Raw genomic sequence first — 57,671 nt, 5'->3', positions numbered from 1 at the left:
ATCGATTCAAAGTATGATGCAGCTGCTTTCTCAAGTGTATCGCCATTTACCGCATGGGGAGATGGTTGCTGAGTTATTTGACCAGCTTAGCGGGGATGTGCTTGCGGAAGAATATACTGGACGAACTGAACATTTACTGGACGAGCTAACAAGAGAATTTGAAGAAATGGATCTGCCAGAGACACGTGAGGAATTTGAAGTGCGCTCAGCTATTCTTCAGTTATGCAGGGAACTGGCACTTTATTTAAAGATCGCTAAGCGGCATAAAATCCCGGTCAGTTACAAGCCGGAGAAACGTTTGAAGATTCGAAATAAGGCTTAAATTAAGGCTTTAATAAACTGAAGTATTAACTATCTCTGTCAAAATCACGATAAGATATGTATGAGCTAAAAGTTGATCACAGGATATGATTAACGATTTTATGGTGAGTTCAAATAATAGCAGGAAGTTCGGTAGTCGAATTTTCCGCATTGGCAGGTGAGGCGTATGGACAAAGTTATGGAATCATTTATAGGAAAACAGCTTATAGCTAACCTTTTTAATGACAAAGGAGTATTTGTTTTACCCGCATTGACTTTATTAAGTGCTGAGCATATACGATTAATCAATCAACATAAGATCACCCTAGAGTCTCATGACGTCGTACAGCTGGATAGCGCGGAATTTTTCCAACTTGCAATCGATGATTGCACAGCTGCGATAGAGAATATTTTTGAACAGCTTCGTCATAACAAAAACAAACGAATTCCTATGCTTGAAGTTAGAAATGAAGTCATTCCGTTTATTCAGCAGGTAAGTGAAAAGAATGACTTCTACGGCGTATTGGCTGCATTGCAGTCCAAGGATGATTATACATACAGACATAATGTATCGGTTGGTATTTTATCTACATTGCTAGGGAAATGGCTAAAATTAAAGCCTGAGGATTTGAGTATGCTGACGATCGCAGCGACCCTTCATGATATCGGAAAAATGAGGATTCCGGATGAATTATTAACCCGGCCAGGCCCGTTGACCGCAGAGGAGTATCAGCTTATGAAAAAGCATACGACCTATGGTTACGAGATGATCCGGGACACTATTGGAACCAATCATTTGCAAGCGCTCGTCGCCCTGCAGCATCATGAAAGAATGGACGGCAGTGGTTATCCATTCGGCGTACTTGGGAATCGCATCACTGATTTCAGTAAAATTGTTGCAGTAGCAGACGTGTTCCATGCGATGACATCCGACCGGTTTTATCGTAAAGCTTCACCTCTTTATGAAGTGTTGCTGCAGATGGAGGAAAACGTATTTGGCAAGCTTGACCCTTATATTTGTAGAGTCTTTATTAATAAGTTAATGCAGTCAATGATAGGGAATGAAGTGGAATTGACAGATGGACGGACAGGAAAAATCATTATGATTCTTGCTACTGATCCACTGCGTCCCCTCGTGAATATTGATGACGATTTTATTGACCTGAGCAAACATAGATCTATTGGTATTATGCGCGTAATCCCGCAATAGCGGGCTTTATAAGGTTTTTTTAACGTTCAGAATGGATATGTATCAGGCTGGACCATTTTTATAATCTACTCATATCTGTACAAATTTTGAAATAAAATGAACTATAAGTCTTCTGATAAGACCCTCTGGAGGGCTTACTCAAATTTATTTATAGACTAACAATCAACAAATGCCTAGAACCTGCATACACTTGATAGTGAATGATTGTATGGAGGAGGTTTAAAGATGTCATTAAGCCATAAACGTCAAACAAGGGAGATCATTACGAAGGCAATTTGCGGCAAAGGTCGTAAGTTCTCTACAGCAACCCATACCGTGACTCCGCCACATCACCCGACTAGTATTCTGGGGGCTTGGATTATCAACCACCAGTACGAAGCGGTTGCCGCCGGGAACGGAATCGAAGTAATTGGTACTTACGATGTAAACATCTGGTACTCGTACGACAAGAACAAGCAGACCGAGGTAGCTAAAGAAACGGTCTCCTATGTGGAGCTCATTCCGCTTTCCTACCTGGACACGAGACACCGCACTTCTACCGTTGAGGTCTCTGCGGAGGCAACGCAGGAACCCAACTGTGTAGAAGCGGGCGTATCGCCAGGCGGAGGCAGTGTGACACTTCGCGTAGAGCGCGAATTCGAAGTGGAGTTGGTGGCTGAGACCAAAGTCCGTGTGTATGTCACTGAGCAAAGCGATGATCCAGAAGACAAGGATTATGATTTTGAAGGTGATAGCTTCGATTACGATGATCTAGACCCTGACAATCTGGATGATGAACTGTAAGGAAGGATACGCCGCCGTTAACTGAGTACTGATGGGTTATGGTCCATTATATGTAGGGAGGGCGGCGGCGTAGAGGGCGAATGCCCTCCTTTTTTTTATTTATTTTTAGAATTAAAAATGGAACCTGAGTGGATTAAGAACAACCTGGTTTGTATGAATGGGCAAGAAGTGCTACTGCAGGGCTTTCAATCTTGGGCTGCGATGGATGGAGGGGCAGGAGAATGAATGAGGGGTTTAAGGTGTATTCGGGATTGTCATCAGCACAAAGAGAGTCCAGATTATTTCGGAGCGGGATTGAAGCGACGCTTACTTCGTCTAGTAAGCAGGAACTGTTGCGAATGAAGGGCTCAGAAGCATCTCTGCGGAGAAACCAGATCTCTGGTGAAAGCAATCGCTTAGAAGATACATATGATACTCTACCTTCCGATAAGGCCCATAAACAGTGCTATAACATACTCGTGTATAATTTGAGCGTTCTGCAGATCACTCCACTAGGAGCAGGCCCAGGTATGCGTGCAGCCTCCGATTTGCTAGCCGGGGCTGTGCGAATGGATAGAGTCGATAGCAGCGAATCAATGGGGGCTGCACCAGGAGTATGGCGTGGAGTAATGAAATTACTTCAGCGTATTGCTGTTCGGACTTTGTACAGCTTGGGGCTGGATAGCGGTGAGGTCATGCTGAGGGCAATGGGAAACCGGAGGTATGTCGTGGAGGGAGTCACTCCATTACTACAGAGTTCCGGCAAATCATTGCCAGAGCCTTATCGTTCCGCAGCATTATCGCTGGAACGGAGCCTTGCTCTGGAGCAGCCAGGCCGCCGCGGCCTGCTCATGGGTATGGACCCGGAGTTTATTATCCTCCGGGAGTCCACGGGCCGCGTCGTGCCTGCGTCGCGGTACCTGCCCACGGACGGCGTCGCAGGCTGCGACGCCGGACCTCCGGGAACGCGAGGCGCGTTCCCGGTCGCCGAGCTGCGCCCCCAGCCGCGCGGGGAACCACGCGCGCTGCTGGCGCAGCTGATGTCCGCCGCGGCTACGGCGGACCGGCTCATCGCCGACCGCACGCTGCGCTGGCGGGCGGGAGGCATGCCGCTGACGGGCTGGGCCCTCGGCGGCCATTTGCACTTCAGCGGCGTGACGCTGACGGCGCCGCTCTTGCGCGCGCTCGACAACTATCTCGCGTTGCCGATGCTTTTGCTTGAGGACGTCCGCGCGGGAGCGCGTCGTCCTCGTTACGGCGTGCTCGGCGATTTCCGGATTCAGCCGCATGGCGGCTTTGAGTACCGGACTTTGCCGAGCTTCCTGGTATCCCCGGTCATCGCTAAAGGCGCGGTCTATCTGGCTCATCTTATCGTGAGCCATTATGAAGACCTGACGCTGCGCCCGCTCGACCTGGAAGACCTGCATATCGCCTACTATGACGGCGATAAATCCCCGCTGCGCGACGCAGTACCCCCTCTGCTGGCGCAGCTACGCTCTCTAGGCGGCTACGAGAAGGCCGCCCAATACATAGAGCCTTTATTTCAGTATATCGCCTCTAAACGAACGTGGGATGAATCTCGCGATATCCGTGAGCTGTGGTGCAGCAAAGTTAAAGCTTGAGCTTATATTTCAAAATATTAGAAAGTCTTAGTTTTTCACATATCCCTTATATCTAATATTTTTCGCATAAACGCTTACCGTCCTAGTAAGGACGCCGAAGGCGTTTATGCTTGTCTACATGTACATGATGCTCCAAGAGCCGATATCTTGAAATCCAAGTCGTTTGTAAATGAGCCCAGCATGAGGGTTGTCATAAAAGAGGCATAAAGATTTCCCTTCAGAGAGTAAGTCTGTGCATAGCTGTGCAACTACGCTTGTAGCTAATCCTTGCTCTCTGAATGCTTGATGAGTGGCAACCCCTACGATCATAGCTGACATGGAATTTTCCGCTGATGTTGAGGCCGTTGTAATCACCTGATCTTCACGTTTCATATAATACGTACGGCCAGTGCCAGTCGCCAATGTTTTACGTAGGCTAGTTCTCGATCCATCCCGACTGCTTTCAAACTCTTCTATTGTATCCGTAAGCGAACAAATCGCTTCCACATCCTGGATGGTTGCTTTATTAATGTTCTCAACGGAAGAAGAGTACTGTTTAATTTTGGTATTCATTTCCTTAAGCTCAGCAAAGTACAATTGCTTTTCTTGTTTAAAGTTAATTACTCCGTCAAAGGCTTTTACCACTTCGGTTACACCAGAAATCATATGAATATCGTTATCTTGTCGCATGATAGTAGCGAATCCTTCCACATCAAACGGCCCATCCGCGTAAGGAAGATAGCTTCTATAGAAACGTAATAGAACTGCTTTTATCCGACCATCAGATGGATCTATCTCTCCCCACAATGCCATAAAATCCTGTTCAAACCCGAAATTCTCTACATCTCCAATGATGAACAAATTAAGAGCAGGCTCTTTCTGTAGCAATGCCATTAGAAGTTCCCGATCATCCTCCGTAAGTCTTCGTATCATTTGATATTCTCCTTTTATTTTCTTATGATCTAACGCTCTGTGTTAAGATTTTACAATATTAAAATGCAGAAGAATACACCTCTTTCTAATGAACGATGGATGCTTGAAATATATACAAAAGGTACTACCCATTGAGCTTCAGTAATAGTGTCGGATTTCGTGATTTTTTGTCTGAGGATCGAGAAGAATGAACTTCTATGCGGTTGCGGGGTGACTTTGTACGCAAATTTTCTGTTATAATGGAGGACAGCAATAAATAGGCATGGAGGTTGACCATGGCACAATATACGCCGATGATTGAGCAATATTTAAAAGTGAAGGAAGGGGCAAAGGATGCCTTCCTATTTTTTAGACTGGGCGATTTCTATGAAATGTTCTTTGAAGATGCCATTTTGGCTTCCAAGGAGCTTGAAATTACGTTGACAGGTCGCGAAGGCGGGGGCGCAGAGAAGATCCCGATGTGTGGAGTACCTTATCACGCCGCCGAGGGTTATATTCAACGCCTGATTGAAAAAGGATATAAAGTCGCTATTTGTGAGCAATTAGAGGATGCTTCTGTCACAAAGGGAATGGTGAAACGGGATATCGTACGTGTCGTGACACCTGGAACAGTTATGGATGGAAAAATCATTGCCGACAAAAGCAACAATTATCTTGTTTGTGTAACCGAAAGTGATGGGATGATGGCATTAGCTGCATGTGATTTAACTACAGGTGAATTGTATGTTACTTCAGTGTTATCTGGTGCAGAGTGGCTGCGCGATGAGATTGGCATTTATGAACCGGCTGAGATCATCGGAGACCCGACGTTATTGGAGCTTTTACGTAGTGAAACGCCTCTGTTGGCGAAACCTGTTGTGTACACACCTTGGGAGAAACGTGAGGAGGAGCTGGCACGTCGACAATTCGGTGAAGCCGCATGGGTTCGTCTGGAGAAAGAACGTGGACAATGTCTAGCACTGCTAATCTCCTATCTAAACGAGACACAACGGCGTTCAATGGGACAACTTAGTCAAATTTCTCCTTATGAACCAGGTAATTATATGATTCTTGATCCGTTCACACGCCGAAATCTGGAGCTAACAGAGACGGTCCGAGAACGTTCTAAAAAAGGATCTCTTCTATGGCTACTAGACCGTACTGAAACATCCATGGGTGCGCGATTGTTACGTCGCAGAATAGATAAACCGCTATTGCAGCGCGCTCCGATCGAACGTCGTCTAGAAGCAGTTGATTATTTGTACAATCAGTTTATTGTTCGAGAGGACCTGCGTTTAGCGTTGAAGGAAATTTATGACTTAGAGCGGCTGGTAGGTCGTATTGCCTTTGGCAGTGCGAATGGTCGTGACATGAATGCCTTAAAGCTATCACTGGCACAAATCCCTGCTTTAAAGGAATTATGTATGACTTCGGGATCTGCAACCCTACGCGAGATCGGTGCTAGCATGGATGAATGTGCCGAGATACGGGAGGATATAGATCGAGCAATTGTTGAAGATGCGCCGGTGTCCGTGAGAGACGGAGGAATTATCCGTTCTGGTTATCATGCCCGGTTGGACGAGCTGCGGGAAGCTAGCAGTAATGGTAAACGTTGGATCGCCGAACTGGAAGCGAAAGAACGCCAAGCCACTGGCATCAAATCACTGAAGATCGGCTATAACAAAATCTTTGGTTATTTCATAGAAATCACCAAATCTAATCTGGCTTCGTTGCCGGAAGGGCGTTATGAACGTAAGCAGACGCTTGCAAATGCAGAGCGATTTGTTACACCTGAGCTTAAAGAGAAAGAGGCACTGATTCTTGAAGCGCAAGATAAAATGACAGATTTGGAGTACAGCCTGTTTACTGAACTGCGTGATCGAATCAGCGGTCAAATTCCGCGACTGCAGAATCTTGCGGAAAAGGTAGCAGAGATTGATGTGTATCAATGTCTGGCAGCCGTCAGTGCCGAGCATCGCTTCGTAAAACCTGTTCTATCGGATGGGTACGATCTTCGACTTGAAGGTGGTCGTCATCCTGTCGTGGAGGCTGTGTTAAAGGACTCGGCATTTATAGCAAACGGAAGTACGCTTAGTAAGGAAGATGGAAATATTCTTTTGATCACTGGTCCTAATATGGCTGGGAAAAGTACCTATATGCGGCAGGTTGCACTCATTTGTATTATGGCTCAAATTGGCTGTTTCGTTCCGGCCACCAGTGCAGAAGTTCCGCTAATTGATCGAATCTTTACACGTATTGGGGCAGCTGATGATTTGATCGGAGGTCAGAGTACATTTATGGTAGAAATGGCCGACATACAGGTCATGACAGAAAAAGCAACAGCCCGGAGTTTAATTATCATTGATGAGCTTGGTAGAGGAACATCGACGAGTGAGGGCATGGCGATTGCACAAGCGGTAATTGAGTATGTGCACGATACCATTTCTTGCAAAGCTTTAGTTTCGACGCATTTTCATGAATTGGCCCACTTAGAAGAAAGCCTTAAAGGGCTTAAGAATTATTCTATGGCCGTACAGGAGAGCGGGGATAAAGTAAACTTCCTGCGTAAGCTTGTTCCGGGAGCAGCAGACAGTAGCTATGGGATTTATTGTGCACGCCTAGCAGGGCTTCCTGAAGGGATTATTGATCGTGCCTACTGTCTACTTCAGAGTATCGAGCAGGCGGCTCATCCAGGTGGTTCCTCTATTCATTATGGGGGTGGACTAGAAATTCAGGCCGCTGCAAAAGAGGTCGCAACTACATCTACCCAACAACCCGATAATGTCATCGCAGAAACTTCGGGGATTCCTGCAGACTCCTATTCATCAATAGCAGATGAAGTAGTTCAACTGTCTATCTTTGGCGAGGAAGAACCACGTAAGAATCGGAAGGGTAGTGCAAATCAGTCGGCTGTAGTAACTGAAGTACAAGAGAATCCTGCGATAAAAGAATTCATCATTTCTGTGCGTAACGCAGATCTTATGAATATGACTCCGCTTCAGGCTATGAGTCTGCTGAACGACCTGAAGATGAAAGCAAAGGATCTTTGATTATTGATTGCCTAAATAAGAGGTGAATGAAATTGGCCAAAATTCATATATTGGACGAGCATATTGCCAACCAGATTGCTGCGGGTGAAGTTGTAGAGCGACCAGCTTCTGTTGTGAAGGAGCTAGTTGAGAATGCCATTGACGCAGGAAGCACAAGGATTGAGGTTTCGGTGGAGGAAGGCGGTTTACAGAGCATCCGAGTAAAAGATAACGGCTCGGGGATCGAGCCTGAGGATTGCGAGACCGCCTTTTATCGTCATGCCACAAGTAAAATCGCTAATGGGCGTGATCTATTCCAGATCACTAGCTTAGGGTTCCGTGGTGAGGCGCTCCCCAGTATTGCTGCGGTATCCAAAGTCTCTCTTCTAACGGCTACTGCCGATGACGGCAAAGGACGCCTGATTGATATTGAGGGTGGTAATTTAATTCGGAATGAAGATTCCCCTTCGGGCCGTGGGAGCGATCTAGCGGTGCGTGAATTATTTTTCAACACACCTGCACGGCTGAAATACATGAAGAGTATCCAGACGGAGCTTGGTCATATATCGGATGCCATGTATCGAATGGCGTTAGCCCATCCGGGAATCTCTTTTACCTTGCATCATAATGGCAATCAGCTGCTGCACACGCTTGGTAATGGTGATCTGCTGCAAGTGATCGCAGCGGTGTACGGAACCTCCGCAGCTAAGGCTATGTTGCCGATTGCGGCAGAGGACTTGGATTATCGTATTTCTGGTTATATAAGTCGTCCGGAATGGACACGCTCAAATCGAAACGCAGTGACTACCATTGTGGGAGGACGATATATTCGCAGCAATGGTCTGAACGCAGCGATCATGCGAGCTTATCATACTTTACTTCCGATTAACCGCTATCCACTGCTGGTGCTCGAACTGGACATGCATCCTTCACTTGTGGATGTCAATGTTCATCCAGCTAAGCTGGAGGTTCGGTTTAGTAAGGAGAATGAGCTTTACACGTTTGTTGAACAAGAAATTCGTAAAGTGTTGTTAGGGCAAAGTTTGATACCGCGTCCGGGTAAAGAAACCATTGGGGCAAAGGGCAGCAGTTCATTTATACAGGAGCAGTTTGCTTTTTCTAAAGGGTCAGTTCCGGCACACCCACCGTCTGAGGTGGGCAAGGATCCAGTTCCTCAGGGATCTGGTAGTTCCTTTAGTAGACAACAACCATCAAATGTTGAGCAGAGCGCCAGTGAGTTTAGAAAAGAGGGGCAGATTGATACTCCGATGACCCGTGAAACGGCTCCATCCTACGGGTCAGGATACCAGTCTTCCTCTTCACAAGGACGTCAAAATAATGTGAGCAACAACTATGCTAATGGGTATCGCCCGCAAGAAGCTTTATCCCTGCAGAAGCAGATTCCTTCTGCCCAAGCGTTATGGGCACCGCCAGTCGATGAAGAACCTGGGCTTCCTGCCTTCCCGGAACTAAATTATATCGGACAGCATCATGGGACTTATATTATCGCTCAGAATGACGGCGGACTGTATCTCATTGATCAACATGCGGCACACGAACGCATAAATTACGAGTTTTTTTATGAGAAGTTCGGTCGTCCTGAAGACGCTTCTCAGGATCTGCTTTTGCCAATTACACTTGAGTTCACGCCTTCGGAAAGTCGTCAACTTAGTGAACGTCTACATTGGTTTCAGCAGGCTGGAGTGTACCTTGAACATTTTGGAGGACAGACTTTTCTGATTCGATCTTTGCCTTATTGGTTTCCTGAAGGCGAGGAGAAGGCGATCGTTGAAGAAATGGCGGAGTGGGTCTTGAGTGAACGATTGATTGACCTAGCAAAGCTACGAGAGAAATCGTCTATTCTATGCTCGTGTAAAGCCTCCATCAAAGCCAACCAGAAACTAACAGAACAGGAAGTCGAGGCATTGTTGTCACGTCTGGCAGCATGCAGACAACCGTATACTTGTCCACATGGGCGTCCGATTGTGATTTCTTTTTCATCCTATGATTTAGAGAAATTGTTCAAACGGGTGATGTAATTGTACGATTAGAAATTTGTTTATAGCAAGACTGGAGGCAACATGATTATAACTACGGGTTATAGCCCGATAATGGATATTGTAGAGCGAGCTCAGAATCTCGCAGAAAGAACGGGCTGTAAATACGCTCCACGCGAGAAATTCTCTATACCCAAGATGGTGGAACACTACGGAGATGAGGATATACTAATTCTTTCTCAAGAAGCCGTTCGTTTACACCGATTAGGGATGGAGCCTATGGAGTTTCACCCAAGCATGGGTTTTGTTCGTGCGAAACGGATTCTAAAGGGTGAAATAGAACCAATGCTTGTCGCTGCTCGAATGCTTCCCGGAGATAGCGTACTAGATTGCACAGCGGGTCTAGGTGCTGATTCGTTGCTATTTGCTGTGCATGGTGGTGAGTCCTCAGAGATTACCGCTCTGGAGAGCTCATTGCCGCTGTATGCACTGCTCTATGAAGGGATGCGGCATTATACCTCTGGGCAAGTAAGGGTTAATGAGGCCTTGCGTAGAATTAATGTCGTTCATAGTGAACATTTGGACTACTTACGTGCTCTACCGGATCGAAGTGTAGATATTGTGTACTTTGATCCTATGTTCCGAGTGCCGCTGACCGGTTCTGCTTCGATTTCCCCCCTGCGGCAGTTTGCTAATCGTGCAGCATTATCACTAGAGAGTGTAGCTGAGGCGGTAAGAGTGGCCCGTAAAACTGTTCTTTTGAAAGAAAAGGCTCTGAGCGGCGAATTTGAAAGGCTTGGCTTTACAGAGCTGCTCCGGAGCAACTCCAAAACATCGTACGGGGTGATACACATTGACAACTAAAGAGAGACATAAGGTTCTAGTCTTATTAGGACCAACAGCTGTAGGTAAAACCAGGTTAAGTTTGGAGCTTGCGGCTGCATATAACGCAGAGATTATTTCTGGAGATTCGATGCAGGTTTATCGTGGTATGGATATTGGTACAGCTAAGATTACTCCAGCTGAGATGATGGGAATTCCTCACCACCTAATCGACATTCATGATCCACAGGACCCATATTCTGCTGCTGAATTTCAGGAACAAGGTAGCAGACTTATCGAAGAGATAAGCAGTCGTGGGAAACTTCCATTTATTGTTGGGGGAACGGGTCTCTATATTGAGTCCTTATGTTACGGTTTTCAATTCTCTGAAGCTGTGGCTGACGAAGCTTTCCGTAAAGAACAGGATCAATTTGCAGAAGAACATGGAGCGCTTGCACTGCATGCCAGACTTGAAGCCGTTGATCCGGTCAGTGCAGCGAAATTGCATCCGAATGACCGCCGTAGAATTATACGGGCACTGGAAATTCATCACCAGACAAACACCACACTTTCTGCTTCTCATGCAGCTCAAAAGAAGGAGTCGCCCTATGACTTATGCCTTATCGGTTTGACAATGGACCGGAAAATACTATATAAACGTATTGAGGACCGAATTGATAGCATGCTTGCGGATGGTCTTGTTGCTGAGGTGAACGGACTGCTGGAAAACGGCTACAGCAGAAGCCTTGTGTCCATGCAGGGACTGGGCTACAAGGAAATTGCCGCTTACCTTGCAGGGGAACTGACGCTTGAGGAAGCTGTGATACTGCTTAAACGCGATACTCGCCGATTCGCCAAAAGACAGTTGTCATGGTTTCGCCACATGAAGGAAATCGAGTGGATCGATGTCGAAGGTGAGCAAAACTTTTCTGAGAATTTCTCGAAAATACGTGCTATAATAGCAGGAAAGTTTCTCTCAGGTCTTGAATATACTTCTGAACAATATAATTGAACCATTGGGGGTACGTCATATGAACAAGTCCATTAACATCCAAGATACATTCTTGAACCAACTACGCAAAGAAAATATCCCTGCTACAGTATATTTGACCAACGGTTTTCAAATCCGGGGAATTATTAAAGCATTCGACAATTTTACAATCGTTATTGACAGTGATGGACGCCAGCAAATGGTGTATAAGCACGCGATTTCCACTTTTACACCACAGCGCAGTGTGTCACTTATGCAGGACAATAGTAACGAAGAATAACATTAACAAAATTGAAGTGAAACCTTTCTTGTTAATAAATCGTTTGAATAGAGTGTGAGAGAGCAACCTGAGAAGGTTGTTCTTTTCATTCAGAGAAGTCCATACATGATTTATTCAAGGAAGGGAGTCAGGAGGCATCATGTCTAGAGATGATACATCAAGGACGAACAACAATAGAAATAGAGGATCGTCCAGTACCAATTCAAAACCAAAACCGAAAAGTAAGAAGAAAAAGAAGTTTTTGACTAAAAAGCGTGTGCTGTGGAGCTTGTTCTTTGCTACAGCGTTGGCCATTTTCTGTGCGCTTGGCGGTTATCTGTTCATTATGCTGAATGGGCAAAAACTTCTCCTAGAGAACCAAGACAAACTGACCGTAAATGAAACTACAAAAGTATATGACCGCAATGCTAATTTAATCGGCGAATTATCGCTTGAGAAAAGCGATCCTGTAGAGTATGAGAAGATTCCACCGTTATTGATCAATGCCTTTGTGGCCACAGAAGATAAACGCTTCTTTGAGCATTCTGGTGTGGATTTATGGTCAATCGGCCGGGCAGCGGTAAAAGATATTGCTGCACGCAGCATGGTAGAAGGTGGTAGTACCATTACTCAGCAGCTGGCCAAAAACATCTTTTTGACACGGGATAAAACATTTTTTCGTAAAGCGACTGAGGTATCCATTGCTGTAGCATTGGAGAACCAGAAATCTAAAGAAGAGATCATTACGATGTACCTGAACCGAATAAACTTTGGGGGTACGATCTACGGAATTAAAGCAGCATCTGAAAGATATTTTGGTAAGAGTGATCTGAATGATCTGAAAGTTTGGGAAATTGCGACACTGGCTGCGATGCCTAAGGGACCGTCTCGTTACAACCCTCTGCGTAACCCGGATCTTTCAAAGGAACGTCGTGCAGTAGTACTTCAGCTCATGTACGAACAAGGTTATATTACGGAGCAAGAGAGAGACGAAGCACAAGCCGTGGATTATAATTATAAGCCACCTGAAAAGAAACAGCGTTATCAAGCTTTTATTGACTTCGCAGTGGAAGAAGCAGAAGAGAAGTTTGGACTATCCGAAGATGATCTGAATATTGGTGGTTACAAGATATACACCACGATGGATAAGCACGCTCAAGAAACCGTAGAAGATGCTTTTGCAGACAGTGATAACTTCGAGAAGAGTGTAGACGACGAGCTGGTACAAGGTTCTATGACCATCGTGAATCAAGAGAATGGCGGCATTGTCGCACTTCTAGGTGGACGGAATTATGAGAAAAAAGGCTACAGCCGTGTAAATGGCAGCCGACGTTCTCCTGGTTCAGCCTTTAAACCAATCGTTGCTTATGCTCCAGCACTGGAAACTGGAAAGTACGACAAGTATTCTACGTTAAGCAACGAGAAGCAGTGTTTTTCCAACTATTGCCCAACTAACCTTCACGGATATTCCAAGAGTATTAGTATGAGTGATGCTATACAGAAATCAGAGAATATTCCTTCGGTCTGGTTGCTTAATGAAATTGGAGTGAATACCGGATTTAAGTTTGCCAAGAAATTGGGGATTGGACTGGAAGACGAGGACAAGAACCTCTCACTGGCTCTCGGAGGTATGAGCAAAGGAACGAATACACTGGAAATGGCACAAGCTTACAGTGCTTTTGCAAATGGCGGTGAACTTCGAGAATCATATTCCATTAAATCGATCACTGATAGTAGTGGAGAGACCGTCTTCAAGGCTAATACAACGCCTGATCGTGTTATGAGTAAGGAAACGGCTTATCAAATGACCGAGATGATGCAAAAGGTTGTAGAGAGTGGTACGGGTAGAAAAGCAAGGATTGATCGTCCAGTTGCTGGTAAGACCGGTACGACTCAAAGTGGATATTCTGGAATCAGCTCGAACCGTGATGTTTGGTTTGTGGGATATACACCTGAATGGACAGCTGCTGTTTGGATGGGTTATGACAAGCCAAGCAAGAAACATCTGCTTAAGAATAGCAGTGGGCTTGCCGCAGCATTCTGGGGTAAAGTGATGGAGGAAGCGTTAAGGGATGTTCCTAAGAAGTCCTTCCCACAGCTAGATAATGAAATCGCTCCTGCACCTACAGAAACACCTGAACCAGCTAAGAATGTTAGTGGACTTACTGCAGCTTATGATCCATCTACGATGACAGTAAATCTGGGCTGGCAGGCAGTTCCTGTTGCGGGTGTAGAATATCGTATTTATCGTAGAGAGACATCCGAGGCTGATTTCGGTTTATTGTTAAATACGGTCACGACTAGTGCAGGAGACTTTAGTGCAATGCCTGGTCTGGTTTACGAGTATTATGTAACTTCCTACGATCCTGCAACCCAAGTAGAAAGTGAACCATCGAATGTGGTTACTGTATCTGTGCAGGATGAGATGCCAACACCTGAGCCGACCATTGATCCTAATCTCCCGACACCAACCCCTGAGAATGGTGGAGACAATGGCTGGGATAATGGCAACGGTGGTAATAATGGTGGTGGCAACGATGGAAGCGGGAATAATGGTGGAACAGGAACCTTGCCTGAATTCACTACGCCTCCACCGTCAGCAACACCGATACCTACTGCTCCGCCAGATGTACCTTCTGGAGGCGGAAGTTCGGGGAATGACAGTGGTAATGCAACACAAAGCCCTGATCAAGAGGCTAGTAATATGAATGGTGATTCTTCTGTTCAATAGTGATGCTTTGAATTTATGAAGTTAGCTTTTCTTTTCCTGAGGCTGTCTCAAAAGTAGTGAATGCTACTTATGGGACAGCTTCTTTCTTTTATAACTCCATATTTTTCTAATCGAATCTGTGATAAAAATTTGCTGTATTTTGCGGGATGTTTTGAGTGTATCCTCTAAATGTGGTAAGCTGAAGAAACCATACTGGAGAGGGTAATTTCTATGAAACGTAAATTCGGAGACCGGGCCAACTGGCGCCGGATTACGCGTCGCCATTTTGCCTGCCGCTATGTGGAGAGCCGGGAATTCAGCGGATATATTACGCTTTATACCATCTACGGGCTGAAAGAACCACTGTGGAAGAGCTATGGACGGCATACATATCGTATTGCGGATAAAGGTTATTCCTGGCTGCAATATTTCCCCAAAGACAGTCACTATATTGTGACGGCTATGTTTGACGAACGGCAAAATATCATTCAATGGTACATAGACACCTGCAAGGTGCAGGGCGTCACAGACCAAGGCGTTCCATGGTTTGATGATTTGTATCTGGATGTGGTTGTGCTTTGGAATGGCGAGGTTTTCTTGCTTGATGAGGATGAATTAGAGGAAGCGCTGGAGAGGGAAGATATTTCCGAGAGTGATTATAAACTCGCCTGGGAGACAGCCAATACTATTTTACGCGGCATCGATGCTCATGCTTTCCCTTATTTCTCACTATCTTTGAAGCATCGTGCCGAATTATTTCATCATGGAGAATTCAGGAGGAAATAAAGAAATGGAATGGTACGTCTACGGAAGAGGGTCTTCCCCGATTCGGATTGTTTCCAAAAAACGCAGATTCTGGACGAAACGAACGTTGCTTATCGCTTTATCGATTATTGTGATTGCTGGATTGTTGTGGTGTGCTTATGCGTTAAACAATATTAATAAAGCTGCCACGACAGATCCTATGCAAAAGGCTGATGTTGGGATCATTCTTGGCATGTCGATGTGGGGGGATGAGCCTAGCCCAGGACTTAAGGAACGGCTGGATTACGGACTGAAGCTTTATCAAGAAGGGATGTTCCCACATCTTATTGTATCTGGTGGTTTAGATAACCCTGATTTACAATACACAGAAGCTCAAGGAATGCGTAATTATTTGGTTGCTAAAGGAGTGCCTGATAGCGCCATTTACGTAGAGAATGAAGCTACCAGCACTTACGAGAATCTTTTGTTTAGTAAAGAGATTATGGCGCGTGAAGGTTTGTCTTCAGCAATAATCATTACGCATACTTACCATGGGTGGCGGGCTCATGAAATTGCTGACGAGCTTGCATATGTGAATCCTGAGCTGGGACTTACAGAATCCACCGTTCTATCGATGACAAGACATAAAACACGTGAGATTCTAGCCTATACGAAATGGAAGCTTCAGCAGCTATTCCTGTGATTTGTCCAAAAAATCCCGAATCTTCTAATAACACTTCATTTACTGGAATAGACTTGATTAGAGAAGTCAGCCCTGGATAATGAGGTGATACCGATGAGCGGACGCGTAGCAGCGGCCAGTGGACGGGAGGAAGAAAGACCGTCTCGACAAATCAATATTGTATTGCGGAGTCAAGAGCCTCCGGCTATAACTAACCCTTCTGGAGAGAGTCGGCCGGTACCTCCAAAAAATCACGGCCACACTAGCCTATTCCAAGAGTTAACGCAAGAATTGGAAGGTTTAGTGGGTCTGGACAATATCAAAGAGCTAGTCTTTGAAATCTACGCCTTGTTACAGATTGCTCAAATGCGAACTGAGGCAGGACTTGCAAGCGGCGGGCAAGCTTATCACATGGTTTTTAAAGGGAATCCCGGAACTGGCAAGACAACCGTGGCTAGAATCGTGGCTAAGCTGTTCCAGCGTATGGGTGTACTGACCAAAGGACATCTCATTGAGGTGGAGAGAGCCGACCTTGTAGGAGAATACATCGGTCATACTGCACAGAAGACTCGCGATCTGGTAAAAAAGGCTTTGGGCGGTATTTTGTTTATCGATGAGGCTTATAGCCTTGCTCGGGGTGGAGAAAAGGATTTTGGGAAAGAAGCGATTGATACGCTCGTCAAGGCCATGGAGGATCATCGCAGTCAATTTATACTTATCTTAGCGGGGTACTCTGGAGAGATGGAGTATTTTTTGATGAGCAATCCCGGATTGCCTTCACGGTTTCCGATACAGGTGGAATTTCCTGATTATACGATCGATCAACTGCTGCAAATTGCTGAACTGATGGCAAAAGATCGCGACTATATTTTGATGCCACAGGCGATACTCAAGTTAAAGCAGCATTTGTTAGTAGAGAAGACGGAGAGTCTTCATGCTTTCAGTAATGCGCGGTATGTTCGCAACGCCATTGAGAAAGCTGTTCGGGGTCAGGCTGTAAGACTGTTAAACCAGTATGAAAGTACCAGCCCAGGCAAGCAGGAATTAATGACGCTTCGAACTGAGGATTTCAAATTATGAATTACAGGATACTATCACCGTCATAAGGAGCATGACATACATGGCAATAACAACGCATGATACGGAAACAGATGTACAAGATCGAGCGATATTGGTAAGTCTCGTCACAGATAAAATTAAAAGAACCGGAATTGATCCAGAGCTTTCATTACAGGAATTAGTGCAATTAGCCGAAACCGCTGGTGTTGAAGTTCTGGATGTGCTGCGTCAAAACAAGGAAACGCCTGATTCTAGATGGTTTATTGGTAAAGGTAAAGTAGAAGAGCTACGGATGGCTGCTGATGCTCTCGGGGCTAATACAGCTATCTTTGATCAAGAATTGTCCGGAGCCCAAGTACGGAACCTTGAGGAGGCTCTGGATCTTAAGATTATTGACCGGACGCAGCTTATTCTGGATATTTTTGCGGGGCGTGCCAAGACGCGAGAAGGAATTATTCAGGTAGAGCTGGCACAATTGTCCTATCTGTTACCCCGGCTTTCCGGCCAAGGGAAGAACTTATCCAGACTAGGTGGAGGAATTGGTACCAGAGGTCCGGGTGAAAGTAAGCTGGAAACCGATCGCCGACATATTCGTGATCGGATTACGGAGCTGAAACGCCAGCTGGATGAGGTTGTTAAGACTCGTGAGCTACATCGGGAGCGTCGCCGCAAGGCGGGAGCAGTGCAAGTCGCACTTGTTGGGTATACGAATGCAGGGAAATCAACGCTGCTTAAGCAACTAACCGATGCGGATGTCTATATTGAAAACCAGTTGTTTGCCACACTGGACCCTACTTCACGTGTACTTGAGCTAGCAGGTGGTAAAGAGGTTGTGCTGACTGATACTGTAGGCTTCATTCAGAATCTTCCGCATGATCTTGTCGCATCTTTCCGTGCAACGCTGGAGGAAGTGAATGAGGCTAATTTGGTGCTACATGTGGTGGATGCCTCTTCACCAATGCGTGAGGAGCAGATGGAGATTGTCCAATCCATCTTGCAGGATCTTGGTGCATCTGGTACACCGCAAATCGTACTTTTTAATAAAATTGATCTATGTCAGCCTGAGCAACTGGAAATGTTGCCTACAGGTACAGGGTACTTGAAGATCAGTGCATTTAATCCTGAAGATTTAACACGGATTACCGAAATGATCGCCGATGAACTGGCTGGCGACACACTCAACTTTCGCATTCCCGGAGACCGAGGTGACATTTCTTCCTTGCTCTACAGGGTGGGAGAGGTTCTGGAAACGACATATGATGAGAACGATGTGCTCTATAACGTTCGTCTTAATAAAGAGGATTATGACAAATGGGGTTACATGCTTGCTGATTTTGTGGACCAGCAGTAATCTTGTCAGTCATTCCTAAGGTGGAAATGCTTCGTTTATAGGTATAAAATAATAGCTAATCTAGAAAGCGTCAGTTTACTGCCGCTTTCTGTCATTATGATGGCAAGTAAATGTAAGGAGCGAATAAGAACGAATGGTAGTTTTTGCAGAGGATATTTTGAGCGCGGCAGAGGCCGCAGAAGTTGAAATAGAAGGCGCTGTCAAAGCCCTTGATCGTATTGTAGATAAGAATCAGTGGAAGGTTATAGAAGCGTTCCAGCGTCATCAAGTCAGTGATTTTCACTTTGCCGGTTCAACGGGGTATGCGTATAATGACCGTGGCCGTGAAGTGTTGGATCTTGTCTATGCTGACGTTTTTGGTGCGGAATCTGCACTGGTACGCCCGCATTTCGCTTCAGGAACACACACCATATCAACAGCCCTATTTGGTGTACTGCGTCCAGGAGATGAGCTGCTATACATCACAGGACGTCCGTACGATACCTTACATAAGGTAATTGGTCACACAGGGGATGGGACAGGTTCTCTAGCGGATTTCGGAATTACTTACCGGGAGGTTGCTCTTACTGCAGATGGCAAGATCGATTGGGATGAGGTAGCTCTCGCTATTAACGAAAATACTAAAGTGATTGGAATCCAAAGGTCACGCGGATATGATTGGCGTGCTTCTTTCACAGTGGCTGAAATTGGTGAAATGACTTCGAGGGTAAAGGTGTTGAAACCGGAAGTGATTGTCTTCGTAGACAATTGTTATGGTGAGTTTACCGAAGAGCTTGAGCCTCCACAGGTTGGTGTGGATCTAGTAGCAGGATCGTTAATTAAGAATCCGGGTGGGGGTATTGCTGAGACAGGCGGTTATATTTGTGGCCGACAGGATCTTGTAGAATTGGCAGCTTATCGATTAACCGCTCCTGGCATAGGTGGTGAAGTAGGGGCTATGTTAGGAATAACACGTGGGCTTTATCAAGGGTTGTTCATGGCTCCACACACGGTCGGACAAGCTTTAAAAGGGAGTATTTTTGCTGCATCTGTATTTCAGCGTTGCGGGTTTGAGACAAAGCCAGCGTGGAACGAGCCTCGTACAGATTTGATTCAGGCGGTTTCTTTTGATGGACCAGAACACTTAATTGCCTTTGTTCAGGGCATACAACGCGCTGCGGCTGTGGACAGCCATGTGGTACCAGAGCCTTGGGATATGCCAGGTTATGAACATCCTGTTATTATGGCTGCAGGTACGTTTATACAAGGTGGAAGCTTGGAGTTATCTGCAGATGCGCCTATACGGGATCCTTATATTGGCTATATGCAAGGCGGGTTAACCTATTCACATGTTAAATATGGCGTTTTGATGGCACTTCAAAGTATGCGTGAAAGAAAATTGCTGTAAGAATATCTCACATACCATTGACACGCTGTATTAGGAAATGTACAATGAGATCAGAAAAAGATCATTGGAAGGTTGGATGAGTCATGGGTGATGAAATCCGCAGAAATATGGCACTATTTCCTATTGGAATTGTAATGAAGCTGACTGATTTGTCCGCGAGACAAATTCGTTATTATGAGCAGCACAGTCTGATCGTACCAGCACGTACGTCGGGGAATCAGCGTTTGTTCTCTTTTAATGATGTTGAGCGCCTATTAGAAATTAAAGCTCTGATCGAGAAGGGTGTTAATATTGCTGGCATTAAGCAAGTAATGAATCCTGTCTCTAAGGAATCCGAGGAAGCTACTGTTATTACCCCTGATACAGAGGTAAGACGTAGAGAGTTATCCGATTCCCAGCTTCACCGAATGCTGAAGCAAGAACTAGTTTCCGGTAAAAGACCGGGACAAGTGTCTCTGATTCAAGGTGAGTTATCCCGGTTTTTTAATAAATAATAATATATAGAAGTTCGAAAGGGAGAGGATCACATGAGCTTTTCTAAAGAGGATATTTTACGCATTGCCAAGGAAGAGAATGTTCGTTTTATTCGTCTGCAATTTACGGATCTATTAGGTACTATCAAGAATGTAGAGATTCCAGTTAGCCAATTGGAAAAAGCGCTTGATAATAAAATGATGTTTGATGGTTCTTCCATCGAAGGATACGTACGGATTGAAGAATCTGATATGTATCTCTTCCCTGACCTAGATACATGGGTAATCTTCCCTTGGGTGACTGATAGTCGTGTAGCTCGTCTGATTTGTGACGTCTACATGCCAGATGGTACACCTTTTGCTGGAGACCCGCGTGGTATCCTCAAACGTTGTCTGAAGGAAGCTGAAGAAATGGGTTTCACAGCTATGAACGTTGGACCAGAACCTGAATTCTTCCTATTCAAGACAGACGAAAGAGGAAATCCTACTACGGAATTGAACGACCAAGGTGGATACTTTGACTTAGCGCCAACGGATTTAGGGGAAAACTGTCGTCGTGAAATCGTACTGACCCTTGAAGAAATGGGCTTTGAAATCGAAGCTTCCCACCATGAAGTAGCTTCGGGCCAGCATGAAATTGACTTTAAATATGCTGACGCGATTACTGCTGCTGACCAAATTCAAACCTTTAAGCTCGTCGTGAAAACGGTAGCCCGTCAGCACGGCCTGCATGCAACTTTTATGCCTAAACCATTGTTCGGTATCAACGGATCTGGTATGCACGCTCACCAATCCTTGTTTAAAGGCAAAGAAAACATGTTCTACGACGAAAGCGACAAGCTGGGTCTGAGCAAAACTGCACGTTACTACATGGCTGGTATTTTGAAGCACGCTCGTGCTTTTGCAGCGATTACTAACCCAACAGTGAACTCATACAAACGCCTTGTTCCTGGTTATGAAGCACCTTGCTACGTAGCTTGGTCTGCAAGTAACCGTAGCCCAATGATTCGTATTCCGGCTTCTAGAGGTCTTAGCACACGTGTTGAGGTTCGTAACCCGGATCCAGCAGCTAACCCTTACCTCGCACTTGCTGTTATGTTGAAAGCAGGTCTTGACGGAATTAAACGTAAGCTTGATCTTCCAGCTCCGATTGACCGTAACATCTATGTGATGTCTGAAGAAGAGCGCATCGAAGAAGGCATCCCAAGCTTGCCATCCGATTTGAAAGAAGCACTTAGTGAAATGATCCGCAGTCATGTTATCACCGAAGCTCTCGGCGAACATGCTTTGGCTCACTTCTACGAGCTAAAAGAAATCGAATGGGATATCTACCGCACACAAGTTCACGAGTGGGAAAGAGCGCAATACATGACTCTTTACTAGAATAAATCAGCCCTTGGCGCTCTAAGCGTTAAGGGTTTTTTTCTGTGTGGGTAAGGTTTGGAGGTTTTGTGGAAGGTTAATGAGCGCCCCCGTAATGCCCCCTGAAAATGTAGTTTCATTCGAGGATACTAAGCAGTTGGAGTTAGAAAAGGCAAAAGAAGAACGACTGCAGCAGATTGAACCTATAGCAGATCTAATCATAACGGCTGCTGGCAGGGATCTCCGAGCAAAGGAAATTAGATTTTTGGAATCATTAGAAACCGAGGATCTAAAAACCTTCACTGCAATGTTTACTGATGCTCTTAATGGCTATGTTGCTCAGGGTTCTTATCATCCAAATGACCGATTTGAAGATTATAAATGTCTTATAACAACGAATTAAAGTTATTTATGAGAGAAGGTTGAAGAAGGAATTCGTTTCGAAAAAGCAGCAAGCAATCATCGACTTTATTGATAAATTCTCATTTGAAATTCATTATCCGCCCAGCATACGCGAAATTGCAGTAGCCATGGGGCACCAGTCAATATCGACAACTCACGGTTTTATTAAGCGCTTGAAGAACAAAAGCTCCTGTCCTGGAGGAGGAATCAACAAAGAACCATAGTGCTCACCAGAAAAGCAATGAATCAGGTAATTAAGGCAGGAGCATCTGAGATAAATGCCAAGGCTGAGCTGTGACACAAAAATAAGGGGCATAAGCCCCAATGACGGATAATAAGACATGGTTCTGGCAGTTCGAAATTTCTAATTGATCAGACAATAATTCTTTCTGACATATTTCCTTCATCCTGCAAATGCTATTCCATTAAACGCAGCATTTACCATCCATATTCCGTTTCTCCCAACTTCTAAGTCTGAGTAAATAAAAAGTGAATAGCGAATTTGACCATTTGAAACAGTAGGAATATCGGGGAAATCTCCTGCGGTTATGGAGATTGTGGATGCTGTACTCTCTATAGGACCTGGACGGACTTGCGATTCATAGATTAGTGTGCCAGAACCAAGGATTCCGTTTCCGTTTCTTTCTATTACGACTGTTACTGAGGTTTCATCTGGTGTATCGAAAGCTTTATAGAAAGTTACTGAACCAGACAACCATATACGTACCTTGTTTGCATCTGGCGTTCCTACAATTGAAGATGTTTGAATTCCCAAATCTCCAATCAAAATTGGGTTGACGTATACGTACTCAATTGCACTCCCTAACCCAGACATATGTTCCGAAATCCGCATATCAAGAGCTCGTGTTGTCATGAGACTCACTCCTTTTTTATTTATAGAGTATGTTGTCCAACAAGTCTTGTGAGCCTTTTTTTAGAGTAGATAGGAGGGGAAGTATGAAAGCCATAACCATCATTCAGCCATGGGCAACGCTCATAGCTCTCAGGGAGAAGAAGTTTGAAACGCGCAGCTTTTCCGAACGACAAGCCCGAAAAGGAAATTGAGCAGAGAAGAAGTTGAGTTAATGGATGCACTAGCTGCTCTAGAAGAGTCACAACAACTGAACAAAACTTATGAACGCTCAATAAGTAACAGTCTAGAACAACATAGATAGGATCGGATAGCACTTAAGGAGGTACAGCAGACCATAGCCCGACAATGGGAGGTACTGGAGTTCTATGCGAATCAAGTACATTGGGAACTGCCAAGCTTCGGTAGAGGTCATTCAAAGGTTAAGAGCGACAGAGGAAGTAAAGCACGTGAATTGTTGGGGGAAGGGAGCAACAAGGCATGACACAGGTAAAGGATAAGACAAACATTTGCCCCCGAGAGAGGGCAGAGGCAGCATATATCACACTTAGTAGTGTCAAAGAGTAGATCGGGGGATTCGCTAAATGAAAAAGTCTAAAAAAGTAAAGCTACAAGAGCATTGCATGGCTTCAATACAGTTATTCAGACGCGTGAATAGCAGGATACAACGAATGTAATCCATTCTTGTGTGATACAATACCTGATCTAGTTAAGTATTTATCTTTGGAAGGAATAGAAAGGTTAAAGGAAAAAGGAGTAGCCGATGACAAATGAATTAATTGATAGGAATGAATCTCCTGTCAAAGTAGGTGACCAAGTAGAGGTAAGGCTCCCTACATATATCGGACACATCGTCTGCAGCGGACCTGTAGAGTACCGTAAAGAGGATGTAGGCTGCTACGGACCGGTTACGGCATTAACGATCCGCAGAGAGGATTTAAAAAATGATAATTTTACAGCTGTTTGTCCATCGTCCGACAGCATAAACCCAGCAACACGAGGGCCGCACCAGATCATTAAGGGAGTAGGAGTATCTCTCCTCTCCCAAAGGCACAGTAGACGCATACTGCGACATAAAAAAAGATAAAAGTGATTATGCACCCTTATCTTTTTCAAGCAATTCTATTATTCTGTCTAATTTTTTCTCTATGCTAGCATTTTTATCTGAAACCTTGTTTTTAGTTAGATAATCTTTTTTTAACAGTAAAACCAAGGGAATTGCCCAAACAAATGCCAATGGTATTAAAAAAATATATTGCAAGATAACACCTCATTAATAGTTATTGTTTTATTATAACAACTAAAAAAAAGAACTTATTTGAAGTTATTTACTGCGCAGTACGAAGATACATGACATTAAGGGATAGAGGAGGTTACAGCACTCCTCTCCCACATATTGCGAATCAGGGAAGAGAAGTTCGTTTTGATAACGAAATGATGTTTTTGTCCTTATCATCACCATGGTCCGCATTTTCTTCTATCTCTTTTTTCTCATCGTGAAACTCAATATGAGAATAGGCCGTGATGTAGTCAAATGGAGTGTAATTATTACTTGGTAATTTTCTTGTAAGTAATATCTTGACAATGATGATTCCTAATGAGAAATAGAAAATGGCTCCTACTCCAACCAACATGAATTGTACTAAGTTCATTGTTAACACCACCTTTGTTTGATTTTATAATTTAATGTTAATATTTACAAGTTTACCGAGATTTGATGCACATTACGAAGATACATGGACAGAGAGGGTTAATAGCCCTCTTTTCCCACAAGGAGGATATAAGAGATAGTTTGGCTGTACTGAACTATAAGGGGGCTGAGATAATGGGCAAGGTCGCGGTAATGCCGAAATACCCCTGCACCTTCTGCCGAAAGAACGAAGCTACTCAATTGTGTGACTTTGTAGTCGGTTACTCATGGACTTCTGCTAAAGATGAACGGGGACGGATGATAGGAAGATACCACGAAACATGTGATAACGCCTATTTGCAAAGAGTGTGCCACAACAGTCTCTTGGTTTGAGTTTTGTCCGTAATGCAACGAGCTACATGCCACGATCCAGAAGCAACATGATAAACGGAGAAGCAAAGTGAACATTGATATAGCTTATGGGAGATATAAAGGTTAGGGGGCTGAGACCCCACACATTTAGGTATAAGGGGGAGGAGAGGATATGAGCAAACCGATCAAGTTTCGAGCTTTGAAAGATATCTATTGGGATGATTGGGGCCATATGAGACGAGTATTCGAAAAAGGACAGGTTTATGATGGCGTTATGCACTCAAATGGAAATGTTTCAGGGTACAGCCCTTTCTACGATGTGAGTGATGGGTTAGATCAAGGTGAGTACGAATTAATTTAAGTGGCACTACAGGCCGTCTGGCCATCGAGTCAGACTGAGTAATCCCAGTAAAACGGGGGCCGGATAATCTTCAGTTCTTACCCATTAAAGATATACCATAGTAATCCATAAGCTATTCCGAAGTAAGCAATCACACCCAGTAAAGAGATGGACAAAAGAATAATGATAACTTTCTTGCCGTTCATAAAATTCACCTCTTAATTCGAATAAAAAACCTCTCCAAATTTTTAGTGTAGGGGAAAGGCCGAGAAAGAAAGATTAGGCACAGCCCTCATCATCCAACTTGATTATAAATTAAATAAATACATACCATCAATTGATTTTATAACTGGAGGTCATACCTAATGAGCGATTGGTACTTAGGAATTATAAGCAAAGAGAAAGAAACATCAGGCGGTGGGCAAGGAGTCATTAAAAACTCGCAATTGTCTCCAGAGGAAAAGGCAGGGTTAGATCTAAAGTATCGACGCCCAACAGGGAAAGCAGCAGAGAGACCATTCGTTATTAAGGGGTCAGTGGAATGAAATACAAGGAAACTCAAAAAGCATTGGCTGACGGGCATAGACAATTTATTTTTACTGCAAGCCCCCAGCATGGATGGAATATCTGACAGCCTATGAAGTAGAGTTTCAATAGGAAGAAGAGGAAGGACGATGTTTGCAACCTCATGAACAATACGCTATTGAGGATGCTATGCATGATTTATCTGAGAGAGAATGACCACTGGAGCAGGTGGGGCGCTGGTAGAAGCTACAAACCTCGCTAATAATAAGATCGTTCACGGATTCTTGCGAAAGCTCGTTGATCAGAAAGCCGGTTATCTGCAGAGTAAGGAAATGAACATCCAGAGAAAGAACAAAGTTTATGATGAACTGTTGACAGGGATTTTTGATAAAGGATTTAAACGACTATTAAAAAAACTGTTAAAGGACAGCTTTAAAATGGGGTGCGCATGGTTGCATGTTTATTTAAGAAGGGAGTGCCCCGTCAGCGATGGCTGTTGAGGCACTCCCTTCTTTTTGAGGATATTCTTGAGAATAACGACAAACTGTATTAATTTAGTCGTCTGATTAGGCTTATAGGTTCGCATACAAGGTTGCTATCGGACCGCGATGCAGTTATTGGCCTGAAAAGTACCCAATTATGCTCTAAAGAAGCAATAAGGTTACTGGAGTCCGAAACCCTGCACAAAAGACGATTATTATGTAAATAACGTCAACTGAGTCTAAAACTCGAAGAAGAGGACTTTCTCCGTTAGTTGAGAAACTAAGTAGACACCAGAAGGGCCGCAATACCAATCGCCACAAAAATAGCACCTGAGCTCATACCTATGATTCCTCGATTATGTGTATTCTCGTCATACAACATTTTAATTTTTTCAATAGTAGTGGAGAATAATGTTAGAATATCTTATATATAGATATCCAATACTTTCCTGGGAGGAGCACTAATATGCGCATATTCATATATATAGGACTGGCTTTTTTTGTGATCTCTGGTATATGTGTTGGCGGATTTACGACAGGTACTCAGCAAAGAGGGAATTTTTATTCGGAATCCAAAGAAGACCGTAAAATTAAAAACAAAGTAGCGAAATGGTCAGCTTTAGGAGGAGTTCTTTCCTTGGCTATAGCTGGAGTAGTATATTTAATGTGATATTTACCTCACTCAAGTTCAAGAGTGGTAAAGAGTGCAATACAAGACTTTTTACAAGAACCTTTAGACCCTTGATGTCTTTGCCGTTGAGGTTTTTTGTATTTATAATTCTAGTAAAATGGAATTTAATACAACAGTCACAATTATTCTTATCATCTGACATTATTTTATATTTTTCTTGCAAAGGTATATCTTTCATAGGATAATATGGGTATATTTTCCTAGCAAAAGTTGGAAATGGATATTATCTGAGAGGAAGTAGAATATTGAAAACAAAGAAACCTTTTTTTAAAAAATGGTGGTTTTGGCTTATTATTGTTTTTGTTGTAATAGGGGTGATTGGATCACAGAAGAATGATAGTGAACCTACAGTATCAAAATCAGAACCAGCAGTGGCAAAGGTAGATGATACTGCAGCAACAGAGAAACCGGTCGAAAAGGAAAAGCCTACCAGCAAGCCTGCAGAAGAGCCAAAGGAAACGATGATAACTGAAGTTGGACAAACCATCACAACTAAGAATTTTAAGCTTACAGTTGAGTCTCTGGAAAAGCCTAAAGGAAATGATTATGTACAACCATCAGAGGGTAATGAGTTTGTAGAAATCGGAATTATACTTGAGAATATTTCCAGTAAAGATTATATGGTAAGCTCTATGCTAATGTTCAATGCATACCAAGACAGCTTCTCCATAAATGAAGATCTCTTGGCTCATACTTTGGATAGTCAAGTAGGAACAATGGACGGCGCTTTAGCTGCGGGAAAGAAAATTCGTGGCAAACTAGCTTACCAGCTTCCTAAGGATTGGAAAGAACTTGAAATCAATACTGATTTCACGGTTTTAAGTTTTAGTTCAGATGGAGAAATCAAAATCGTTCTTCAAAATAAATAGGATATTTCACATACAAGAGTCTCGCCAAAGCTGGCGGGGCTTTTTTTATTATTAAATCTGATAATCTGCATTTACATAAAGTACCAAACCGATTATATTGAAAGAAAAGCGTAATGGATGAGGGGTGTTATATTTGGCGAAGATTTTTAATGAAAATACAGTTTCATTTAAACAAAAGTTATCTCCGATCCCTGAGTTTGCTTGGCATACGAGTGAGAGGTTAGCTGAGATCGCTAATTCTAAACATCTTGTCTTCGACATAAGATCGCTTGATCCAGATAAGTATTCCTTTCCTTATCATTTTCATAGAAACGCTGAAGAAATATTTGTGATTTTGACGGGAAAAGCGATGTTAAGAACTCCCGAGGGTTTTAGTGAGGTTTCTGAAGGTGATGTACTATTTTTTGAAATAGGACCTGAAGGAGCGCATCAACTTTATAATCATACGGATGCCCCTTGCAAGTATCTTGATCTCCGAACGAACCAGGGCATAGATGTTTGCGAATATCCGGACTCAGGTAAAATCAACATTCTCCCCTATCAAGAAATTTATCAGGCAGATCAACAAGCGGACTATTATAAAGGAGAAGAGCAGGTAAGGGAGAAATGGAACGGAATGGAGGATCACACTTGATTCAAGATCGATGGTTCACAGTCACGAAAATTGATCCAATTACTTATGCAATCAGTGAATATGGACATTGGGAAAAGGTGCACTCTTTTTTGTTGTTAGGGAAAGAACAAGCGGTGTTGATTGATACGGGATTAGGCATCGATAATATAAAAAGAATAACGGATCAGTTAACGGATTTACCTATCGCTGTCATCACTACGCATGTGCATGCAGACCATATAGGCAGTCATGGACAATTTGAGACGATCTATGTTCATAAAGAGGATGAGGATTGGCTGATTAATGGAATACGAGGTTTGTCCCTTGCCCAGATCAGAAAAGATATGAGCCGAGATATTACTCTTCCTGTTCCTGAGACGTTTGATCCTAATACGTATACACCTTATCAAGGGAAACCAACGGCTCTATTGCGAGAGGGAGATGTGCTTGATTTAGGCGGGCGTAGATTAGAAATTTACCACACACCGGGTCATTCGCCAGGTCATATTAGCATCTTTGATCATGCGAACGGGTATCTGTTTACAGGGGATTTATTGTATGATGTTACGCCAATTTATGCTTTTTATCCCTCTACTAGTCCTGTTGATTTAGTGGCTTCATTAGAAAAGATTGCACAAATTCCAGGTGTATCACAAATATTTGGCTCTCATAATACGTTGGGTCTAGATCCAGCTATTTTGCAAGAGGTTATGAAGGCAGTTCGTGAATTACGTGAACGGGATCTTGTTGCTCATGGTACGGGCATTCACCAATTTAACGGATTTAGTGTGCAATTTTAAAATGAATGTTGGATGCAGCGAAAACGGCCCCCCCCAAAAGGACCGTTTTTTGTCTTTCCTTAAGGTTTTCAAAATTTCTAATTGGGTAAAGTAAAGTGAAGTAATCAGAGGTGGAAGGGGGGCATTTATTCGGATACGATCGACCTGAAGAATGCATGCAATTGTTGGACTTGGGAGTAGGCTTCTTTGTACTGATTGTCGGATTGTTGAATGGGCAATAAGCCTGGCAAGAAGGAGATACTATACACAGGTATTTCATTGCTGTTCATGTATATTTTAAGCGTAAGTTCCTCGATAACATCAGCCTCTTCGTCAACGTTATTAAGCACATTAATATCCGCACTTGAAGCAGTTGATTTGCTGTTTTGTTGTCGTTTAGATACTTTTGAAAGGGTTAGTGCGTTAACAACAATCTCTGATCCCATTATATTGTCGAACGAGTATAGCTTTGCTATTGCTTTTTTGCTTGTTTTTGGATTGCTGGTACCTATTGCTATTTTTTTATAAGGTTCATTAAGGGCGATCAAGTGAGATTGATTGGGCGGAATGAATGTTTTGGTGAATATAATATTAAAAGATGAGGTTGCGTTTAACAGCTTAGAAAGTTCAGAAGAAGTAGATAGTTTTTTTAATTCTATAATAACGGCACTTAGAATTAAGACTCCTCCTACAATGGCAAACATATACATTAAGAAAATCAGCATGTAATCACACCTCCAAAGATCTCAGTAGAGCAAGATTTATTGCTTATTGAAAGATATGCCTGAATTCTCTCTACTAGTATCTGTTAAGAGCGAAAATCGTGGGAATTTAGGAAACGACTACTGATTAGAAAAAGAGAAAGCACCCACAGATCTGCGATTTTGCAAGCTGGGTGCAAAATTGGGGCAACTGCTGGAGTGCTTTGTTGAGAGCTTTTTAAAATAATTATGTCAAAATCATAAGAAATTGAAGGCTGTGATTTGATCGGTATAAACAATTAGCTGTTTGTATTCGATCGGAGATTCATAGTGAGTATAGGGTCTTACAGAAACATCATTAAGGACTACAAAGTTATAGCTGAAATTTTTATCGGGATGTTCCGCACCTAAATAAGATATGTATTCATCTACAATGACATCATCCATTAGAGATTTTAAGTCAAAAACATCCTCTTTATTGGAGGTGGAAGGGGATATGGTCCCTTGAATACTGCCGAATGAGGTGAGTAAATTTACTTTTTTTCCACTCGCTTGATCGTTATTTAACAATAAGCCAGAGAGTTTAACAAGTGCATCGACTTTAAAATCGACGAGGGTTCTAATTTTTGAGTTGTTCAAAACGAGACACTTCCTTTCAATTTGAAATCCTGTTAACATTATTCGACATATAACCACATAATTCCTATTAGGTCATCAAAAATACATAAATACAAACACGCCCCCTCCATTGAACCATGAGTGAGGCGTGTTTATCTATAGAGATAGATTTAATTCCTGATCGTTACTCGTGTTCCAATCGGAACAATCGCAGCTAGTGCTAACACATCTTCATTGTACATACGAATACAACCGTGGGATACTTCGTGCCCTATGGATGAGGGATCATTATTTCCATGTATCCCATAGTGAGGCTTAGATAGACCCATCCAAAAGACCCCAAATGGACCACCTGGATCGGGTTGTTTGTTAATGATTGTGAATTCACCGAGTGGTGATTGAGTTAACATTTTACCGATTCCGACTGGGAAGCCCCTGATCACAATGTCGTTATCAAGAAGATAAAGCATACGCTGCGTCAGATCAACTATAATCCGGTAATTTGGCATTGTGCAACACTCCTTTCTAATTAAGATATGAGGAGGATGCCTAAACGGTTATTCATTAAAAATGGTCATTTTAGCCCATAAGAACAAATGTTCTGTAATTGATAAATGGAGTTTGATAACAATAAAAAAGCTGTTCTGCATTTGCAGAACAGCTTTTAAAAAATAAAAGAAAGTATATATTTTTACGATATACCCTATCCTTATACTTCTCGTAGAAACGGATACCGTCCTTTAAAGGGCGGTATCCGTTTTCGCTTGGTAGGAGTGCATACTTAGTGGATATCTCGAAATAATCCGATAACTCTGCCGAGAATGGTCACGCGATTAAGGCGAAGAGGCTCGTACGCCGGATTCTCCGGCTGAAGACGTATATGATCACGTTCTTTATAAAAAGTCTTAACGGTTGCTTCATCTTCTTCGGTCATAGCTACAACGATATCTCCGTTATCAGCCGTTTGTTGTTGACGAACAATAACATAGTCGCCATTCATAATCCCAGCTTCGACCATACTGTCACCTTGAACCGATAACATAAATACTTTGTTATCTCCAACATAGTGAGTTGGAAGCGGGAAGTAGTCTTCAATATTCTCAGTAGCAGTGATAGGAACCCCGGCGGTAACCTTACCTACGACAGGAATGCGCGCGACGGTTTGCGCGAAATGATGGACATTCTCGGAATCCTCTTGGCCAAGCAATTCTATCGCACGAGGCTTCGTTGGATCTCGACGGATAAGTCCCTTCTTCTCTAGCCGATCTAAATGACCGTGAACTGTGGAGCTGGAAGCAAGACCAACAGCTTCTCCAATCTCCCGGACGGAAGGAGGATAACCCTTGCTGCGGACTTCGCTACGTATAAATTCCAGGATCGCCAGCTGGCGACTTGAAATCTTTGACATTGGAATCAACCCCATATAGTAATGTTTGGGAAAATTATAACATAGAACTACCGTTCGCACAAACATAAGTTCTAACTATTATAAATATTAATTCGAAAGAGTTAATAAATGGTAGTCTTGTATTGATTGCGTTTCCTTCATCTAAACAATAAGAGTGATTCTTTATATGAAGAATATGGTAAATATTAACCTCTGAAAAAAAGAGAACAATTGTTCTAAAATAGTATTGAACAAAACACATGTTCGTGTTATTATAATTTCAAAAGTAAGAACAAGTGTTTGGAGGATGATATTCATGTTAAAATACAGTACATACCGCAGCATCTACGATAAAGCCCCAGTGGTTGAATCTTTAGGACATAATCCTATTACCCGTTATTCAGCTCAGATTAAAGAGATTACAGAGCTTTTACTTGAAGGCTTGATGCGTTTGTTCCGTAGAGATTTTGTTATTAAACTGACATTGATCATTGTGCTCGTACTATCAGGACTTACAGTAGTAGGTAATGTATTTGCAGGATCTACTACTTTAATGAAGGATGAGAAGCGCGTAGTGGTTGAACGTGGAGATACACTTTGGAGTATTGCTCTTGAGAATAAACCTTCTGATATGAAAACGGCTGTATATATAGAAGGAATTAAAAAATTCAATGGCATTAAAGGTAGTCAGATTAATGCTGGAGATATTCTCACTTTACCTATATATTAATATTCTAAGAACATAATAAGAGGACATGAAGAGCTTGCAGGGAGTAAACCTTGACAAGCTCTTTTTCTCATGGCAGAGTTAGAATTAATTTATAAGGGGAGGGAAAGTTTTGAATATTGATGAGTTGGTCGCGCGTATTAACGAATTGGCACGCAAACAGAAGAGCGTAGGCCTTAATCAAGAGGAAACGGCGGAACGCGCCAAGCTTCGTGAAATTTATTTGGGGAATATTCGCAATAACTTCCGAGCACAATTGAATACGATTGAATTGGTCGATAATGATGAGCATGAACAAGGTAACAAGGGGCGTAAGCATTAACACCCTGTTCCTTTTCATAGATATTACTGGATGACTAGGGGGAACGCATATGGCCCGTTCTTGGGAAAGAATGGTTCAACGCAACACGCAGCAAATTAATAAGCAAAGAAAGAAACAGGGGAAGGAAACGATTTACGCATCTAAATCTAAATCTCCTGGTAAGAACAGCGAAACCTTTAAAGGCCGTAACATTGCATTTCCAGTAGTGTTATTAGTGCTTGGTACTATGTTTTGGATGATTGGTTCAGTGGACCAGGCCAAAGGTAATGGTATGCTTATGAATTGGCTAGGAGTCGTTTTGTACTACTTACTAGCGGCACTTTTGTTCTTCCGACGTCCGTACTTGAAGGTAGAGAATGCTAGACTATCTACTATAAAATTCAACCGCGAACGGTATCTGCCAGCTTCTGATATTGAGAAAATCATCCTTTCGCGTGGAGCTGTTGTAATTAAGCATAAAGGCAAACGCACGAAATGGATTTTTACCAGACTTATGAATCGTTATGATACACATGCGATGGGGACTCGACTGGAAGCATTCGCAAAAGCTCACCAAATTGAAGTAGTTCACGAATAGAAATTAACCAGCCATGGGAGAGGGAGACCTGTAATGCCAATTTCCGCCGTACTATTTGACCTTGATGATACACTGCTCTGGGATGATCGGAGCGTTAATGAAGCATTTCGTTCTGCATGTGAAGCCGCTGGGGATACGATTGATCCACAAGAACTGGAACTTGCGGTGCGTAAAGAAGCCATTGGACTATATGAATCCTACGAAACGAACCCGTTTACAAAGATGATTGGGATTAATCCGTTTGAAGCACTTTGGGGGAACTTTACTGCAGGTGAACAGCCGGAATTCCGTCAATTGGAGCAGCTTGCACCGGGATATCGTAAAGAGGCATGGCGTCGTGGTCTTGCAGCACTTGGTGTAGAGGACGAAGCTCTTGCTGAGACATTAGCAGCCAAATTCGCAGCAGAGCGTAGAAATCGACCTTACATCTATGAAGAAACGATTCAGGTGCTTGAAGAACTGAAGGGGAAAGTGAAGCTATTGCTTCTGACTAATGGATGCCCTGCATTGCAACAAGAGAAACTAGATGGCGTACCTGAAATCGTTCCTTTCTTTGATCACATCGTGATTTCTGGAAGCTTCGGAAAAGGAAAGCCGGATAAGGAAATTTTTCTGCATGCCCTAGAACTTTTAGATATTGCACCTGAGCAAGGAGTTATGGTCGGAGATAAGCTTACAACGGATATTCGTGGTGGGCTGGCAACAGGTTTGACTACAGTTTGGATTAACAGAAAAGGCAAACAGCCAGATCCGGAAATTCAGCCGGATTATGAAATCAAACATCTTGGAGAGCTTCTTTCATTAGTCCAATCTTTATAAAATTTCATTCATTTAAGCTTTAAGAAGGCAGTGAGTTCCTAGGTATCTAGGAGACTTGCTGTCTTTTTTATATCTACATCATATTTAATATGATAGATGAGATTTACTAGTATATGATTTAAGTCACAAGAGTTTCGCTGAATTGATGCGAAATACTGAAAAACCAATAATAATGTGTATAATAGATGGAGAATGTATAACATGAATTGGTAGATTCTTAGTAATCAATTCGACTGGGAGGAATCTAAATGAAGATTTCAAGAACAATAGTTCCTTTATTATTAGGTGCAACACTTTTAGTATTGGGAGGATGTTCATCAGACCAAACTAAACATTCTGGCGTACATAATATGAATATGAACATGGACATGTCTATGGAACCTATCAAGGTCGAGTTACATTGGAATCCTGAAGAGGTTGTTGTAAATCAGAAGGTGACCTTTGAAGCAGTAGTGACGCAAGACAACTTGGCAGTAGATGATGCGAAAGAGGTTCTGTTCGAAATTGTGAGTAAAGATGATAGTGAACAGAAAATTGAATTTAAAGGGAAGCTAGTCAGTGATGGAATCTATCAAGCAGAGGGAACACTAACGAAAGAAGGACAATATATTGTTACATCACACGTAACTGCTAGAACTCAGCATTCTATGCCTAATAAAGAACTCTCTGTAAAACCATAATTAAAAGAATAGCAATTCCTATGATTACAGATAATGCAGAGTGGAAAGGAAGGCTTTTCGAAATTCCTTTATTCTGCTAAACTTACTCTAATGTTTTACTGGGGGGACTATACGTTGGCTAAATATACACTTGAGGAAAGCTTACAACAAAGAATATTAATTCTAGATGGTGCAATGGGCACAATGATCCAACAGGTGCCTCTGACAGGTGAGGATTTTGGTGGGGAAGAATTGGACGGCTGTAATGAAATGCTAGTATTAACTCGTCCAGAAGTAATTCAGACGATTCATGAGCAGTATCTAGAAGCAGGTGCTGATCTCATTGAAACGAATACATTTGGTGCAACGTCTGTTGTACTTGCTGAATATGATATTCCGCAGCGGGCTCGTGAAATTAATCTGGTTGCAGCAAAGCTAGCTCGCAATGCCGTTGATAAATATGATACACCAGATCGTCCCCGCTATGTCGTAGGTGCGATGGGTCCTACAACAAAGACACTCTCTGTTACAGGAGGCGTCACTTTCCAAGAGCTCGTTGATAGCTACGAGGAACAGGCAGTGGCATTGATTGATGGTCAAGTAGATGCGTTATTGCTAGAGACCTCTCAGGATACGCTGAACGTGAAAGCTGGAAGTATAGGTATTCGAAATGCATTTGAGAAGACGGGTATCAAATTGCCAGTGATGATTTCGGGAACAATAGAGCCGATGGGTACCACACTTGCTGGTCAGAACATTGAAGCATTCTATATTTCTTTAGAACATCTGAAGCCTATCTCTATAGGTCTGAACTGTGCGACGGGTCCAGAGTTCATGCGTGATCATATTCGTTCACTTTCTGCAATCTCTTCAGCGGCTGTGAGTTGTTATCCGAACGCTGGACTGCCAGATGAGAATGGGCATTATCATGAATCTCCTGATTCTCTTGCGCGTAAAATTGCTGCGTTTGCAGAAAAGGGATGGCTTAACATTGCGGGAGGTTGTTGCGGAACGACACCGGAACATATCCGTGCTATGTCGGAGGCACTTTCACAATTCCCTCCACGTCCGCTTGCAGGAAATCATCCACCGGCACTTTCAGGGATTGAACCTATTTATATTGAGAACGACAACCGTCCATACATGGTTGGTGAACGTACGAATGTATTAGGGTCGCGTAAGTTTAAACGTCTTATCGTCGAAGGTAAATATGAGGAAGCCTCAGAAATTGCCCGTGCACAGGTGAAGAGTGGTGCTCAAGTTATCGACGTCTGCGTGCAAGATCCAGACCGTGATGAGATTGAAGATATTAAGCTGTTTCTAGAATTAGTTGTAAAAAAGGTTAAAGTTCCTTTGATGATCGATACTACCGATCCGAAGGTTATTGATCTGGCATTACAGTACTGTCAAGGTAAGGCGATAATTAACTCCATTAACCTTGAAGATGGTGAAGAAAAATTTGAGCTGGTCACTCCATTGATTCATAAGTATGGTGCAGCTATCGTAGTGGGTACGATTGATGAGACAGGACAAGCAATTAAGGCTACGGACAAACTGGAAGTTGCCAAACGCTCCTACGACTTACTAGTGAACAAATACGGATTAGCTGGAGAAGACCTTATTTTCGACACGCTTGTGTTCCCTGTAGGAACCGGGGATGAACAATATATTGGCTCTGCTAAAGAAACTATTGATGGGATTCGTTTAATCAAAGAAGCACTTCCAGGTGTTCATACGATCTTGGGGATCAGCAACGTTTCCTTTGGATTACCGGAAGCAGGACGTGAAGTGCTGAATTCAGTATTCCTCTATGAGTGCACTAAAGCTGGATTGGATTATGCGATCGTAAATACCGAGAAGGTAGAGCGTTATGCGTCTATTCCTGCTGAAGACCGTCGTCTTGCGGAGGAATTAATTTATAATACGAATGACGACACGCTTGCTGCTTTTGTAGCCGCCTTCCGAGGGAAAAAGGTTGAGAAAAAAGAGAAAATTTCTAACCTGTCACTAGAAGAGCGTCTGGCTTCATATGTAGTTGAAGGCACCAAAGAAGGACTTATTCCAGACCTTAATGAGGCGCTTACCAAATCAGGACCTTTGGAGATTATCAATGGCCCGCTAATGGCCGGAATGTCAGAGGTTGGACGGCTGTTTAATAACAATGAGTTGATTGTTGCTGAGGTGCTGCAAAGCGCTGAAGTAATGAAGGCTTCTGTTGGTCATTTAGAGCAGTTTATGAAGAAGGATGAGACATCGGTAAAAGGTAAGATCATGCTGGCAACTGTAAAAGGCGACGTGCATGATATAGGTAAGAATCTGGTGGAGATCATCTTATCCAATAATGGTTATCAGATCATTAATTTGGGTATAAAAGTACCACCTGAGACCATTATCGAAGCGTTTCGTCGTGAAAAAGCCGATGCGATCGGATTGTCTGGACTACTTGTAAAATCGGCACAGCAGATGGTGCTGACTGCGCAAGACCTACGCACGGCTGGGATTGATGTGCCTATTATGGTAGGTGGTGCTGCCTTGACCCGAAAGTTCACCAAAACACGTATCCGGCCGGAATATGATGGACTGGTATTATATGCTAAGGATGCTATGGATGGACTCGATATTGCTAATCGGCTTATGAATCCTGTTGAACGGGAGAAAATTGCCGAGGAAATTCGAGTGGAAGCAGAATCCGCAGTGGCAGTTGCTCCTAAGCAAGAGCTTCCTACGCTGACTAGAGCTGTACGCTCCAAAATTTCTCCAGATGCACCTGTATTTGTTCCACCCGATTTAGAGCGCCATGTCATTCGTAATTATCCATTGGGGCATATTATCCCTTATGTGAACATGCAAATGCTGCTCGGTCACCATCTGGGGCTACGAGGTTCTGTAGAGGCGCAATTAGCTGCTGGTGATAAGCGGACTGTGGAGTTGAAAGGTACTGTCGATGACATTCTACATCAAGCGATGCTGGAAGGTACGATTACTCCTCATGCGATGTATCAATTCTTTCCGGCACAATCAAGTGGTAACGATATTATCGTGTATAATCCACAGAATACAGCCGAGATTCTGCATACCTTTACTTTCCCAAGACAAGGTGTTGAGCCTTATCTCTGTCTAGCGGACTTTTTGAAGTCGGTCGACAGTGGAATGATGGACTATGTTGGATTCCTCGTGGTAACAGCGGGACACGGTGTTCGTGAGCTCTCTACAGCCCTTAAGGATAATGGCGATTATTTACGCTCACATGCGTTACAATCTGTAGCGCTGGAAGTAGCAGAAGGATTAGCGGAGCGTGTTCATCACATGATGCGTGATACATGGGGCTTCCCAGATCCTGCAGATATGACCATGAAACAAAGACATGGGGCAAGATATCAAGGGATTCGTGTATCCTTTGGTTATCCTGCATGCCCAGATCTGGAAGATCAGGGACCACTATTTAAACTATTATCCCCAGAGGATATCGGTGTTCACCTTACAGAAGGCTTTATGATGGAGCCTGAGGCTTCCGTTTCAGCGATGGTATTCGCTCATCCAGAAGCGCAGTATTTTAATGTAGAGAAGCTGTAATTCTTTCATTTATACACCCGGTCTGTAGGGGGATTGTATCCCTTTCAGCGGAACCTCCCGTAACTGGGGGGTTTTTTGCTGGAAGAAGGACGTTTAGAATAGATAAGAGATTGTTCAGCCGTTAAGACGAAGGGAGGACAAAGGATGGAATTATATTTTTTAGGTACGAATGCAGGGGTACCAACTATACAACGCAATGTAACGTCGATTGCATTAAGACTTCTGGAAGAACGCCGTAGCATTTGGATGTTCGATTGCGGGGAAGGGACTCAGCATCAGGTTCTTCGCTCACCGATTCGCCTAGGGAAGCTGGAAAAGCTATTTATTACACACTTACACGGAGATCATCTATTTGGTCTTCCAGGTTTATTATCTAGTCGTGGTTATCAGGGAGGGACTTCTCCTTTAACGGTTTATGGTCCACCTGGATTGAAGGCATACTTAGATATATCCTTAGCTGTGAGCCAATCCCGAATTCCATACAAGATTGAGATTGTCGAGCATACAGGAGGAACGGTATTTGAGGATGATGGTTTTAAAGTGGAGGCAGCATTATTAGAGCATCGTATTGATAGCTATGGTTACCGGGTAACGGAAAAGGATAGTCCTGGGAGCCTCAATACGGAATTACTAAAGAGTTATGGCTTAAAGCCTGGACCGTTATATGGAAAATTAAAAAAAGGTGAAGATGTTATAACGGATGACGGTGTTCGTATCTGCGCTGCTGATGTTGTTAGAGAACCTAAAAGAGGGCGTATTGTTACGATCTTGGGAGACACAAGACCTTGTTCAGGAGCTTTAGAACTCTCACTTCATGCAGACCTTATCGTTCATGAAGCAACCTTTGCTCATGATCTGGCAGAAATGGCGTATCAATACCATCACAGTACCGCACGTCAAGCTGCAGAGCTAGCAAAGGAAGCCAATGCAGGCCAACTATTGTTGACTCATTTCAGCTCTCGTTACAGTTCGTCTGAAGAGTTAATTCCTTTGCTGGAAGAAGCAGAACTCATTTTTCCAGAGACATTATTAGCGGAGGAATTCGGCACATATCCAATTTATCGAAGACAAAACGGGCAATTGGGGAAATGATTATTTTCCGGGAAAGCGCAGGAAATGACAGTGCTATGCTAAAAAATGCTGGATGAGTCTCTCGTTCGATTTCATTCGACGAAGTGTGTTAGATTTAAAGTAATTACAGTGTGAAAGAGGTACGAATGGCTGGAAATCTTGCCGAAAACAATCGGGCAATACCACCAACAAAAAGTATTATTAAACATTCTAAATCCAAGCTGGGCTTAGGTTAAATGTTTATTAATACCATTATTCATTTATCACATTAATTAAATTTCTTATGGAAATAGAGGGATTTATAATGGAACAGATTAAAGGATTATTGATTGACTTAGATGGTACGTTATACCATGGGCATAAAATGATTCCTGGTGCTGATTTACTGATTAAAGGTCTGCGTGAAGCGGGCATTCCTTTTTTATTTGTTACCAACAATTCATCGCGCACAGCGGCTAATGTGGCTGCACATTTATGTGGAATGGGAATCGATGCGAAAGCTGAGGAGGTATGTACCTCATCAATGGCGGCCGCACGTTACATAGCTGAGGAATCACCTGGGGCTGCAGTGGCGATACTTGGAGAAGAGGGTTTGCATGTGGCTTGTACCGAAGCTGGGCTCCGCATCGTCACAGACTCTCCCGATTATGTACTGCAAGGCATCGATCGCTCCTTCAACTATACGTCGCTCTCGCAAGCTTCACGCTGGATTCTGGGAGGAGCAAAGTTTGTACTCACTAACCCAGACTTAATGCTGCCATCAGATGATGGCATTATGCCTGGCGCAGGTACGATCGGAGCAGCCATCGAGGCTGCTAGTGGAGTGAGTCCAGTAGTGATTGGCAAGCCGGAATCCCATTTAATCAAATTTGCGACAGATCTTCTTGGTATAGAGCCTGAACATGCAGTGGTTGTCGGTGATAATATGCGTACAGATATAGCAGCTGGAGTAAATGCGGGCTGTCGTACAGTTCTTGTATTTACCGGATTAACCAATGCAGAAAATCTTGACCACTATAAAAACCTTACCGGAATCTCACCGGATGAAATTTGTGCCGATTTAACTGAACTTAAAACGTTTCTCGGTGTATAATAGCTAGGATCTTATTACTTCACCAACCTAGAAGGGACGATGAGCTATGCCGGAATTGCCGGAAATGGAGAATTATAGAAAGCTGCTTAGTCAGCATATTATAAATGTGCCAATATCTGATGTAATCGTGAACAGAGAAAAATCAATTAATATGGAAACAGAAGCTTTTAGAAATGCATTGATCGGTGCGCGTGTTGTTTTTGTTGAGCGGCGTGCCAAGTATATTTTGTTTCATCTTCATGATGGACGAAGACTACTTTTACATTTAATGCTTGGTGGAATACTTTTTTATGGCACGGAGGAAGAACGGCCGGATCGTAACACACAAGTCGAAATCGCATTTGGAGATCATATCCTTTACTTTATTGGACTTCGCTTAGGTTATATACATTTGCTGTCGGTGAAGGAAAGCGAAGCCACAATGGGTAAGCTTGGACCTGAGCTGCTGGATCGTCGGATGACGCTGGAAAGATTCACTGCATTATTAAAGGGACGGAGAGGTGCGCTCAAAAGCCTGTTAGTAAATCAGCATGTGATGGCTGGAGTCGGGAATTGCTATGCTGATGAGATTGCCTTTGAAGCTAGGCTTTTACCTTCTGCACTAGTACAAAATTTAACAACTGAATCTATAGCCCGTCTTTATGAGAGCATCCAAAAAGTACTGACTGAGGCGACTGAAATTGGTGGGTACATGGAAATGCCGTTTATGACTGGGGATACTGTTACAGGTTCATATAATAATCAATGTAAAGTGTATGATCGTGAAGGCGAGTCTTGTCTTCGTGATGGGGGAACGATTATCAAAACAGAGCAGTCTGGACGCAAAGTGTTTTATTGCCCAAACTGTCAGCATGACGAATAGCTCCAAAATAGGGGCACATGTTAGCATTCGCGGTGGTTATGGGAGAGCTGCCCGATTCGCTTGGGAGAGCGGTGCAACATGTTTTCAATATTTCCCTAAAAATCCGCGTAGTTTGAAACTTAAACAGGTAGATGTAAGAGATACGAGGGATTGTGCGCTCTTTTGCCAAGACAAAGGGATTGCTTCGATTGCTCACACACCCTATGGGATTAACATGGCGGCTGGTGTAGATGATGTTACTCCACGAAAGGTTTATGTAGCCTCTATCTTAAATGATCTGGAGATTGCAGAAGCTTGTGGTTCATTAGGCATCGTTGTTCATTTTGGACATTTTGGTGGAATGGAGCCGTTACAAGGCTATCAAAATATTATACAATGTATGAATGAGGTGCTTCAGTCCTGGGATGGACGTACTAAGCTGCTTATAGAGAATCAAGCGGGCAACCATGGAAATGAAGGAATTACACTTGAAGAACTCGTGAAAGTTCGAGAGCTTAGCCAATTTTCGGAGAAAATAGGATTTTGTTTGGACACCTGTCACGCTTACGCAGCTGGTATCTGGAACCCTGAGCGAACGGAAGACTTCCTTGAACGAGGAGAGCGACTTGGATTTTGGCCACATCTTGTTGCTGTTCATTTAAATGATTCTAAGTTTCCTTTCGACTCAAGACGCGACAGACATGCTGGAATCGGACAAGGACATATTGGAGAGCAGGGGCTGAAAAGCTTATTGTCCTCCAAGCTTTTACGAAGCTCAGCTGTTGTCATGGAAACGGAGAAGGGTGCGGATGGCAGTCACCGAAAAGAAATTGCTACTGTGCGTGGTTGGTTTGAAGCGGAGGCGTAATTGTGATTCATATCTATATGGATGATCTTCGAAAGGTACCTAAAGGGTTCGCTCTGGCTCGTTCGACGGAAGAATGTCTTCTAATGCTGCGTGAGTGCGAGGTGGATATTTTATCACTGGATTACGATATGGAACCGGGTGATTATTCGGGTGGAGAAGTTGCCAGACGGATCGTACTGGAAGGACTGTTCCCCCGAGAAATCTATTTGCACACTTCCAGTCTGTGGGGGCGAAAAGAAATGTATGAGATCTTATATACTGCTAAACCTGAGGGGATGCTTTTGGTAAATGGTCCCCTGAGTTCTGATAAGCTTCGCGATATCGCCGAGGAGACGGACTTGAAATGAAGGTAATGAATGAAGTGGAATTACTGGAGGCGCTCAAGAGTTCAGGAGAACCGCTTGTAGTATTCTTACACACTCCACTGTGCGGTACTTGTAAGGCTGCTGAACGGATGTTAGAGGTGGCGGCTCATCTATTGCCTGCTGAACTTCAAATGGTTGTAGGCAATGTGAACATGCTGCCGAATTTGGTACAACAATATCGTATTACGAGCGTTCCTGCACTACTTGTAGCTTCTGCAGAACGGGAAAATGATCCGAAAGTTTATTATTCCATGGTTTCAGTTGAGCGAGTGCTGGAATACATAAGGAGTGTTATATCATAATCATTTCATTACAACATTTATCTCTCCGCAGGGAAGAAAGCTTAATCTTGGACGATGTGTCGCTAGAAGTTAAAGAAGGTGAGAACTGGGTCATTTTGGGACGGAATGGCTCCGGTAAAACCACAATTTTAGAGATGATGACTGGTTATTTGTTTCCTAGCAAAGGGACTGTAGAAGTGCTGGGTTATAAATATGGACAATGTGATATACGTGAGGTTCGTAAAGAAATTGGCTATATCGGGCCTTCCTTGATGGAAAAGATGTCGTTAAAAGATCCGGTGTGGGAGGTCGTAGCAACAGGTGCTTACGCTTATTTGCGTTTCTACGAGACGATCCCCTCCGAAGTAAAAGAGAAAGCAATCAGCATGCTGGAAGATATGAATCTAGGCAATATGGCATTTCATCCTTTTGGGACCTTGTCACAGGGGGAACGTAAAAAGGCTATGCTGGCAAGATGTCTTATGGCTGACCCTAAGCTATTAATTATGGACGAGCCATGTGCCGGCCTTGATCTATATGAAAGGGAAAAAATGCTGGCTGAAATAGACAAGCTGAGACAGCGTAATGTTTCTGTAGTATACGTTACTCACCATGTGGAAGAAATTGTCCCGCTTTTCACGCATGTTGCATTAATCCGTGAGGGTAAGCTAGCTGGATCTGGACCGAAAGAAGAAGTATTAACGAAAGAAATGATCTTGGCCACTTATGATATTCCTGTTGATGTTGAATGGGATAGCGGTCGTCCCTGGATTAAAATTAGACCTGGAGGCAAAACGATTTGAACGATTTAAGACAAGATACCGAAGAGCAGAACATTGCTCCGGAAGAAGAAGTGTATTCCCGATATATTTGTACAGCTAATCACGGATTTGCGCCATATGCGCAAGAAGAGCTTCGCCGTTTATTCGGTGCTGTGAAGAGTACCTTGTTACTACCAGGAGAAATCTTTCTGGCTACATTGCAATCTGAACCAGAGGAAGTAACGCGCCTACTCACACAGAATCTTCCCATTTTCCTGCGTCATATACAGCCTGTTCAGTTTCAGGATGAAGGAACCATGGAAGCTCTACAGCGTTTAGCGGTGTATTTAAGTCGCCACACTGAGCTTGAGGGTGAAAAGGTATCCCTAAATGTTCGTAAAGGTGATCCTTCCTTCTGGCAGGACAGTCCAGGAGAACTTCGTGAATGGCTCCAAGAGCAATTGCAGAGCTTAGGCGCAGAATTTACTGTGCAAGAACCAGCCTGGGTTATTTCAGTCTACGCAGACGGGAATGCCTTATATGCAGGTGTGTCCAGACCAGAAGCTAATTTATCTAGCTGGAATGGCGGTGCCATCCGCTTTCGTAAGGAAGATGGACAAATCTCACGTGCTAAGTTCAAACTAATGGAAGCCGAGAAGGAGTTTGATATTCCTTTTTACAGCTTCCGTAATGCGTTAGATATTGGTGCTTCTCCAGGTGGGTGGACTTCTTTCTTACTGGAACGTGGAATGAAGGTTACTGCGGTTGACCCTGCGTTAATGCATGAGTCCCTTCGTAATTATCCGGGCTTGAAAATCCTTCGTAAAAACGCAGGAGAAGTAAAATTCCGGGACAATGAATTTGATCTGCTCGTGTGCGATATGAGCTGGAGTCCTAAGCTGATGGCGAAGCTAGTAACTGGGTTACTCCACAGTCTGTCACCGGGTGGAACAGCCATTGTGACCGTAAAACTAATGCATAAGAAACCACTTGCGATGATCAAAGAAATTATTGCGATGTTTGAAGGGGAGCGCATGCAGATTCAGCGTGCAAAGCAGCTATTCCATAATCGTGATGAAATTACACTTTATATGATTAAATACTAATCAAACAAATTTTAATTTTCTAAGGGAAAGCATCCCGTTATTAACGTGACCGTATTTTGCGGTAAGAACGTTAATGGCGGAAGCTTTCTCTTTTTTTTGCGAAAAGGGGGAGTAAGTTTGTATTTTGAGACAAAACTTAAGATTGGACAGGTTATTGATGACAGATACAGAATTACGGGCCATATTGGATCAGGTGGGATGAGTAATGTTTATCTTGCGGATGATTTGCGTCTAAAGGGTAAACGATGGGCTGTAAAAGAAAGCTTATGCTTAGATGAGCTGCATTCTGACATCCAAGCGGAAGCCGATATGTTAATTACACTAGACCACCCACGATTGCCGCGTATTGTCGATTTCTATCTTCCAGATCGAGAAGGGTATTCCTATTTAATCATGGACTATATTGAAGGTGTGAGCTTGAGTCAGCTAATGAAGGACAATCCCGGACCTTTGCCAAGTGACTTCATCATTCAGGCGGCTAAACAGCTTTTAGAAGTCCTTCAATATCTGCATAGTCAACAACCACCGATTATCTATCGTGATCTAAAGCCTTCAAATATCATGTTGACACTGCAAAAAGAACTGATGTTAATTGACTTTGGGATCGCACGAAGCTACAAACACGGTATCTCTGAAGATACGGTTAAGCTTGGTACGGTTGGATTCGCGGCACCTGAGCAATATGGAAGTGGGCAGAGTCAGCCGGTATCCGATTTATATGGATTAGGTGCATTAATTCTCTTTATGGCAACTGGAGGGCAATGCAGTCAATGGGAGTCTGGGATGGAGGATCGGCTATATAACCATATGCCAGCTGGCATTATTCCAATCATAAGACGCTTATTACGACATCACCCGGAAGAGCGTTATCAGAATGCGGAAGCAGTTCTACAGACGCTAATTCGTATGGAGTCCGAAATGGTTAGAGTAAATGATTTTACTATTTCAGTCCCACATTCTCTAGAAAAGAGAAAAGCGATGGTCATTGCCATACTCGGAGTTGCTTCAGGTCTTGGAACAACACATACTTCATTCGCAGTGAGTAGCTTACTTGCACAGAAGGGGGCAACTGCATGGGTTGATTTTTCTCCTGATTCATCGGTTTATGAACGCATTCGCAGCATGTTACATACACAGATTACAACTGTTGCATCCAAGGATGAGATATCTGCTTTTTCATGGAAAGGGGTGCATTATTGGAAACGTCCTATTCACGGAAAAATGGCTGATTTGCTGAGAGGGGATTATCAATTTGTAGTGTTGGATCTTGGCATTGGGGAATATGAAGGGGTGCTTGATGAGTTCAAATATAGCGATATGCCGATTCTAATTACTTCTGGTGCAGATTGGCGACTCGAAGATTTACTAGTGTGGCTTAGGCGTAAAAGGTTACAGCCTGAAACGAATTGGAGGGTGGGGTTACCACTCGCAGAACGCTCAACTGTACAACTGTTGCAGACCGCTATAGGTACAGATAAGATTTATGGACTACCTTTTCAGCAAGATCCATTCAAGCCTAAGGGGAAGTTGGTAGAAGAGATCAATGAAATGTTTGAGGGAGTATTAGATGTACCCAGTAAGGGGAAAAGCCGTAGTTTTTTTCAAAAGAAAGGCTGAATAAAGCGGTTCTCTATGCTTCCTCTTTTCACTCAACTAACTTTTAGTTCAGTGTTGCATTAAAGTGTGTTAAAATATATATTTATACGTGTTTTGAAAAATATAAGAAAGTATAAGTTTTACACTATACTTTATCTTTATATTTCTTGCATGAACGCTTACCGTCCTATAGGACGCCGAAGACGTTTCTGCTTGAAATATAAGAAAGTATAAGCTTCACACTATACTTTATCCTTATATTTTTACGAGAAACGGTTGTCGTCTTTAAAAGATGACAACGTCGTTTCTTCTTATTACGCATTATTTAAGTATAGACAGGAGCTTGCGGAGAATTTATGAGTTTACTTAGTGTAGAAGACGTTTCCCACAATTTTGGGGATCGGACGTTGTTTAAAAATGTTTCTTTCCGGTTGCTACCGGGTGAGCATGTAGGAATCGTAGGAGCAAATGGCGTAGGAAAATCGACGCTTATGAATATTTTGACTGGAAAACTGTTGAAGGATAGTGGAAAAGTAGAGTGGACGCCTCGCGTCCGTTACGGTTACTTGGATCAGCATACGATCTTAACGCCAGGGAAAACCATCCGTGATGTATTGAAGGACGCTTTCTTGCCACTTTTAGAGCTGGAACAGGAAATGCTAACTATAACTGAAAAGATGGGCGACGCTTCTCCTGAAGAGTTAGAGATGTTACTCGAGCAAATGGGGGACATTCAGGAACAGCTGGACATCGGAGATTTTTATCTTATTGATGTAAAAGTGGAGGAAATGGCAAATGGTCTTGGTCTTTCCGTTATTGGACTTGACCGTGATGTCGCTTCACTAAGTGGGGGTCAGCGCACAAAGGTTCTGCTCGCGAAGCTTCTGCTTGAGAAACCGAATGTGCTATTGCTGGATGAGCCTACCAACTATTTGGATGTTGAGCATATCGACTGGTTAACTAACTATTTGAAGCAATATCCATATGCATTTATATTGATCTCTCATGATACGGAATTCATGAATAAAGTCGTAAATGTGGTCTATCACCTGGAGTTCGGTAAACTTACTCGATACACTGCGAACTACGAGAAATTCCTGAATATGGCCGAGATGAATAAGATCCAACACATAGATGCTTATGAGAAACAACAGGATTTTATTAAGAAACAAGAGGATTTCATTCAGCGTAACAAAGCTCGTGCCTCCACATCTGGCCGGGCGAAGAGCCGTGAGAAACAGCTGGATCGTATGGATCGAATTGATCGACCAGAAGAAGCTGCAAAACCTACCTTTAAGTTTAAAGAAAGTCGGGCCAGCGGGAAAACAGTCTTCGAAGGCATTGATTTCGAGATTGGTTACGACCGTCCGTTGCTTCCTATGCTGAACATGACCATTGAACGTGGAGAGAAGATCGCTATAACTGGATGCAATGGTGTCGGTAAATCGACGCTACTGAAGACTATTCTTGGCGTGATTCCTACGTATAGCGGTAAAACCTATCTAGGAGATTATCTGAACTCAGCGTATTTCCAACAAGAAGTGAAAGCAGCTAATCTTACACCTATTGAGGATGTCTGGAATGAATTTTCTAGTCTAACTCAGAATGAAGTGCGTGGACATCTAGCTCGCTGTGGTCTGAAAAATGAGCATATTACCCGACCGCTTAGCATGCTGAGTGGTGGCGAACAAGCTAAGGTCCGTCTCTGTAAGCTGTTGATGCGTGAGAGTAACTGGGTTCTGTTCGATGAACCTACCAATCACCTTGATGTTATTGCCAAGGCAGAGCTGAAGCGGGCATTGCAAGAATATAAGGGCACAGTCCTGCTCGTCTCCCATGAACCTGATTTCTATGAAGACTGGGTTACGAAAATTTGGGATGTTGAACAGTGGTCAGCAGTACAAGTATAGAATCTTCATACTCCCGGGGAATAGCAGACGATCTGCTGTTCTCCGGTTTTTGGATACGGGGAGGGAAACCGAATGATTCATACAGATGGTCGTGAAGATCGTTATTCTCGTCAGGTGCGATTTGCGCCATTTGGAGCAGAGGGACAAGAAAGGCTCGCGCAGTCTAGTGTTTTAGTAGTGGGAGCAGGTGCGCTTGGTACAGGGATTGCAGAGACGCTGGTACGCTGCGGGGTAGGCAAAATTATTTTAGCTGACCGTGATTATGTAGAGTGGAGTAACCTTCAGAGGCAACAGCTCTATACTGAGGTAGATGCTATTGAACGTATGCCTAAGGCTGCTGCTGCGCAGCGCAGACTTCAACAGATTAATTCTGAGGTCGTTATTGAAGCCTATGTTATAGATGTTCGTGCCGAAGAGTTGGAAGGTCTTGTTTCAGGGGTTGATCTGATCATGGATGGTACAGACAATTTTGATACTCGGCTCATTATTAATGATATGGCGCAAAAGCACGGTATTCCTTGGATCTATGGTGCATGTGTAGGGAGTTATGGAATAACCTATACGATTTTGCCAGGAGAAACTCCATGTCTCCATTGTCTTCTAGGTACAGTACCGCTAGGAGGTGATACTTGTGATACCGCAGGTATACTTCCGCAAGCAGTACAACTAGTTACGGCAAATGCAACGGCAGAGGCGCTGAAACTACTAGGTAAGCGTAAAGAACAATTAAGAAACAAACTGTTAACGTTTGATGTGTGGCGGAATGAATACCATGAAATTGGAGTGAAAGCTGCCAAAAAGAAAAACTGCCCTTCTTGTGGGAGTCATCCGATCTATCCCTATCTAATGGCAGCGAATACCGAACGAGGCGATGTTCTTTGTGGAAGGGATACAGTACAAATTCGCCCTGCGAGACCACAGAAGCTTAACTTGCAGGAAACTGCGGACCGTTTGTCTCGTTTAGGAAGCGGAAGCGTGGACAGCAACTCTTATCTGGTTTCTTTTATAGAAGGGCCTTATCGGTTAGTAATTTTTGCTGATGGTAGAGCGTTGATTCATGGAACAAAAGATATTGCTGCTGCTCGGAGCTTTTATCATCGATATTTTGGATAAAGAAGCTGTAAATAGGTGTTCAGGCCATTTCTTAGGAATGGTCTTTTTGTTTTCCGGGAATTCTATACGTACCGCAGTGATGCTGGTGCAAGTCATATGGATATGGGGGAACTTTGTGATTGAGCAAATAATATGGTATATGGCTGATAGCAGTAGTAGAGAAGAAGATCGAACCGTTATAGAAAGTGTGCTACAAGATATTGGACTTGAAGCAACAAAAAGCGAAGATCCCGAGGATCTCCGCTTATCCATATCAAAAATAGAACCGGTACTGCTGCTTGCTGAGTTATGCGAGGTGGGGACTTGGGAAGGCTGGGACATAATTTCCGCTGTAAGAGCTGAGGGGATGATTCTACCGGTAATGGTGATTTCCGGTGAACAATCTGAATCTGGAACTGGGGCAGTTTCGGCGTTCTCAGCCGGGGGTAATGAATATATGACAAAGCCTTTACATACCGGTGAATTCAAACACAGAATTCTAAATTTGTTAACCCTTACTGGACGGCGTCGAAATTTAAATCAAATACTGCGAGTCGATGGTTTAATGCTCGATCCCAGCCGCAGGTTTGTAAGTCGCGACGGGATCGAGTTAAAAATGACACCCAAAGAATTTGATCTATTGTATTATCTCGCTGCGAACCAAGGAATGATATGCTCTCGCATCGAGATACTTAAGGAAGTATGGGGTTACCAATTTCACGCAGATACCAATGTTGTAGATGTTTACATCAGACATATCCGTTTGAAAATGGATAAAGGTCACCGGAACAAGTTGATTCACACCGTTCGCGGAACAGGATATGTAATGAGGGCGCCCGAAGGCGGCACCACATCCTGAGACTATTTCTCTATTATAGTTAGAACTCTACAGAGTCGTTGTTTACAGTACGCGGCGAGCCTTTAAATATGTTTTTTTCCAATTACCGGAGTTAAGATCGGAAATCGTAACACCTGGTTTACCGTAAGTGTGCAGAATTTTGCCATTGCCAGCATAAACAGCAACGTGAGTTACATTTTTACCGTTTGCTCTGCTACCGCTCGAGAAAAATACTAGATCACCTACACGAAGGTCAGCTTTCGATACTGCTTTCCCTACTTTAGATTGATCTACGGATGTACGAGGCAATGTTACATTATATTGTTTAAAGATGTATTTTGTAAAAGAAGAGCAGTCAAAAACTTTAGTAGTAGAAGTGGATGCACCGAATTTGTAAGGCACTCCCATATATTTTTTCCCGAGATTCACTACGCTTTGACCTTTAGATACGGAAGCTGCTTCAACTTTCGTTGCGCCTACGCCTGTTGCCATCATTGTACCCAAGCCCATTGTAGTAACCATTCCTATAACAATCGCTTTTTTAATCCATTGTTGTTTATTCATGTTGTATTACCTCCAAGGTGTTAGTCTTTGTTGTTGTGTTTGTCTGTCTTGCTTGCCTGATTCGTAGTATAGCAGGTTATCTATGACATAAAAATTGGAAGAGGTGCAATAAAGTGAGGCTGGGTATGGGTTGTAAGCGTTTTATTAAAAATTCATTAAAAGTTACAAAAAATTAATAATTTGATGTAATATTATCTTAAAAAAGCCGGAAAACCCTTGGTACAAAAGAGTTTTCACGGCTTTTTCGAATTTGAGATAAAAGTTACAATGATGTTTCTAAACTATAAAATAGTAGCATTTTTAAGTTGAAAATGATCCGTATGTATCTAGTCTTTACTCTGAATGATCAGCAACAATCCACTTCGAATGGTAACCGTCCCTGAGGATGAAACCAGTTTGTTACTCACACCAAGTGATTGTCCAAGCTTTAGTGTAGCGTCCGTCAATGGATATTGAAATCCGTCTAAGGTAATACCCGATACTTCTGGGGTTAAAGGCAGTAAAGAAACGTAGGTATAGCCTAAATCGTTGATAACAGCCTGGGATCCTGTAAGGGTTATATAGTTATGAGTGTCCATGACGTGGCAGTTGATTTGACGTTGTAGGGCTCTTGTCATCATTTGAATGCTAGCCAGGGAGTGGTCAATACGAGTACCCGTAACACCTAATAGTAGAATAGAATCGGGTTGCTGATCCATTGCAATATCTAGCGCCATCTCGCTATCTGTCAAATCTTTATTCACGGCATCACAGGTGATAGTCTTCTTACTTTTGTTTTCAATATCTTGAAGTGCTTCAGGCGAAACGGAATCAAAATCACCTACTGCTATATCTGGTGTATATCCGTGAGAAATGAGAAATAGCGCTCCCTGATCCGCACCGATAATAAAATCATCTTCATCTAATAGGTTGAAATATTCTGGAGACAGTTCTCCACCTGCAAAAATTACGACTCGTTTGGATGACATAACATCCATTCCTCCTCTTAAACCTCTTGTTGAGTATCCTGTCCAGTATAATGCAGATCGAAAGGTTGCACAATTGACCTCGACAACGCTAAAATGAGAGTGTGCGATCTTTTGAGTATAAATTCACATATATTTAGGTTTAACAACTGGGAGGTGAACGAAATCGTAAGCGTACTGTTTGTATGTCTGGGTAATATTTGTCGATCACCAATGGCGGAGGCTGTTCTGCGGCATAAGATTAATGAACGAGAACTATCTGATAAGATTCTTGTAGATTCAGCGGGAACTGGAGATTGGCATATAGGAAAAGAGCCGCATGAAGGAACAAGACGTATCCTTGATCAGAACGACATTAGCTATGAGAACATGTTAGCACGGCTAGTCGACAGTGAAGATTTTCAAAAATTTGACTATATCGTCTGCATGGACAAGTCTAATGGAGAGAATGTTCGAAAGATTCCTGGCGGGAAAGACGCCGAGCTAATGTTCTTCATGGACTTATTGCCTGAGGAGGAGCTGCGCGAAGTGCCGGATCCGTATTTTACAGGTAATTTTGAACAGGTATATGATTTGATCAACGCGGGCTGTGACATATTGCTGGAAAGAATGATAAGAGAAAAGCTGTAACCCATTCGGATTACAGCTCTCTCTCTCTGTATGATTCATATGGTAAATCGAGGGAAATTGCTGGATTTAACTGTAAGCGCAATCAAGTAATCTACATACTGTTCTTTAGATGTTCACTATTTACTACTATCAATAGGTCATTATGCGTTTAAGAAATAGAGTAGAGATTCTGGTAGCTCTTTCTGCCAGAAGCCCCAGAGATGAAGTCCGTCTTTCTCTCGGTAGGATACGGTTGCTCCGCGTGATTCAAGCAATGTTTTTGTTTCTCGATTCATCTGAACAAAATCATAAATGCCAGTATCCGTTTTGTATTCTGTTTCCTGCAGACCAACGACCATATTAATGTTGAGCCAGGAGAGATCCTCTTCTTTAGCCAGCATGTCGCGGGATTCAGGATAGAATGCACCGGAAAGGCTGATGATACGTGTGAAGATCGCAGGATAAGCAAGTGCAAGGTGGAGCGAAACACTGCCCCCAAGGGAGTCGCCTGCTAAGATTCGTTCGTCCGGAGTACGGCGCACAGGATATTTTTGTTCAATGAAGGGAATAATCTCTTCGGAAAAGCAAGATAAGTACTGCTTGAATCTGCTTCCAAAAGGAGCGTATTCTTGAGTCCGAACAGCGACGTCTACTTCGACACCAACAATGATGAAGGGCTCCACGTCTTCTTCTATAATAAGACGTCCAGCGAGTGTAGCGATGCGGCCAAAGTTAAAGAACTCTTCGCCGTCTTGGCAGTACACCACTGGGTAGCTCAAGACTTCGTTGTAGCCGGGAGGGAGATAGATGCGTAATTTACGTTCCTCCTGCAGATGTTTACTCCAAAGCGTTTCTTTTACAATTGTGCGTTTCAGAAAAACAGAATCGCTCATAGTTGCCACGTCACCTTTCTTGTCGAATTTTGCAATACACAACGGTTTGCTCTAAAATGAATAGCTGAGTAACTGTGTGATTAATCATTTACTTGTTCCAAAAGCTTTAAACTGTTATATAAAAATAAATCACCTGTTATACATACAAAATTTAAAGGAATATAAATTTTATAAGTATTTCTTTGACGAAAGTAACCAAACAGGTGTATAATAATATTATAACAGAGGCAGCTGATATTCAAATTTTTTTATTGAGGTGAAGATAATGAGTAAAGTTCCTTATGAAGTGTATACAGAGGACGTCGAGGCTCTAACGGTACTTTCCCCGGATGGAGAAATTATCAACAAGGATAAAATGCCTGATTTAACCGACGATCAACTGAAAGAAATTATGTATCGTATGGTATTTACCCGTACTTGGGATGATCGTGCAGTAAATCTTGGTCGTCAAGGCCGTCTTGGTTTCTACGCACCGGTATCCGGTCAAGAAGCTACTATGATTGGTAGCGAGTACGCTTTGGAGAAAGAAGACTTCTTATGCCCAGGCTACCGTGATATTCCGCAGCTAGTATGGCACGGACTTCCATTGTACCAAGCATTCTTATATTCCCGTGGACACCAACATGGTGGAGCTATTCCTGATGGCGTTAATGTATTGATGCCACAAATTATCATCGGCGCGCAAATCCTGCACGCTACAGGAATTGCAATGGGCTTTAAATTGAAGAAACAAAAGAGTGTTGCAATTACTTACACTGGTGATGGCGGTTCTTCTGAAGGCGACTTCTATGAAGGCTTGAACTTTGCTGGTCGCTTTAAACTGCCTGTTATCTTCTTTGTTCAAAACAACGGTTACGCGATTACGACTCCATTCGCAAAACAAACAGCTTCCAAATCGATCGCTCACAAAGCGGTTGCAGCTGGTATCCCGGGAATTAAAGTTGACGGCATGGACATCTTTGCAGTAATCAGTGCTGTTCGTGACGCTGCTGAGCGTGCACGTAATGGCGAAGGTGCTACATTGATCGAAGCTGTAACTTACCGTTTCCGTCCACACTCCCTTTCTGACGATGCAAGTAAATATCGTTCGAAAGAAGAAGAAGGACAATGGAGCGAAAAGGATCCAATCAACCGTCTTGCCAAGTATTTGGAGAAGAAAGGTCTTTGGACTGAAGAAGATACGCTGCGCGTGAAAGACGAAGCGAAAGCTACTGTTAACGAGCAGATTAAAAAAGCTGAACAAACCGAAAAAATGACTATACCTGGCTTGATCGACAGCATGTTCGAAGTAACACCTAAACATCTGGAAGAGCAAAAAGCCGATTTTGAATAAGGGGGATATCAGGCAATGGCACAAATGAATATGAAAGAAGCGATCCGCGACGCGATGCGCGTTGAACTGAATCGTGACCCTAACGTTCTTATCTTCGGAGAGGATGTTGGTAATGTAGGTGGCGTTTTCCGTGTAACGGAAGGGCTGCAAAAGGAATTTGGCGAAGATCGTATTTTTGATACTCCACTAGCTGAGTCCGCTATCGGTGGTCTGGCATTTGGTCTTGGTGTACAAGGCTTCCGCCCAATTGCAGAAATTCAATTCGTTGGTTTTATCTTTGAAGCACTTGATCAGATCGTTGTTCAAGCGGCACGTCTGCGCTGGCGTTCTGGCGGTAAATATAATGCTCCAATCGTATTCCGTACTCCTTTTGGTGGCGGAGTTAAGGCTGCTGAGCTTCATACAGATTCACTCGAAGGTTTGATTGCACAAAGCCCGGGTATTAAAGTAGTAATTCCTTCAAACCCATATGATGCTAAGGGACTTCTTATCGCGTCTATCCGCGACAATGACCCTGTATTCTTCATGGAGCATTTGAACCTTTACCATGCATTCCGTGCTGAAGTGCCAGAAGGTGAATACACTGTTGAACTTGGCAAAGCTAACGTAGTACGTGAAGGTGCTGATGTATCTATCATTACTTACGGGCTGATGGTACATACAGCTACCAAAGCAGCCGAGCAACTCGAAAAAGAAGGCATTAACGTTGAAATTATTGACCTTCGTACTGTAAGTCCAATCGACATCGACACTATTGTAGCGTCTGTGAAGAAGACTAACCGTGCTATCGTAGTACAAGAAGCTCAAAAGAGCTCCGGTGTTGCTGCTGAGGTTATTGCACAAATTAACGAAAAAGCATTGCTGCACTTGGAAGCACCTGTTCTTCGGATCGCAGGTCCGGACACAGTATATCCATTCGCACAAATTGAAGATACATGGCTTCCAAACCCTGCGCGTATTATTGCAGGCGTGAAGAAAGTTTTGGATTTCTAAAATATTTTTTCTATGAGAAACGGTTGTCATCCTTTATGGATGACAACGTCGTTTCTTCTTCTGAATTCTAACCATAAGGTCAGTCCCAATTTCACAAGGAGGTTTTCAAAGTGGCAAAGTTTGAATACCGATTCCCTGAACTAGGTGAAGGTTTGCATGAAGGTGAAATCATCAAAATGCATATCAAAGCCGGTGACAAGGTAACGGATGATGATATCGTAATGGAAGTTCAAAATGATAAGGCGGTAGTTGAGGTGCCTTGTCCAGTGAACGGTACCGTGTTGGAAGTTTTGACTAAAGATGGCCAAGTTTGCCGTGTTGGCGAAGTTGTAGCTATTATCGAAGCTGAGGGCGACGTGCCTGAGCAAGAAGGTCATGCTGCTGAAGAAGCTGCACCTGCACCTGCACCTGCTGCACCAGCTCCTACGAATGCTAAATCAGCGAACTTTGAATATCGGTTCCCAGAACTGGGTGAAGGTCTGCATGAAGGTGAAATCATCAAAATGCATATCAAAGCCGGTGACAAAGTAACCGATGATGATATCATCATGGAAGTTCAAAATGACAAGGCAGTAGTTGAAGTTCCTTGTCCAGTGAACGGTACTGTGTTGGAAGTTTTGACTAAAGATGGTCAAGTATGCCGTGTTGGCGATGTTGTAGCTATCATTGCTGCAGAAGGTGACGTTCCTGAACAAGCAGGTCATGCTTCCGCAGAAGCAGATGCAGCAAAAGGAAGTGCAAATACCACTTCTTCCCCTGCAGCAACTAGCCCATCTGATGCTAAACAAGGTGGATCTGTTAGTGCAGCACCTGCGCCTGACCGTGATGTGTTGGCTACACCAAGCGTTCGTAAATTTGCTCGTGAGCAAAAAGTGGATATCTCTAAAGTGAACGGAACTGGAAAAGGCGGCAAAATCACTCGTGAAGACGTTGAAGCATTCTTGAAAGGTGGTTCAGCACCTGCGGCAGCGGCAACACCTGCAGCGGCAGCTTCTGAAGCTCCTAAGGCTGCTAAAACTGAAGCTAAAGCAACATCTGCAGCAGCGAGCGGTAATGTTAGTCTTGAAGAAGAACGTGTACCTTACAAGGGCATTCGTAAAGCGATCGCCAATGCAATGGTTAAATCGGCTTACACTGCACCTCACGTTACAATTATGGACGAAGTAGATGTTACTGAACTGGTAGCATTCCGTACACGTATGAAACCAATCGCTGAGAAAAAAGGCGTTAAGGTTACTTACCTTCCGTTCATTGTTAAAGCATTGGTTGCAGCTTCCCGTCAATTCCCAGCGCTTAACGCTATGATTGATGAAGAAGCAGGCGAGATTGTTTACAAGAAATACTACAACATCGGTATCGCTACTGATACACCAAACGGCTTGATCGTTCCAGTTATCAAAGATGCTGACCGTAAGAGCATCTGGATGATCGCTAGCAGCATCACTGACCTTGCAGTTCGTGGTCGTGACGGTAAATTGTCTGCTAACGAAATGAAGGGCAGCACGATCTCCATCAGTAACATTGGTTCTGCTGGCGGTATGTTCTTTACTCCAATCATTAACTTCCCTGAAGTGGCTATCCTCGGAACTGGCCGTATCAGTGAAAAAGCAGTAGTTAAGAATGGTGAAATCGTAGTTGCTCCTGTAATGGCGTTGTCACTCAGCTTTGACCACCGTATTATCGATGGTGCGACTGCTCAAAACTTTATGAACTACATTAAATCGCTGCTCAATAATCCTGAGCTGCTGGTTATGGAGGTATAATTATGGTAGTAGGTGACGCTTCTCTAGATATTGACACATTGGTCATTGGTGCAGGTCCTGGTGGGTATGTGGCGGCAATTCGTGCCGCCCAGCTCGGCCAAAAAGTCCTCATCGTGGATAA

General features: G+C 43.2%; 61 protein-coding genes and 1 pseudogene (2 of these 62 only partly in view). 51 read left to right on the top strand and 11 right to left on the bottom strand.

What is annotated here, in order from left to right:
- From NSS87_RS17570 to NSS87_RS17555, 4 genes are all read left to right on the top strand, one after another.
- Positions 1-322, top strand: partial view of an aromatic acid exporter family protein gene (locus tag NSS87_RS17570; RefSeq protein ID WP_042188904.1) — the 3' end only. The gene continues 665 nt to the left of window position 1, outside the view; only the last 322 of its 987 coding nucleotides appear in the window; its start codon lies off the left edge, out of view; the stop codon is at positions 320-322.
- A 165-nt stretch (positions 323-487) separates the two neighbouring features.
- Positions 488-1,510: an HD-GYP domain-containing protein gene (locus tag NSS87_RS17565; protein WP_339241675.1), complete on the top strand. Its 1,023-nt coding sequence runs from the start codon at positions 488-490 to the stop codon at positions 1,508-1,510.
- Positions 1,511-1,735: 225 nt separating this feature from the next.
- The gene (locus NSS87_RS17560; protein WP_036687755.1) at positions 1,736-2,293 is read left to right on the top strand and encodes an outer spore coat protein CotE; all 558 of its coding nucleotides are present in this window, start codon (positions 1,736-1,738) and stop codon (positions 2,291-2,293) included.
- A 707-nt stretch (positions 2,294-3,000) separates the two neighbouring features.
- Positions 3,001-3,894 carry a hypothetical protein gene (locus NSS87_RS17555; protein ID WP_339241672.1) on the top strand — a complete coding sequence of 298 codons (894 nt, stop codon included), beginning with the start codon at positions 3,001-3,003 and terminating at the stop codon, positions 3,892-3,894.
- Positions 3,895-4,008: 114 nt separating this feature from the next.
- Here NSS87_RS17555 and NSS87_RS17550 read toward each other — a convergent pair whose 3' ends face one another.
- Positions 4,009-4,806 carry a GNAT family N-acetyltransferase gene (locus NSS87_RS17550; RefSeq protein ID WP_339241669.1) on the bottom strand — a complete coding sequence of 266 codons (798 nt, stop codon included), beginning with the start codon at positions 4,804-4,806 and terminating at the stop codon, positions 4,009-4,011.
- A gap of 275 nt (positions 4,807-5,081) precedes the next feature.
- Here NSS87_RS17550 and mutS point away from each other — a divergent pair, with 275 nt between their 5' ends.
- The 15 genes from mutS (at position 5,082) to NSS87_RS17475 (ending at position 22,277) form a co-directional block, all read left to right on the top strand.
- On the top strand, positions 5,082-7,835 hold the full coding sequence (gene mutS, locus NSS87_RS17545; protein ID WP_339241667.1) for a DNA mismatch repair protein MutS: 2,754 nt from the start codon (positions 5,082-5,084) through the stop codon (positions 7,833-7,835).
- A 32-nt stretch (positions 7,836-7,867) separates the two neighbouring features.
- Positions 7,868-9,853: a DNA mismatch repair endonuclease MutL gene (gene mutL, locus NSS87_RS17540; protein WP_339241666.1), complete on the top strand. Its 1,986-nt coding sequence runs from the start codon at positions 7,868-7,870 to the stop codon at positions 9,851-9,853.
- A gap of 42 nt (positions 9,854-9,895) precedes the next feature.
- Complete coding sequence (locus tag NSS87_RS17535; RefSeq protein WP_076298773.1) at positions 9,896-10,675, top strand: class I SAM-dependent methyltransferase; 780 nt, start codon at positions 9,896-9,898, stop codon at positions 10,673-10,675.
- Positions 10,665-11,645, top strand: a complete 981-nt coding sequence (gene miaA / locus NSS87_RS17530; RefSeq protein ID WP_042188893.1) for a tRNA (adenosine(37)-N6)-dimethylallyltransferase MiaA — start codon at positions 10,665-10,667, stop codon at positions 11,643-11,645. The genes NSS87_RS17535 and miaA overlap by 11 nt, the downstream gene beginning before the upstream one ends.
- Positions 11,646-11,664: 19 nt before the next feature.
- Entirely contained in the window at positions 11,665-11,904 is a 240-nt protein-coding gene (gene hfq / locus NSS87_RS17525) for an RNA chaperone Hfq (RefSeq protein WP_042128368.1), read from the top strand.
- Between the two features lie 139 nt (positions 11,905-12,043).
- Positions 12,044-14,614 (top strand): PBP1A family penicillin-binding protein, encoded by a 2,571-nt coding sequence (locus NSS87_RS17520; protein ID WP_339241661.1) that lies wholly within the window; start codon positions 12,044-12,046, stop codon positions 14,612-14,614.
- A gap of 210 nt (positions 14,615-14,824) precedes the next feature.
- Positions 14,825-15,379, top strand: a complete 555-nt coding sequence (locus NSS87_RS17515) for a DUF402 domain-containing protein (RefSeq protein ID WP_042128364.1) — start codon at positions 14,825-14,827, stop codon at positions 15,377-15,379.
- 4 nt (positions 15,380-15,383) lie between these two features.
- Positions 15,384-16,040, top strand: coding sequence for a YdcF family protein (locus NSS87_RS17510; protein ID WP_339241659.1), 657 nt, complete (start codon positions 15,384-15,386; stop codon positions 16,038-16,040).
- Positions 16,041-16,133: 93 nt separating this feature from the next.
- Entirely contained in the window at positions 16,134-17,099 is a 966-nt protein-coding gene (locus NSS87_RS17505) for an AAA family ATPase (RefSeq protein ID WP_042188887.1), read from the top strand.
- A gap of 40 nt (positions 17,100-17,139) precedes the next feature.
- Positions 17,140-18,429 carry a GTPase HflX gene (hflX, locus tag NSS87_RS17500; RefSeq protein ID WP_042188885.1) on the top strand — a complete coding sequence of 430 codons (1,290 nt, stop codon included), beginning with the start codon at positions 17,140-17,142 and terminating at the stop codon, positions 18,427-18,429.
- Positions 18,430-18,562: 133 nt separating this feature from the next.
- Positions 18,563-19,816, top strand: a complete 1,254-nt coding sequence (locus tag NSS87_RS17495) for a methionine gamma-lyase family protein (RefSeq protein ID WP_339241655.1) — start codon at positions 18,563-18,565, stop codon at positions 19,814-19,816.
- A gap of 83 nt (positions 19,817-19,899) precedes the next feature.
- Positions 19,900-20,310, top strand: a complete 411-nt coding sequence (locus tag NSS87_RS17490) for a MerR family transcriptional regulator (protein ID WP_042128355.1) — start codon at positions 19,900-19,902, stop codon at positions 20,308-20,310.
- Positions 20,311-20,343: 33 nt separating this feature from the next.
- A complete protein-coding gene (glnA, locus tag NSS87_RS17485; RefSeq protein ID WP_042128352.1) occupies positions 20,344-21,672 on the top strand; it encodes a type I glutamate--ammonia ligase in 1,329 nt (442 codons plus the stop codon).
- 94 nt (positions 21,673-21,766) lie between these two features.
- Positions 21,767-22,054, top strand: coding sequence for a hypothetical protein (locus NSS87_RS17480; protein WP_339241649.1), 288 nt, complete (start codon positions 21,767-21,769; stop codon positions 22,052-22,054).
- A gap of 19 nt (positions 22,055-22,073) precedes the next feature.
- Complete coding sequence (locus tag NSS87_RS17475; protein WP_339241646.1) at positions 22,074-22,277, top strand: hypothetical protein; 204 nt, start codon at positions 22,074-22,076, stop codon at positions 22,275-22,277.
- A 179-nt stretch (positions 22,278-22,456) separates the two neighbouring features.
- On the opposite strand, the gene NSS87_RS17470 is transcribed toward NSS87_RS17475, so the two are convergent.
- The gene (locus NSS87_RS17470; protein ID WP_042188882.1) at positions 22,457-22,927 is read right to left on the bottom strand and encodes a hypothetical protein; all 471 of its coding nucleotides are present in this window, start codon (positions 22,925-22,927) and stop codon (positions 22,457-22,459) included.
- A gap of 83 nt (positions 22,928-23,010) precedes the next feature.
- Between NSS87_RS17470 and NSS87_RS17465 the strand changes: the two are divergent.
- Positions 23,011-23,088 (top strand): annotated as a pseudogene (locus tag NSS87_RS17465) (2-oxoglutarate dehydrogenase E1); the annotation flags it as partial.
- 599 nt (positions 23,089-23,687) lie between these two features.
- The gene (locus NSS87_RS17460; RefSeq protein ID WP_339241642.1) at positions 23,688-24,011 is read left to right on the top strand and encodes a hypothetical protein; all 324 of its coding nucleotides are present in this window, start codon (positions 23,688-23,690) and stop codon (positions 24,009-24,011) included.
- Between the two features lie 6 nt (positions 24,012-24,017).
- On the opposite strand, the gene NSS87_RS17455 is transcribed toward NSS87_RS17460, so the two are convergent.
- Complete coding sequence (locus NSS87_RS17455) at positions 24,018-24,185, bottom strand: DUF4083 family protein (protein WP_339241639.1); 168 nt, start codon at positions 24,183-24,185, stop codon at positions 24,018-24,020.
- Between the two features lie 142 nt (positions 24,186-24,327).
- Entirely contained in the window at positions 24,328-24,576 is a 249-nt protein-coding gene (locus NSS87_RS17450) for a DUF3951 domain-containing protein (protein ID WP_339241636.1), read from the bottom strand.
- A gap of 522 nt (positions 24,577-25,098) precedes the next feature.
- Between NSS87_RS17450 and NSS87_RS17445 the strand changes: the two genes are divergently transcribed.
- The 7 genes from NSS87_RS17445 to NSS87_RS17415 all read left to right on the top strand — a co-directional run bounded on the left by NSS87_RS17445 (position 25,099) and on the right by NSS87_RS17415 (position 29,246).
- Positions 25,099-25,287, top strand: a complete 189-nt coding sequence (locus NSS87_RS17445; protein WP_076283523.1) for a hypothetical protein — start codon at positions 25,099-25,101, stop codon at positions 25,285-25,287.
- A gap of 344 nt (positions 25,288-25,631) precedes the next feature.
- The gene (locus NSS87_RS17440) at positions 25,632-25,811 is read left to right on the top strand and encodes a hypothetical protein (RefSeq protein ID WP_339241632.1); all 180 of its coding nucleotides are present in this window, start codon (positions 25,632-25,634) and stop codon (positions 25,809-25,811) included.
- A 192-nt stretch (positions 25,812-26,003) separates the two neighbouring features.
- Positions 26,004-26,291 (top strand): phage portal protein, encoded by a 288-nt coding sequence (locus NSS87_RS17435; protein ID WP_339241629.1) that lies wholly within the window; start codon positions 26,004-26,006, stop codon positions 26,289-26,291.
- A gap of 448 nt (positions 26,292-26,739) precedes the next feature.
- Positions 26,740-26,943 carry a DUF5316 family protein gene (locus tag NSS87_RS17430; RefSeq protein WP_042188862.1) on the top strand — a complete coding sequence of 68 codons (204 nt, stop codon included), beginning with the start codon at positions 26,740-26,742 and terminating at the stop codon, positions 26,941-26,943.
- Between the two features lie 266 nt (positions 26,944-27,209).
- Positions 27,210-27,833 carry a DUF4352 domain-containing protein gene (locus tag NSS87_RS17425; RefSeq protein ID WP_339241626.1) on the top strand — a complete coding sequence of 208 codons (624 nt, stop codon included), beginning with the start codon at positions 27,210-27,212 and terminating at the stop codon, positions 27,831-27,833.
- A 133-nt stretch (positions 27,834-27,966) separates the two neighbouring features.
- Entirely contained in the window at positions 27,967-28,467 is a 501-nt protein-coding gene (locus NSS87_RS17420; protein WP_052404320.1) for a cupin domain-containing protein, read from the top strand.
- Complete coding sequence (locus NSS87_RS17415) at positions 28,440-29,246, top strand: MBL fold metallo-hydrolase (RefSeq protein WP_339241624.1); 807 nt, start codon at positions 28,440-28,442, stop codon at positions 29,244-29,246. The genes NSS87_RS17420 and NSS87_RS17415 overlap by 28 nt, the downstream gene beginning before the upstream one ends.
- A 125-nt stretch (positions 29,247-29,371) precedes the next feature.
- Here NSS87_RS17415 and NSS87_RS17410 read toward each other — a convergent pair whose 3' ends face one another.
- From NSS87_RS17410 to lexA, 4 genes are all read right to left on the bottom strand, one after another.
- A complete protein-coding gene (locus NSS87_RS17410; RefSeq protein WP_339241622.1) occupies positions 29,372-29,950 on the bottom strand; it encodes a hypothetical protein in 579 nt (192 codons plus the stop codon).
- 234 nt (positions 29,951-30,184) lie between these two features.
- Positions 30,185-30,565, bottom strand: a complete 381-nt coding sequence (locus tag NSS87_RS17405) for a hypothetical protein (protein WP_042188853.1) — start codon at positions 30,563-30,565, stop codon at positions 30,185-30,187.
- Positions 30,566-30,714: 149 nt separating this feature from the next.
- On the bottom strand, positions 30,715-31,053 hold the full coding sequence (locus tag NSS87_RS17400) for a L,D-transpeptidase (protein ID WP_042188851.1): 339 nt from the start codon (positions 31,051-31,053) through the stop codon (positions 30,715-30,717).
- Positions 31,054-31,325: 272 nt separating this feature from the next.
- Positions 31,326-31,952 (bottom strand): transcriptional repressor LexA, encoded by a 627-nt coding sequence (lexA, locus tag NSS87_RS17395; protein ID WP_042188849.1) that lies wholly within the window; start codon positions 31,950-31,952, stop codon positions 31,326-31,328.
- A gap of 295 nt (positions 31,953-32,247) precedes the next feature.
- Between lexA and NSS87_RS17390 the strand changes: the two genes are divergently transcribed.
- The 18 genes from NSS87_RS17390 (at position 32,248) to NSS87_RS17305 (ending at position 50,451) form a co-directional block, all read left to right on the top strand.
- Positions 32,248-32,661, top strand: coding sequence for a LysM peptidoglycan-binding domain-containing protein (locus NSS87_RS17390; protein ID WP_339241620.1), 414 nt, complete (start codon positions 32,248-32,250; stop codon positions 32,659-32,661).
- A gap of 109 nt (positions 32,662-32,770) precedes the next feature.
- Positions 32,771-32,980 carry a DUF896 domain-containing protein gene (locus NSS87_RS17385; protein ID WP_042188845.1) on the top strand — a complete coding sequence of 70 codons (210 nt, stop codon included), beginning with the start codon at positions 32,771-32,773 and terminating at the stop codon, positions 32,978-32,980.
- 49 nt (positions 32,981-33,029) lie between these two features.
- Positions 33,030-33,557: a hypothetical protein gene (locus NSS87_RS17380; protein WP_339241616.1), complete on the top strand. Its 528-nt coding sequence runs from the start codon at positions 33,030-33,032 to the stop codon at positions 33,555-33,557.
- A 33-nt stretch (positions 33,558-33,590) separates the two neighbouring features.
- On the top strand, positions 33,591-34,376 hold the full coding sequence (locus NSS87_RS17375) for an HAD-IA family hydrolase (protein ID WP_042188841.1): 786 nt from the start codon (positions 33,591-33,593) through the stop codon (positions 34,374-34,376).
- Positions 34,377-34,624: 248 nt separating this feature from the next.
- Positions 34,625-35,056: a FixH family protein gene (locus NSS87_RS17370; RefSeq protein ID WP_052404319.1), complete on the top strand. Its 432-nt coding sequence runs from the start codon at positions 34,625-34,627 to the stop codon at positions 35,054-35,056.
- 114 nt (positions 35,057-35,170) lie between these two features.
- Positions 35,171-38,608: a methionine synthase gene (gene metH, locus NSS87_RS17365; RefSeq protein WP_339241612.1), complete on the top strand. Its 3,438-nt coding sequence runs from the start codon at positions 35,171-35,173 to the stop codon at positions 38,606-38,608.
- A 144-nt stretch (positions 38,609-38,752) separates the two neighbouring features.
- Positions 38,753-39,700 carry a ribonuclease Z gene (gene rnz / locus NSS87_RS17360; protein WP_076298752.1) on the top strand — a complete coding sequence of 316 codons (948 nt, stop codon included), beginning with the start codon at positions 38,753-38,755 and terminating at the stop codon, positions 39,698-39,700.
- A gap of 283 nt (positions 39,701-39,983) precedes the next feature.
- The gene (locus NSS87_RS17355) at positions 39,984-40,772 is read left to right on the top strand and encodes an HAD-IIA family hydrolase (protein WP_076298751.1); all 789 of its coding nucleotides are present in this window, start codon (positions 39,984-39,986) and stop codon (positions 40,770-40,772) included.
- A gap of 46 nt (positions 40,773-40,818) precedes the next feature.
- A complete protein-coding gene (locus NSS87_RS17350; protein ID WP_042188834.1) occupies positions 40,819-41,634 on the top strand; it encodes a DNA-formamidopyrimidine glycosylase family protein in 816 nt (271 codons plus the stop codon).
- On the top strand, positions 41,534-42,481 hold the full coding sequence (locus NSS87_RS17345) for a deoxyribonuclease IV (RefSeq protein ID WP_339241610.1): 948 nt from the start codon (positions 41,534-41,536) through the stop codon (positions 42,479-42,481). The genes NSS87_RS17350 and NSS87_RS17345 overlap by 101 nt, the downstream gene beginning before the upstream one ends.
- Positions 42,482-42,483: 2 nt before the next feature.
- Positions 42,484-42,828 carry a cyclic-phosphate processing receiver domain-containing protein gene (locus NSS87_RS17340; RefSeq protein WP_339241608.1) on the top strand — a complete coding sequence of 115 codons (345 nt, stop codon included), beginning with the start codon at positions 42,484-42,486 and terminating at the stop codon, positions 42,826-42,828.
- Entirely contained in the window at positions 42,825-43,148 is a 324-nt protein-coding gene (locus tag NSS87_RS17335) for a thioredoxin family protein (protein ID WP_339241605.1), read from the top strand. The genes NSS87_RS17340 and NSS87_RS17335 overlap by 4 nt, the downstream gene beginning before the upstream one ends.
- Positions 43,148-43,930: an ATP-binding cassette domain-containing protein gene (locus tag NSS87_RS17330; RefSeq protein WP_339248607.1), complete on the top strand. Its 783-nt coding sequence runs from the start codon at positions 43,148-43,150 to the stop codon at positions 43,928-43,930. Before NSS87_RS17335 ends, NSS87_RS17330 begins: the two co-directional genes overlap by 1 nt.
- Entirely contained in the window at positions 43,927-44,994 is a 1,068-nt protein-coding gene (locus NSS87_RS17325) for an SAM-dependent methyltransferase (RefSeq protein WP_339241603.1), read from the top strand. Before NSS87_RS17330 ends, NSS87_RS17325 begins: the two co-directional genes overlap by 4 nt.
- A 117-nt stretch (positions 44,995-45,111) precedes the next feature.
- Entirely contained in the window at positions 45,112-46,611 is a 1,500-nt protein-coding gene (locus NSS87_RS17320) for a protein kinase (protein WP_339241600.1), read from the top strand.
- Between the two features lie 335 nt (positions 46,612-46,946).
- Positions 46,947-48,500, top strand: a complete 1,554-nt coding sequence (locus tag NSS87_RS17315) for an ABC-F family ATP-binding cassette domain-containing protein (protein WP_042188823.1) — start codon at positions 46,947-46,949, stop codon at positions 48,498-48,500.
- 72 nt (positions 48,501-48,572) lie between these two features.
- A complete protein-coding gene (locus NSS87_RS17310; RefSeq protein ID WP_339241597.1) occupies positions 48,573-49,613 on the top strand; it encodes a ThiF family adenylyltransferase in 1,041 nt (346 codons plus the stop codon).
- Positions 49,558-50,451 (top strand): response regulator transcription factor, encoded by an 894-nt coding sequence (locus tag NSS87_RS17305; RefSeq protein ID WP_339241594.1) that lies wholly within the window; start codon positions 49,558-49,560, stop codon positions 50,449-50,451. The genes NSS87_RS17310 and NSS87_RS17305 overlap by 56 nt, the downstream gene beginning before the upstream one ends.
- Positions 50,452-50,493: 42 nt before the next feature.
- Here NSS87_RS17305 and NSS87_RS17300 read toward each other — a convergent pair whose 3' ends face one another.
- Both NSS87_RS17300 and NSS87_RS17295 read right to left on the bottom strand, forming a co-directional pair.
- Complete coding sequence (locus NSS87_RS17300; RefSeq protein WP_339241593.1) at positions 50,494-50,994, bottom strand: C40 family peptidase; 501 nt, start codon at positions 50,992-50,994, stop codon at positions 50,494-50,496.
- A gap of 326 nt (positions 50,995-51,320) precedes the next feature.
- Entirely contained in the window at positions 51,321-51,962 is a 642-nt protein-coding gene (locus NSS87_RS17295) for a thiamine diphosphokinase (RefSeq protein WP_339241592.1), read from the bottom strand.
- Positions 51,963-52,124: 162 nt separating this feature from the next.
- Between NSS87_RS17295 and NSS87_RS17290 the strand changes: the two genes are divergently transcribed.
- Positions 52,125-52,589: a low molecular weight protein-tyrosine-phosphatase gene (locus NSS87_RS17290; protein ID WP_042194033.1), complete on the top strand. Its 465-nt coding sequence runs from the start codon at positions 52,125-52,127 to the stop codon at positions 52,587-52,589.
- A 140-nt stretch (positions 52,590-52,729) separates the two neighbouring features.
- On the opposite strand, the gene NSS87_RS17285 is transcribed toward NSS87_RS17290, so the two are convergent.
- A complete protein-coding gene (locus tag NSS87_RS17285; RefSeq protein ID WP_042188815.1) occupies positions 52,730-53,461 on the bottom strand; it encodes an alpha/beta hydrolase-fold protein in 732 nt (243 codons plus the stop codon).
- Positions 53,462-53,726: 265 nt separating this feature from the next.
- Here NSS87_RS17285 and pdhA point away from each other — a divergent pair, with 265 nt between their 5' ends.
- The 4 genes from pdhA to lpdA form a co-directional block, all read left to right on the top strand.
- On the top strand, positions 53,727-54,794 hold the full coding sequence (pdhA, locus tag NSS87_RS17280; protein ID WP_042188812.1) for a pyruvate dehydrogenase (acetyl-transferring) E1 component subunit alpha: 1,068 nt from the start codon (positions 53,727-53,729) through the stop codon (positions 54,792-54,794).
- Between the two features lie 15 nt (positions 54,795-54,809).
- Positions 54,810-55,787, top strand: coding sequence for an alpha-ketoacid dehydrogenase subunit beta (locus NSS87_RS17275; RefSeq protein WP_042188810.1), 978 nt, complete (start codon positions 54,810-54,812; stop codon positions 55,785-55,787).
- A 110-nt stretch (positions 55,788-55,897) separates the two neighbouring features.
- Positions 55,898-57,550, top strand: coding sequence for a 2-oxo acid dehydrogenase subunit E2 (locus NSS87_RS17270; RefSeq protein WP_339241588.1), 1,653 nt, complete (start codon positions 55,898-55,900; stop codon positions 57,548-57,550).
- A 2-nt stretch (positions 57,551-57,552) separates the two neighbouring features.
- Positions 57,553-57,671 carry the beginning of a dihydrolipoyl dehydrogenase gene (lpdA, locus tag NSS87_RS17265; RefSeq protein ID WP_042188806.1) on the top strand. Its footprint extends 1,294 nt past the window's final position, so the window shows 119 of its 1,413 coding nt (coding positions 1-119); the start codon lies at positions 57,553-57,555; its stop codon lies beyond the right edge, outside the window.

The organism is Paenibacillus sp. FSL F4-0243 (genome assembly GCF_037963295.1).
In the GTDB taxonomy this organism is placed as follows: domain Bacteria; phylum Bacillota; class Bacilli; order Paenibacillales; family Paenibacillaceae; genus Paenibacillus_AQ.
This window is presented reverse-complemented; position numbering and strand designations above follow the sequence as displayed.

Coding starts and splice junctions, on each gene's coding strand:
- NSS87_RS17565 (WP_339241675.1), top strand. CDS start 488: ATGGACAAAGTTATGGAATCATTTATAGGAAAACAGCTTATAGCTAAC.
- NSS87_RS17560 (WP_036687755.1), top strand. CDS start 1,736: ATGTCATTAAGCCATAAACGTCAAACAAGGGAGATCATTACGAAGGCA.
- NSS87_RS17550 (WP_339241669.1), bottom strand. CDS start 4,806: ATGATACGAAGACTTACGGAGGATGATCGGGAACTTCTAATGGCATTG.
- mutS (WP_339241667.1), top strand. CDS start 5,082: ATGGCACAATATACGCCGATGATTGAGCAATATTTAAAAGTGAAGGAA.
- NSS87_RS17535 (WP_076298773.1), top strand. CDS start 9,896: ATGATTATAACTACGGGTTATAGCCCGATAATGGATATTGTAGAGCGA.
- hfq (WP_042128368.1), top strand. CDS start 11,665: ATGAACAAGTCCATTAACATCCAAGATACATTCTTGAACCAACTACGC.
- NSS87_RS17520 (WP_339241661.1), top strand. CDS start 12,044: ATGTCTAGAGATGATACATCAAGGACGAACAACAATAGAAATAGAGGA.
- NSS87_RS17515 (WP_042128364.1), top strand. CDS start 14,825: ATGAAACGTAAATTCGGAGACCGGGCCAACTGGCGCCGGATTACGCGT.
- NSS87_RS17510 (WP_339241659.1), top strand. CDS start 15,384: ATGGAATGGTACGTCTACGGAAGAGGGTCTTCCCCGATTCGGATTGTT.
- NSS87_RS17505 (WP_042188887.1), top strand. CDS start 16,134: ATGAGCGGACGCGTAGCAGCGGCCAGTGGACGGGAGGAAGAAAGACCG.
- hflX (WP_042188885.1), top strand. CDS start 17,140: ATGGCAATAACAACGCATGATACGGAAACAGATGTACAAGATCGAGCG.
- NSS87_RS17495 (WP_339241655.1), top strand. CDS start 18,563: ATGGTAGTTTTTGCAGAGGATATTTTGAGCGCGGCAGAGGCCGCAGAA.
- NSS87_RS17490 (WP_042128355.1), top strand. CDS start 19,900: ATGGGTGATGAAATCCGCAGAAATATGGCACTATTTCCTATTGGAATT.
- glnA (WP_042128352.1), top strand. CDS start 20,344: ATGAGCTTTTCTAAAGAGGATATTTTACGCATTGCCAAGGAAGAGAAT.
- NSS87_RS17480 (WP_339241649.1), top strand. CDS start 21,767: ATGCCCCCTGAAAATGTAGTTTCATTCGAGGATACTAAGCAGTTGGAG.
- NSS87_RS17470 (WP_042188882.1), bottom strand. CDS start 22,927: ATGACAACACGAGCTCTTGATATGCGGATTTCGGAACATATGTCTGGG.
- NSS87_RS17460 (WP_339241642.1), top strand. CDS start 23,688: ATGACAAATGAATTAATTGATAGGAATGAATCTCCTGTCAAAGTAGGT.
- NSS87_RS17450 (WP_339241636.1), bottom strand. CDS start 24,576: ATGAACTTAGTACAATTCATGTTGGTTGGAGTAGGAGCCATTTTCTAT.
- NSS87_RS17445 (WP_076283523.1), top strand. CDS start 25,099: ATGAGCAAACCGATCAAGTTTCGAGCTTTGAAAGATATCTATTGGGAT.
- NSS87_RS17440 (WP_339241632.1), top strand. CDS start 25,632: ATGAGCGATTGGTACTTAGGAATTATAAGCAAAGAGAAAGAAACATCA.
- NSS87_RS17435 (WP_339241629.1), top strand. CDS start 26,004: ATGACCACTGGAGCAGGTGGGGCGCTGGTAGAAGCTACAAACCTCGCT.
- NSS87_RS17430 (WP_042188862.1), top strand. CDS start 26,740: ATGCGCATATTCATATATATAGGACTGGCTTTTTTTGTGATCTCTGGT.
- NSS87_RS17415 (WP_339241624.1), top strand. CDS start 28,440: ATGGAACGGAATGGAGGATCACACTTGATTCAAGATCGATGGTTCACA.
- NSS87_RS17410 (WP_339241622.1), bottom strand. CDS start 29,950: ATGCTGATTTTCTTAATGTATATGTTTGCCATTGTAGGAGGAGTCTTA.
- NSS87_RS17400 (WP_042188851.1), bottom strand. CDS start 31,053: ATGCCAAATTACCGGATTATAGTTGATCTGACGCAGCGTATGCTTTAT.
- lexA (WP_042188849.1), bottom strand. CDS start 31,952: ATGTCAAAGATTTCAAGTCGCCAGCTGGCGATCCTGGAATTTATACGT.
- NSS87_RS17390 (WP_339241620.1), top strand. CDS start 32,248: ATGTTAAAATACAGTACATACCGCAGCATCTACGATAAAGCCCCAGTG.
- NSS87_RS17380 (WP_339241616.1), top strand. CDS start 33,030: ATGGCCCGTTCTTGGGAAAGAATGGTTCAACGCAACACGCAGCAAATT.
- NSS87_RS17375 (WP_042188841.1), top strand. CDS start 33,591: ATGCCAATTTCCGCCGTACTATTTGACCTTGATGATACACTGCTCTGG.
- NSS87_RS17370 (WP_052404319.1), top strand. CDS start 34,625: ATGAAGATTTCAAGAACAATAGTTCCTTTATTATTAGGTGCAACACTT.
- rnz (WP_076298752.1), top strand. CDS start 38,753: ATGGAATTATATTTTTTAGGTACGAATGCAGGGGTACCAACTATACAA.
- NSS87_RS17355 (WP_076298751.1), top strand. CDS start 39,984: ATGGAACAGATTAAAGGATTATTGATTGACTTAGATGGTACGTTATAC.
- NSS87_RS17350 (WP_042188834.1), top strand. CDS start 40,819: ATGCCGGAATTGCCGGAAATGGAGAATTATAGAAAGCTGCTTAGTCAG.
- NSS87_RS17335 (WP_339241605.1), top strand. CDS start 42,825: ATGAAGGTAATGAATGAAGTGGAATTACTGGAGGCGCTCAAGAGTTCA.
- NSS87_RS17315 (WP_042188823.1), top strand. CDS start 46,947: ATGAGTTTACTTAGTGTAGAAGACGTTTCCCACAATTTTGGGGATCGG.
- NSS87_RS17310 (WP_339241597.1), top strand. CDS start 48,573: ATGATTCATACAGATGGTCGTGAAGATCGTTATTCTCGTCAGGTGCGA.
- NSS87_RS17305 (WP_339241594.1), top strand. CDS start 49,558: ATGGAACAAAAGATATTGCTGCTGCTCGGAGCTTTTATCATCGATATT.
- NSS87_RS17300 (WP_339241593.1), bottom strand. CDS start 50,994: ATGAATAAACAACAATGGATTAAAAAAGCGATTGTTATAGGAATGGTT.
- NSS87_RS17295 (WP_339241592.1), bottom strand. CDS start 51,962: ATGTCATCCAAACGAGTCGTAATTTTTGCAGGTGGAGAACTGTCTCCA.
- NSS87_RS17285 (WP_042188815.1), bottom strand. CDS start 53,461: ATGAGCGATTCTGTTTTTCTGAAACGCACAATTGTAAAAGAAACGCTT.
- pdhA (WP_042188812.1), top strand. CDS start 53,727: ATGAGTAAAGTTCCTTATGAAGTGTATACAGAGGACGTCGAGGCTCTA.
- NSS87_RS17275 (WP_042188810.1), top strand. CDS start 54,810: ATGGCACAAATGAATATGAAAGAAGCGATCCGCGACGCGATGCGCGTT.